Annotated in this window: 44 protein-coding genes (1 of these 44 running past the window's edge); 20 read left to right on the plus strand and 24 right to left on the minus strand. The window is 40.1% G+C overall.

Translation table 11 applies throughout. The features are described 5' to 3' along the window. Positions 1 to 552 precede the first annotated feature (552 nt). The gene (locus tag B2W36_RS04780) at positions 553 to 1575 is read left to right on the plus strand and encodes a LacI family DNA-binding transcriptional regulator (RefSeq protein WP_293886574.1); all 1023 of its coding nucleotides are present in this window, start codon (positions 553 to 555) and stop codon (positions 1573 to 1575) included. Between the two features lie 140 nt (positions 1576 to 1715). Here the strand turns inward: B2W36_RS04780 and uxuA are convergent, their stop codons facing one another. The 9 genes from uxuA to ettA all read right to left on the minus strand — a co-directional run bounded on the left by uxuA (position 1716) and on the right by ettA (position 12429). Beyond that, entirely contained in the window at positions 1716 to 2876 is a 1161-nt protein-coding gene (gene uxuA / locus B2W36_RS04785) for a mannonate dehydratase (protein ID WP_293886575.1), read from the minus strand. Positions 2877 to 2888: 12 nt separating this feature from the next. Continuing rightward, positions 2889 to 3707 (minus strand): SDR family oxidoreductase, encoded by an 819-nt coding sequence (locus B2W36_RS04790; RefSeq protein ID WP_293886576.1) that lies wholly within the window; start codon positions 3705 to 3707, stop codon positions 2889 to 2891. 105 nt (positions 3708 to 3812) lie between these two features. Beyond that, a complete protein-coding gene (gene ccoS, locus B2W36_RS04795; RefSeq protein WP_209579138.1) occupies positions 3813 to 3974 on the minus strand; it encodes a cbb3-type cytochrome oxidase assembly protein CcoS in 162 nt (53 codons plus the stop codon). Positions 3975 to 3979: 5 nt separating this feature from the next. Continuing rightward, the gene (locus B2W36_RS04800) at positions 3980 to 6373 is read right to left on the minus strand and encodes a heavy metal translocating P-type ATPase (RefSeq protein WP_293886577.1); all 2394 of its coding nucleotides are present in this window, start codon (positions 6371 to 6373) and stop codon (positions 3980 to 3982) included. A gap of 9 nt (positions 6374 to 6382) precedes the next feature. Next, positions 6383 to 7753, minus strand: coding sequence for an oxygen-independent coproporphyrinogen III oxidase (gene hemN / locus B2W36_RS04805; protein ID WP_293886578.1), 1371 nt, complete (start codon positions 7751 to 7753; stop codon positions 6383 to 6385). A 1-nt stretch (position 7754) separates the two neighbouring features. Beyond that, positions 7755 to 8171 carry a lactate dehydrogenase gene (locus tag B2W36_RS04810; RefSeq protein ID WP_293886579.1) on the minus strand — a complete coding sequence of 139 codons (417 nt, stop codon included), beginning with the start codon at positions 8169 to 8171 and terminating at the stop codon, positions 7755 to 7757. Between the two features lie 245 nt (positions 8172 to 8416). Further along, positions 8417 to 9484 (minus strand): response regulator, encoded by a 1068-nt coding sequence (locus B2W36_RS04815; RefSeq protein WP_293882368.1) that lies wholly within the window; start codon positions 9482 to 9484, stop codon positions 8417 to 8419. Positions 9485 to 9552: 68 nt separating this feature from the next. Next, complete coding sequence (locus tag B2W36_RS04820) at positions 9553 to 10737, minus strand: PAS domain-containing sensor histidine kinase (protein ID WP_293886580.1); 1185 nt, start codon at positions 10735 to 10737, stop codon at positions 9553 to 9555. A 9-nt stretch (positions 10738 to 10746) separates the two neighbouring features. Continuing rightward, the gene (gene ettA, locus B2W36_RS04825) at positions 10747 to 12429 is read right to left on the minus strand and encodes an energy-dependent translational throttle protein EttA (RefSeq protein ID WP_209579133.1); all 1683 of its coding nucleotides are present in this window, start codon (positions 12427 to 12429) and stop codon (positions 10747 to 10749) included. Positions 12430 to 12614: 185 nt separating this feature from the next. On the opposite strand from ettA, the gene B2W36_RS04830 reads away from it, so the two are divergent. Beyond that, positions 12615 to 15140, plus strand: a complete 2526-nt coding sequence (locus B2W36_RS04830; protein WP_293886581.1) for an ATP-dependent Clp protease ATP-binding subunit — start codon at positions 12615 to 12617, stop codon at positions 15138 to 15140. A 137-nt stretch (positions 15141 to 15277) separates the two neighbouring features. Then, on the plus strand, positions 15278 to 15727 hold the full coding sequence (locus B2W36_RS04835) for a hypothetical protein (RefSeq protein ID WP_293886582.1): 450 nt from the start codon (positions 15278 to 15280) through the stop codon (positions 15725 to 15727). An 82-nt stretch (positions 15728 to 15809) separates the two neighbouring features. Here the strand turns inward: B2W36_RS04835 and recN are convergent, their stop codons facing one another. Further along, on the minus strand, positions 15810 to 17471 hold the full coding sequence (recN, locus tag B2W36_RS04840) for a DNA repair protein RecN (RefSeq protein WP_293886583.1): 1662 nt from the start codon (positions 17469 to 17471) through the stop codon (positions 15810 to 15812). A 300-nt stretch (positions 17472 to 17771) separates the two neighbouring features. Here recN and B2W36_RS04845 point away from each other — a divergent pair, with 300 nt between their 5' ends. Beyond that, entirely contained in the window at positions 17772 to 18386 is a 615-nt protein-coding gene (locus B2W36_RS04845; RefSeq protein ID WP_293886584.1) for a sprT domain-containing protein, read from the plus strand. A gap of 67 nt (positions 18387 to 18453) precedes the next feature. Beyond that, positions 18454 to 18867 (plus strand): hypothetical protein, encoded by a 414-nt coding sequence (locus B2W36_RS04850; protein WP_209579128.1) that lies wholly within the window; start codon positions 18454 to 18456, stop codon positions 18865 to 18867. 173 nt (positions 18868 to 19040) lie between these two features. Here the strand turns inward: B2W36_RS04850 and B2W36_RS04855 are convergent, their stop codons facing one another. Beyond that, positions 19041 to 19301, minus strand: coding sequence for a hypothetical protein (locus B2W36_RS04855; protein ID WP_209579127.1), 261 nt, complete (start codon positions 19299 to 19301; stop codon positions 19041 to 19043). Between the two features lie 277 nt (positions 19302 to 19578). Here B2W36_RS04855 and B2W36_RS04860 point away from each other — a divergent pair, with 277 nt between their 5' ends. From B2W36_RS04860 to B2W36_RS04875, 4 genes are all read left to right on the plus strand, one after another. Beyond that, the gene (locus B2W36_RS04860; RefSeq protein ID WP_293886585.1) at positions 19579 to 19986 is read left to right on the plus strand and encodes a hypothetical protein; all 408 of its coding nucleotides are present in this window, start codon (positions 19579 to 19581) and stop codon (positions 19984 to 19986) included. A 120-nt stretch (positions 19987 to 20106) separates the two neighbouring features. Next, positions 20107 to 20982 carry a hypothetical protein gene (locus B2W36_RS04865; protein WP_293886586.1) on the plus strand — a complete coding sequence of 292 codons (876 nt, stop codon included), beginning with the start codon at positions 20107 to 20109 and terminating at the stop codon, positions 20980 to 20982. 38 nt (positions 20983 to 21020) lie between these two features. Beyond that, a complete protein-coding gene (locus B2W36_RS04870) occupies positions 21021 to 22289 on the plus strand; it encodes a MutS-related protein (RefSeq protein WP_293886587.1) in 1269 nt (422 codons plus the stop codon). Between the two features lie 95 nt (positions 22290 to 22384). Then, positions 22385 to 22945, plus strand: coding sequence for a plasmid pRiA4b ORF-3 family protein (locus B2W36_RS04875; RefSeq protein ID WP_293886588.1), 561 nt, complete (start codon positions 22385 to 22387; stop codon positions 22943 to 22945). Between the two features lie 37 nt (positions 22946 to 22982). Here the strand turns inward: B2W36_RS04875 and B2W36_RS04880 are convergent, their stop codons facing one another. From B2W36_RS04880 to B2W36_RS04905, 6 genes are all read right to left on the minus strand, one after another. Continuing rightward, the gene (locus B2W36_RS04880; protein ID WP_293886589.1) at positions 22983 to 24011 is read right to left on the minus strand and encodes a PDDEXK nuclease domain-containing protein; all 1029 of its coding nucleotides are present in this window, start codon (positions 24009 to 24011) and stop codon (positions 22983 to 22985) included. A 162-nt stretch (positions 24012 to 24173) separates the two neighbouring features. After that, a complete protein-coding gene (locus B2W36_RS04885; protein ID WP_293886590.1) occupies positions 24174 to 26354 on the minus strand; it encodes a S41 family peptidase in 2181 nt (726 codons plus the stop codon). Positions 26355 to 26524: 170 nt separating this feature from the next. After that, complete coding sequence (locus B2W36_RS04890; RefSeq protein ID WP_293886591.1) at positions 26525 to 27670, minus strand: SWIM zinc finger family protein; 1146 nt, start codon at positions 27668 to 27670, stop codon at positions 26525 to 26527. A 47-nt stretch (positions 27671 to 27717) separates the two neighbouring features. Beyond that, positions 27718 to 27858, minus strand: coding sequence for a hypothetical protein (locus B2W36_RS04895; protein ID WP_293886592.1), 141 nt, complete (start codon positions 27856 to 27858; stop codon positions 27718 to 27720). A 2-nt stretch (positions 27859 to 27860) separates the two neighbouring features. Beyond that, positions 27861 to 30971, minus strand: a complete 3111-nt coding sequence (locus tag B2W36_RS04900) for a DUF6493 family protein (protein ID WP_293886593.1) — start codon at positions 30969 to 30971, stop codon at positions 27861 to 27863. 146 nt (positions 30972 to 31117) lie between these two features. Continuing rightward, the gene (locus tag B2W36_RS04905) at positions 31118 to 33322 is read right to left on the minus strand and encodes a TlpA family protein disulfide reductase (RefSeq protein WP_293886594.1); all 2205 of its coding nucleotides are present in this window, start codon (positions 33320 to 33322) and stop codon (positions 31118 to 31120) included. 322 nt (positions 33323 to 33644) lie between these two features. On the opposite strand from B2W36_RS04905, the gene B2W36_RS04910 reads away from it, so the two are divergent. After that, complete coding sequence (locus B2W36_RS04910; protein ID WP_209579117.1) at positions 33645 to 34172, plus strand: hypothetical protein; 528 nt, start codon at positions 33645 to 33647, stop codon at positions 34170 to 34172. 63 nt (positions 34173 to 34235) lie between these two features. Here B2W36_RS04910 and B2W36_RS04915 read toward each other — a convergent pair whose 3' ends face one another. After that, positions 34236 to 36587, minus strand: coding sequence for a BamA/TamA family outer membrane protein (locus B2W36_RS04915; RefSeq protein WP_293886595.1), 2352 nt, complete (start codon positions 36585 to 36587; stop codon positions 34236 to 34238). An 8-nt stretch (positions 36588 to 36595) separates the two neighbouring features. On the opposite strand from B2W36_RS04915, the gene B2W36_RS04920 reads away from it, so the two are divergent. The 6 genes from B2W36_RS04920 (at position 36596) to B2W36_RS04945 (ending at position 43836) form a co-directional block, all read left to right on the plus strand. Continuing rightward, entirely contained in the window at positions 36596 to 37345 is a 750-nt protein-coding gene (locus tag B2W36_RS04920; RefSeq protein WP_293886596.1) for a TrmH family RNA methyltransferase, read from the plus strand. 59 nt (positions 37346 to 37404) lie between these two features. Beyond that, entirely contained in the window at positions 37405 to 38577 is a 1173-nt protein-coding gene (locus tag B2W36_RS04925) for an MFS transporter (RefSeq protein WP_293886597.1), read from the plus strand. A gap of 201 nt (positions 38578 to 38778) precedes the next feature. Beyond that, positions 38779 to 39693 (plus strand): hypothetical protein, encoded by a 915-nt coding sequence (locus B2W36_RS04930; protein WP_293886598.1) that lies wholly within the window; start codon positions 38779 to 38781, stop codon positions 39691 to 39693. Next, complete coding sequence (locus tag B2W36_RS04935) at positions 39690 to 40367, plus strand: ATP-binding cassette domain-containing protein (protein ID WP_293886599.1); 678 nt, start codon at positions 39690 to 39692, stop codon at positions 40365 to 40367. Before B2W36_RS04930 ends, B2W36_RS04935 begins: the two co-directional genes overlap by 4 nt. 35 nt (positions 40368 to 40402) lie before the next feature. Further along, positions 40403 to 40945, plus strand: a complete 543-nt coding sequence (locus B2W36_RS04940) for a GNAT family N-acetyltransferase (RefSeq protein WP_293886600.1) — start codon at positions 40403 to 40405, stop codon at positions 40943 to 40945. Between the two features lie 149 nt (positions 40946 to 41094). Further along, the gene (locus tag B2W36_RS04945; RefSeq protein WP_293886601.1) at positions 41095 to 43836 is read left to right on the plus strand and encodes a DNA gyrase/topoisomerase IV subunit A; all 2742 of its coding nucleotides are present in this window, start codon (positions 41095 to 41097) and stop codon (positions 43834 to 43836) included. Positions 43837 to 44000: 164 nt separating this feature from the next. Here the strand turns inward: B2W36_RS04945 and msrA are convergent, their stop codons facing one another. Together msrA and B2W36_RS04955 are read right to left on the minus strand one after the other, a co-directional pair. Beyond that, positions 44001 to 44516 (minus strand): peptide-methionine (S)-S-oxide reductase MsrA, encoded by a 516-nt coding sequence (gene msrA, locus B2W36_RS04950; protein ID WP_209579109.1) that lies wholly within the window; start codon positions 44514 to 44516, stop codon positions 44001 to 44003. 148 nt (positions 44517 to 44664) lie between these two features. After that, entirely contained in the window at positions 44665 to 45705 is a 1041-nt protein-coding gene (locus B2W36_RS04955; RefSeq protein ID WP_409050312.1) for a N(4)-(beta-N-acetylglucosaminyl)-L-asparaginase, read from the minus strand. 389 nt (positions 45706 to 46094) lie between these two features. Here B2W36_RS04955 and B2W36_RS04960 point away from each other — a divergent pair, with 389 nt between their 5' ends. From B2W36_RS04960 to B2W36_RS04975, 4 genes are all read left to right on the plus strand, one after another. Beyond that, positions 46095 to 47321: an NlpC/P60 family protein gene (locus B2W36_RS04960; RefSeq protein WP_293886602.1), complete on the plus strand. Its 1227-nt coding sequence runs from the start codon at positions 46095 to 46097 to the stop codon at positions 47319 to 47321. A gap of 7 nt (positions 47322 to 47328) precedes the next feature. Then, on the plus strand, positions 47329 to 48384 hold the full coding sequence (locus B2W36_RS04965; RefSeq protein ID WP_293886603.1) for a dipeptide epimerase: 1056 nt from the start codon (positions 47329 to 47331) through the stop codon (positions 48382 to 48384). Positions 48385 to 48503: 119 nt separating this feature from the next. Beyond that, positions 48504 to 51695: a SusC/RagA family TonB-linked outer membrane protein gene (locus B2W36_RS04970; RefSeq protein ID WP_293886604.1), complete on the plus strand. Its 3192-nt coding sequence runs from the start codon at positions 48504 to 48506 to the stop codon at positions 51693 to 51695. Positions 51696 to 51712: 17 nt separating this feature from the next. Then, positions 51713 to 53200 carry a RagB/SusD family nutrient uptake outer membrane protein gene (locus B2W36_RS04975; RefSeq protein ID WP_293886605.1) on the plus strand — a complete coding sequence of 496 codons (1488 nt, stop codon included), beginning with the start codon at positions 51713 to 51715 and terminating at the stop codon, positions 53198 to 53200. A gap of 59 nt (positions 53201 to 53259) precedes the next feature. Here the strand turns inward: B2W36_RS04975 and B2W36_RS04980 are convergent, their stop codons facing one another. From B2W36_RS04980 to B2W36_RS04995, 4 genes are all read right to left on the minus strand, one after another. Next, entirely contained in the window at positions 53260 to 54663 is a 1404-nt protein-coding gene (locus B2W36_RS04980; protein ID WP_293886606.1) for a M14 family zinc carboxypeptidase, read from the minus strand. Position 54664: 1 nt separating this feature from the next. After that, positions 54665 to 55723, minus strand: a complete 1059-nt coding sequence (locus tag B2W36_RS04985; protein ID WP_293886607.1) for a S66 peptidase family protein — start codon at positions 55721 to 55723, stop codon at positions 54665 to 54667. An 8-nt stretch (positions 55724 to 55731) separates the two neighbouring features. After that, positions 55732 to 57069, minus strand: coding sequence for a dihydroorotase (locus B2W36_RS04990; RefSeq protein ID WP_293886608.1), 1338 nt, complete (start codon positions 57067 to 57069; stop codon positions 55732 to 55734). Between the two features lie 141 nt (positions 57070 to 57210). Further along, positions 57211 to 57671, minus strand: the 3' portion of a protein-coding gene (locus B2W36_RS04995; RefSeq protein ID WP_209579101.1) for a response regulator transcription factor. It continues 235 nt past the right edge of the window; only the last 461 of its 696 coding nucleotides appear in the window; the start codon falls outside the window, past its right edge; its stop codon occupies positions 57211 to 57213.

Raw genomic sequence — 57671 nt, forward strand, 5'->3', positions numbered from 1 at the left:
TTATTTCATTTTGGACATAACTTGCTGTGAGGATGGGAGATTCTTTTTCGAATGGCCCCTCCCGGAGCGGAACTGCAGGTACAGTTGGCCGGTGAAAGGTTCTGCGGGCGGGGAGGCGGCCGGCCAGCAGCTGCGCTTTGACGGAATGGCCGGAGAGGTCGAAGTATGTGGAAAGGCACACCGCCGGGGCTCATGACCGGTATCTTTCACAGATTGCATGCAGCAGGCAGCGCCGAGCTGGACGTAAACGGCTGCAAACATGGTCGTGTCGGGCGGCCAATGGAGGTCATTTAAAGCTACATCATATCATGCGTTAGTTTAGGGTTTAGTTAGGGTTTAGTTAGGGTTAGTTTAGGTTTAGTATAGGTAAAAGCTATACTAAACCTAACTTAAAGCTAAACTATAGGTAAACAAAAACTACACTAAGGGATAAGAGGGTGGTAACGGTGTATTGCGTAACATGCCTGCTACAGAGTAACAATGCAAGCATATAAAAATGCTTATATATATTTTTTTATGTAGATTTATCTTCTTAAAATAACCAACAAAGCGATGAGCAGAACTACCCTGAAAGATATAGCATTGGCACTCAATATTTCTGTTTCTACGGTTTCCAAAGCATTATCGGACAGTTATGAAATAAGTGAAGCCACTAAAAAGATCGTTCAGGAATATGCCAAAAAGCATAATTTCCAACCAAATAAGTTGGCAAGAAGCTTAAAAATAGGAAAGTCCAACACCATAGGAGTTATCGTATCCAATATCAGCAATACATTCGTTTCACAAATTTTGGATGGGATCCAAATAGCCTCTCAGCAAACCGTGTATGATGTTATTTTCATGCAAAGCCGGGAAGACGAACGGATTGAGAAAAATTGTATTGACGTCTTGCGTATGCGTGGAATTGATGGCTTAATGATAGCTCCGGTATCTTCAGATTCAAATATTGATGAACTAAAAGCATTGATAAAATCTCAGATACCAGTTGTTATCTTTGATCGTATCAACCACCAGCTTGATACATTTAAGGTGGGTGTCAATAATTTTCAAGGCGCCTACAATGCCACAAAGCATCTCACCGAGCAGGGTAAAAAAAGTATATTGCATATTACGGGAAAGAACTTGGGTGTGGCAACCGAAAGGTTAAATGGCTTTATATCTGCTTTATCAGACGCGGGAATTCCTTTTGATAATAAACACTATATTGAATGTAGTTTGAATAACACCAAAGATATAGACCAAACAATTCGAGAAGTTTTGCTAAAAGAATGTATTGAAAACAAAAATATCGATGCAATTTTCGGTGCTACAGATGTTATTACAACCCGGACGCTGGGTATTTTGGCCGATCTTCAGATCCAGGTTCCTTCTGAGGTAGCTGTAATTGGCTTTTCAAATACACAAATTGCAGCTTCATTAAATCCGGCACTATCCACAGTTGTACAGCCAGCAATAGAAATTGGGGAACTAGCGACAAACAAACTAATCGCCACCATTAATCAAACAAGACCAATACATGAATTTGAAACGATTGAGCTCCCGACACAGCTTATTATTCGCAAATCTTCCCTATAATGTTTGCCATTATAGTGTTTGTCCACATAATTAAAATAAAAGTCGGAAAATAAGAAGTAAGCGCCCCTATTTTCCGACTATCATTGCGTCTGATCTAAATTACCGCATAAGATCCCTAATCTTTACGTGAATTATTGGCATCATTCACCAATAATACCATATTCTAAACCCCGCAATTCAGCTAGCCCTCTCAGTCTTCCAATCGCAGAGTATCCTGGATTTGTCACCTTATTTAGGTCATCCAACATCTGATGGCCATGATCGGGCCTGAATGGAATAGCTATCGATCTCAATTGATTTTCAGCAACCAATATCTTCATAATTTTATACATATTGACATCACCATCCAAGTGGTCTGCTTCGTAAAAACTCCCGATCGCATCCTTCTTCACATTACGTAAGTGAACAAAGTTTACACGCCCTTTGATTTTTTCTAGGATAGCTGGCAAATCGTTTGTCTGACTGGCACCCAATGATCCTGTGCAGAAACAAACACCATTGAATTGCTGTGGAACTGCATTTAGAAAGTAGTCAAAATCTTCGCCGTTACTGGCAATGCGGGGTAAACCTAAAATAGGATACGGTGGATCATCTGGATGAATGGTCATACATATACCGTTCTCCTCACAAGTCGATGCAATCCCCTGAAGGAAATAGATCAGATTATCGCGTAAACCGTCTTTTCCAATATGTTTATAGGTATTAAGGCTCGCTTTCAATGCGTCCAATTCCACACTTTTTTCTCCGGGGATTCCCATCAAAACAACATTTGCCAATTCCTGCTTTTGCTGTTCAGAAATTTCATCATAACGTAAAGTCGCCTGTTTGACAACAGCTTCTGGATATGCTGACCTAGCTTCATCACGTTTTAATATAAATATATCAAAGAGAGCCAGATCAATCCAATCAAAATATAAGGCTTTTGAGCCATCTACCATGGTTAAATCCAATTGGGTACGTGTCCAATCCAGCACTGGCATAAAATTATAGCAAATCGTCTTGATACCACATTTCGCCAGATTAATTAACGTCGTATTATATTTTTGAATATACTCATCCACCTTTGCCCCTTTTGTCTTAATCTCCTCATGTACCGTCACACTTTCCACCACAAACCAAGTAAGGCCAGCGTCTCCAATAATGCGTTTCCTTTCTTGAATATCCGCAAGTGGCCATACCTCACCGTGTGGAATGTGATGTAACGCTGTCACAATACCAGTTGCTCCAGCCTGTTTAATATCCTGTAAAGATACGGGGTCATTTGGACCATACCAACGCCATGTTTGTTCTAGTTTTCTCATCTTAAAACTTAATTATACGCCGCACCATGCATTAAAGCCGCCATCTACAAAAACAGTTTCGCCTGTCACAAAAGCCGATGCATCGCTCAATAAATAGATTAAAGTCCCTTTTAACTCACGCGGGTCACCCAAGCGGTTATAGGGCGTTGCATTAAGAATACGTTTAGTACGATCACTATGTGTACCGTCGGGATTGATCAATAAGTTTTTGTTTTGCTTGGTTAAGAATACTCCTGGCGCAATCGCATTGACACGAACCTGATCACCGTAACGCTGCGCAAGTTCTGTTGCCATCCACTTTGTATAACCATCGATTCCGTGTTTTGCTACGGTATAACCCAAAACACGCGTGAAGGGACGACTAGCAGTAAGGGAAGATATATTAACAATGACCCCCTTTCCGCTTTCTGCAATCACCCGGCCAATAATATGGGTAGGAATCATCGTACCATACAGGTTAAGCTCAATGGCTTTGATGGTATCCTGAATATTGCTGGCAAACAGATCTTGATCGGCACCAATTGTTGCACCTGGAATATTACCGCCAACCGCGTTAACTAAGGCGTCTATTCTCCCCCACTTTTGCAACACTTCATCCTTCGCCCTGGTGACATCCTGTTCGTTCATGATATCTACTTCCACAAATATAGCTTCGCCGCCTAGGGACTCCACTTGCTGAACACGCGCTACACCGATCTGTCCATTACGTCCCAGGATTGCGACCTTGGCCTCTGCCTCGGCTAATGCCTCCACAAATGCCTCACCTAAAATTCCTGTACCGCCCGTAATTACGACTACCTTATCTTTTAATGTAAATGGATTATTATGCATAAATTTTTGATTCAAATTGGTATTTACCCCCAATTTTATTGATAATAACCTTAAATACAAAGAAAAGTAATTGATTTAATTACGATAACGTTTTAGTTACACCACCTATTTTTCATCTCCTTCTGTCATTTCGTCATCAAACAGAATCCGAATAGCAGGTGTATAGGTATCGTTATGCTGACCAGTCTTATTTGCCCAAAAAAAAGCGCATAGAAAAACCAGGGCCAACAACACACTACAACCGATAAGAATATATATTATTTCCATAAGAACTAGAGTTTACGGCGTTTGGCATACCACCTTGTCATAAGACTTGTAAAGGAGATGATGGTTACCGTACTTATTGGCATTAGAATCGCTGCAAATAACGGCGACATAATACCCTGCACTGCAAAGCTCAACCCAATTACGTTATATAATAGTGAAATGCCAAAGCTCATATGTATTACTTTTACCGCATCCTTGCTAAAAGCGAAGAAATCCGGCATTTTTGAAAATGACTCCCCATCGAGTATCGCATCGCAGCCCGGTGAAAAGTTATTGATATCATCGCTTACAGCGATTCCAAGATCAGCCTTGCGCAATGCTCCTGCATCGTTAAGTCCGTCACCAATCATGCAGACATGCTTTCCAACCTCCTGAAAATTTTGAATTGTCTCAAGCTTTTCCATAGGTGATTGATTGAAAAGCAAACTTGCATTTGAAGGAAAAATGAGCTGCAACGCATCCAGGCGTCTATCGTTATCACCAGAGATTAAATGGAGGTGATAATTTACTTTAAAATCTTCAATCAACGCCGAAAGACCATCCCGCCAGGATTGCTCCATAGTAAAGTATCCTTTTAGCTCGCCGCCTATGCGAACAAAAACCACCGACCCATCTGTTTTAATATGTCCAATATCAAGAAAACCTCCGCTACCGATTCTAACTTCATTACCATTTACCTTGGCCTGCATCCCCTTTCCAGGAAATTCCTTAAATTCCTGCACTGCACTAATAGAAGAGACGTTGAGCCACTTGACAATTTCGCGGCTCAATGGATGGCTGGAATTTCTACAAACAGCATTCAGCACCTCTTTGTCGACTGCTGAGAGGCTACCTTCGAAATAAATTGAGGTTGCCTTGGGTGATGATATTGTACCAGTCTTATCGAACACCAAGGTATCAATCGTTGCCATCTGTTCAATGGCAGCAGTATTTTTTACATAGAACTTATTTCGATCAAAAATACTTAACGCCGCAGAAAGGGTAAATGGAGAGCTCAACGCCAACGCACATGGACATGCGATAATCAATACCGCCGTAAAAGCTCCCCAAGCCCTGCTTGCATTTCCATCAACAGCCCAAAATAGCGCTGCCAATAATGCAATAGCCAATAAAACAACAGTAAAATATTTACTTATAAAGTTGACAAAAGTCTGAAAATGTTTGTCATAATCTTTATAATTATCATTATTCCACAATTTTGTCAAATAAGATTGTGAAATAGGTTTGACTACTTCAAGTTCTATCGCTTCGCCGGTTTGACGTCCGCCTGCATAGATAATTTCGCCCAAGGTTTTGCTCATCGGGCTCGATTCTCCGGTCACGAAACTGAAATCGATCGCAGCATCCCCTTTTAAAAGCATCGCATCGGCAGGGATAATTTCGTTGTTGCGAACCAAGATACGATCACCTACACTGACGTCTGCCAGTTGTACGGGTCTGTCGCCAGATTCGGTCAATACGGTTACTGCGACGGGAAAATAACTGCGATAATCCCGTTCAAACGAGATATAATAATAGGTACGTTGTTGTACCCATTTTCCGATCAATATAAAAAACACCAAGCTGCACAGCGTATCCGTAAAACCTGCGCCCGTCTGTGTAACCACTTCAAAAGCAGAACGCAAAAACAATACAAGAATCCCGAGGGCCAACGGCACATCCAAATTCAAACGTCTTTGTTTCAAGCTCAGGTAAGCCGATTTAAAATAGTCCCATGCACAATACAATAAGACAGGAATACCAAAGGCAAGGTTTATATAACCAAAGAAATTGGCATATTCCTTTTCAAAACTCCCCATTCCAAAATAATCGGGAAAGCTGAAGAGCATTGAATTTCCAAAACAGAAACCGGCAACAGCAATTTTTGCGACCAAAGGATTTAGATTATTCTTATTTCCTTCTTTAACAACATCCTGTAAAGTGATTTTAGGATCATAACCTATATTCACCAAAAGATAGACTAAATCTTTCAGTGGTAGTTCATTGTGATTGAATGTAATGCTCGCCTGCTTTTTCATAAAGTCCACACGCGATTGCAACACATGAGGGTTGAGTTTATATAAGTTTTCCAGCAGCCAGATGCAGGAGCTACAGTGAATAGCTGGAATATAAAAAGTGATGATGGTCATCCTATCATCTTTATAATCCACTAATTTACTGGCAATTTCGGGTTCATCCAGATAAGAAAAATCTTCATGCGTAGATTTGTTGGATTTACCAGGATGCTGATTATAGCGATAGTATTGTTGCATGCCACTATCGTTCAGCACCTGATATACAGTCTGACATCCCAGGCAGCAAAAGTCATGATGATCTAACCGATAGCCAGTTTCTTCGATTTTATCACCACAATGGAAACATTTTTCTGCAAGTTGTACTTCTTCCCTAAGCTCTCCCATTCCTTTGTTCTAAATTGCTTGACTAAATAATTGATTTCGTGTCCTTGAGCGCAATAATCGCTGGTCAAAGGCCATGCAGATATTTCTTAAAAAAGATCGGCCGACAACAGTACAGGCTATAAGGTCGCCCGTTATCGTTACCAAACCGTCCGCTACGAGCTCGGATAATTCGTCTTTAATTTGTCCGTTTAACGGCCCACCTTCCTGCAACTGCACTTTACCTTTACACATCATATCTAAGATATAACGTCTTATAATGAGGTCCTCTTCATGGAGTAAATGCCCCTTTACAACGGGCAACTCGCCTGTTTCAATGAGCTTATAATACTCCTCTACCGTCTTTACGTTTTGAGCAAATGCACCCCAGGCGTCACTGATTGAAGAAACCCCTATACCGATGAGCAAGGGGCTAAATCGATCTGCATAGCCCATAAAATTACGGTGCAATCTTTCCTGTTGAAAGGCGACAAATAACTCATCTTCTTTTTTCGCAAAATGATCCATACCGACATCTTCATAGCCATGCGCCAAAATCATTTTTTTCCCAAGATTATAAAGGGCTAATTTGGCAGCACCACTGGGCAGGTCAGCTTCGGTATAATGCCGTTGACCAGGTTTTATCCAAGGCACGTGCGCATAGCTATAGAAGGAAATCCGATCAGGGCTTAGCTGCATCGCTTTTTGTATCGTATCTTCCACTGTAAACAGTGTTTGCTTAGGCAATCCATAGATCAAGTCGAAGTTAATGGAGTCAAATCCAATTTTTCGCGCATTCAACATAACCAACTCCACTTCTTCCAATGTTTGTTGTCTGTTAATCACAAACTGGACAAGAGGATCAAAATCCTGTATACCCAAACTGAGCCGACGGAATCCCAAACTAAATAAAGTTTCTAAATGAGTGACAGTTGTGTTGGCAGGATGAGCTTCAAAGGAGAATGAACTGTCTGGGGCCACATCTGCGAGTTTGAGAATTCCTTCGATAAGCATCTTCAGATTATCCGGGTGAAAAAAGGTTGGTGTCCCTCCTCCCAAATGTATCTCTGCCAACACTGGCCTTTCGCCATTAAATAGAGCGACATACATTTCCCATTCCTTCAAAAGAGATGCGATATAGGGTTCTTCAACACGATGATTTTTTGTGATACGGGTGTTACAGCCGCAATAGGTACATAGGCTTTCACAAAAAGGAAGATGGATATATAAACTAATCCCTTTTTCTTTCGACTGCTGAAATGTCTGGTACACTTGAGCTGTCCAAGCCACTCTAGAAAATGTTTCGTTATCCCAAAAAGGAACAGTAGGATAGCTTGTATAGCGCGGTGCCGCTACGTTATATTTCCGCACCAATTCTTCCATTTTAACCTGCGTTGTCATCATTTTATTTTAGTTTTTTGGCACAGTCGTCTAAACAACAACAGGCTTTTCCCACACATTTTTCTATCCCCCATAGGTTGAGATTCCGAACAGTTTGCTCAGCCAATCCTTTTGGACTTTGATCTTCAAATGGGGCATTGGCAATCTGTATATTCAGATCGCCAGCCTTAGCGAGATCAATATGAGTAGTATCCTTACTTCTGGTCATAATCTTACTGATTCCTAACCCTTTTAAATTAAGTAGCATGCTCTCGTCCAAAATATCGCTCACGGAAATCACTACCGCATCCTTTCCACGCGCATAGTTCTGTGTTTCCGCATTTAACCCATTTGAAATCAAAGTCAAATCATGTTGTTTGGCATTCGCTAGTGCCCAAAACTCTTTTTCAAATGATCTTACATTATATACTACTACTTTCATCCTGATTCTACAATCACCAATTAAGGTTTATCCTAAGAACAAAAGTAAATCATGCATAAGCGCAAAACCATGATACAGCACCACACCTTAAAATGATATTTATCACAATTTGCAAATGCCTCTGACTATAGGCGCTGGTTATAAAGCTTCATTCAGAGCAACGACCTGCCCTTTCAGAAAAAAGGCGTGTTCAGAAAAACTGAACACGCCTTTAAAATATTATTTTTAAATCTCCGTTTCTTTACCTACTGTTTCACATCTCGAAGGTTCCTGATCGAATTGATATATATTTTACCTTTCTCTTTCGATATCAATTTTTCTTCTTTAAAATCTGAAAGCATACGGGAAACTGTTTCATTTGCAGTGCCTGCGATTGACGCCAAACCATCCCTTGTCACATCTATCGAACACGTATTGACGGCATTGATATTGATACCACTTTTCTCGGCAACACTGAGTAGCGCATTGGCGACACGTTTACGAACAGAGTGATAGGCAAACCCGAGTAATTGCTCTTCCTTTTCACGTAAATCGACAGAAAGAAGCTTTATAAACTTACTGGCTATTGCTGGTTTTTTCCAAAGCAACTCCAAAAAACTATCTTTTGGGATCAGTACAATTTCGCTTGGTTCAACCGCTTCAGCATAGTCTTCGTAATTATCATTCAACAAGATAGAGGCATAACCAAAGTAATTTCCCTCAATAAAAATACCTGTAGACAGTTCTCTTCCATCTTTATATGACTTAAAGCTACGCACCTGACCAGATTTCACAAAATAGACATATGTTGGCGAATCATCTTTTTCATAAATAGATTGTTTTTTCTTCACTGTCTTTACACGTGAATTAACAATGAGCTCCTGCAGCAACAGGACTTGCTCTTCGGCGTTCAAACTAAAATCTCCCTCTTGAGGGATATCTGCCGCGAGCTGTTCATGTCTTTTAAGGCGTACATCTATAGCGTTCATCAATTCGACATCATCAAAAGGTTTCGTCAAATAATCGTCTGCTCCCATTTCCATCGCTTTACGCATATCTGCACGCTCCGCTTTTGCAGTTAAAAAAATGAATGGGATTTTAGCTGTACTTTCAATTTTACTTAGCATAAATAACACCCCATATCCATCCAGCTCGGGCATCATGATGTCGCAGAGAATCAAATCAGGAATATGCCTGGTCGCCAGGTCAACTCCAATACGTCCATTTTCGGCCGTAATGACATCATACCTACCTGTCAACTCCAATATTTCGGTAGTTCCCTCCCGGATGTCAATATTATCTTCAATAATTAGAATTGTCTTTTTATTTCTCATCTGCAATTAATTATTCTATCGTCTTTATGTTTGAAACGTTTATGCCTCGTTTTATTACCAACTCCACTTTACCTAAAACTCACCCGGAATGAGGTTCCCTTATGCACTTCAGACTCAAATTCCATCTGACCTTCCATGAGTTCTATATACCTTTTTACGATATTCAGTCCTAATCCGGTTCCCGGGATGTTACCTGTGTTATGTGCTCGAAAAAATGGCTCAAACAAATGAACCTGATCTTCTTCGGGTATTCCAATACCGTTGTCCTTTACTGATATTAAGCAACCTTCCTCGTCGATACACGTTGTAAACTCAATTAATGTATCCTCTCCTGAATATTTGATCGCATTGGAAATGAGGTTGACCAAAGCATTTTTCAACAAATTAGAGTCTAAGGTAAAGTGCCCGATTTCTCCGGTATGCTGATATACAATATGCTGATTTTTTTTACAGATCAACTGCATTTCTTCGGTGATTTCCTCAGCTAATTCGACCAAATTAATATACTGCTTATTTACCACAACAATACCAGTTTCGAGCTTTTCAAGGGAAAGAAAATCATTCAGAATACTGGTCAGCAATTGTACGGCCCCTTTGATCTTATTCGTATGTTTAATGATATTAACTTTATCATCCGGTCTTTCGGCATATTTTTCGATCAGAGAAGCCGACAGTTGAACGGAACTCAAAGGTGTTCGAAACTCATGCGAAGCCATTGACACAAAGCGAGATTTTAGCTGACTTAGTTCAATTTCTTTTTCCAGCGATTTAGAAACTTCTGCTTTGGCCTTTTCCAGTTCGGAAACTAAAGATATCAGATCACTCGTACGTTCGCTAACTTTATTCTCAAGTTCAACCGCATGCTGTCTAAGCATATCCTCGGCAGCTTTCTCACGCGTTAGGTCATGAATAAATCCAGTAAAGATATTTTTATCCTTCAACCAGACTTCACTGACAGCCAATCGGAATGGAAATGTTTCGCCATTCTTTTTAAGCCCCATCACTTCGCGCCCAATCCCAATAATTTTTTTGTGGCCGGTAGTCTGATAGTTATGAATATAGGTATCATGATTACCGCGATCTGGCTCGGGCATCAGCATGGAGACATTGTGGCCAATCACCTCGTCTGCCTGATATCCAAACAGTTCCAGGGCAGCAGGGTTAATGCTTTCTATATTTCCCCTGTTGTCTATGGTAATAATGCCATCAATTGCATGATCAATTATAGCAGCTAACAGCCTTCCGCTTTCCATGATTTTATATTACTTTACCAGTTTTTTGTATTTAATGCGGTGTGGTGTCACGTCACCGATACGTTTTTTCCGGTTTTCTTCATACTCGGTGTAGTTACCCTCAAAGAAATATACCTGTGAATCACCTTCAAAAGCGAGAATATGAGTACAAATACGATCCAGAAACCATCTATCGTGTGAAATCACTACCGCACAGCCGCCAAAGTTCTCTAATCCTTCCTCTAAGGCACGCAGTGTATTCACATCGATATCGTTCGTAGGCTCATCGAGCAAGAGTACATTGGATCCTTCTTTTAATGTGATCGCCAAATGTACACGATTCCTTTCCCCACCAGAGAGCACACCTACTTTCTTCTGCTGATCAGCACCATTAAAATTAAATTTCGAAACATAAGCTCTCGAATTCACGGGGCGGTTACCCAACATCATATTGTCGCTGCCTCCTGTAATATTTTCCCAAACTGATTTTTCAGGGTCGAGGTCGTGGTGCATTTGGTCCACATAGCCCAATTTCACTGTTTCTCCCACCTTGAAAGAACCCGTATCTGGCGTTTCCTGTCCTGTAATGAGGCGGAACAAGGTCGTTTTACCCGCTCCATTTGGTCCAATAATCCCAACAATACCCGCGGGCGGCAACATAAAACTTAAATTTTCAAATAAAATACGATCACCATAAGCTTTAGAGATATTCGTTGCCTCAATGACCGAGTTACCCAGACGTGGTCCTGGAGGAATAAACAATTCCAATTTTTCTTCACGTTCTTTGGTCTCTTCGGAGGCTAATTTTTCATAGTTATGCAATCTAGCTTTTGATTTGGCATGACGAGCTTTTGGTGCCATACGAACCCATTCAAGCTCACGTTCGAGCGTTTTTTGCCGTTTTGTTTCTTGTTTTTCCTCCTGCGCCAGACGTTTTGCTTTTTGATCTAGCCAAGAAGAATAATTTCCTTTCCAAGGAATTCCTTCGCCACGATCCAATTCAAGGATCCATCCGGCAACATTATCCAAGAAATAGCGGTCGTGGGTAACGGCAATAACAGTTCCTTTATATTGTTTTAAGTGTTGTTCTAACCAATCGATTGATTCCGCATCCAAGTGGTTGGTCGGCTCGTCCAGTAACAGCACATCCGGTTCCTGCAACAATAAACGACATAACGCTACACGTCTACGTTCACCACCTGACAAATTGACAATCTTCGCATCGGGTTCAGGACAACGTAAGGCATCCATAGCTCTTTCCAATTTTGAATCAATTTCCCAAGCGTTGGTGGCATCAATTTTATCTTGAAGTTCTCCTTGTCTCGTCAATAACCTGTCCATCTCATCGGCATTTTCATACACCTCTGGTAGGCCAAATTTCTCATTGATATCTTCGTATTCTTGTAATATTGCTGTAATTTCGGCAACACCTTCCTGTACCACTTCAAGCACAGTTTTTTCTAGATCCAATTGCGGCTCTTGTGCCAAATAACCCACAGAATACCCCGGGGAGAATACCACCTCGCCCTGATAAGATTTATCCAATCCAGCGATTATTTTCAATAGGGAAGATTTACCTGATCCGTTCAAACCAATCACGCCAATCTTGGCACCATAGAAAAAAGATAAATAGATATTTTTTAACACTTGTTTTTGAGGCGGATAGATTTTGTTGACACCCGCCATCGAAAAAATGATTTTCTCGTCTGACATAAAATTTAAAAAAATTCGAAAACTCTTGTTATATTAACATACAAATGTAATCTTTTATACTGACATTTTGGACGTATAACGGTCATGGCTTAATTGTTGATGACATTATTTAAAATAAATTTAAGGTTTAAAATGCAGAATTTACTACATTTATATATCCTTAATATAAAACAGAAAGGTATTCAATGGAAGCAAAATTTTCACCGCGCGTAAAGGATGTCATATCGTACAGTAGAGAGGAAGCTTTGAGATTGCGTCACGATTATATAGGAACAGAGCATTTATTGCTCGGTTTAATTCGTGAAGGCGATGGAATGGCGATAAAAATCCTTAAAAACATAGGCATTGACACGACAGCACTACGTCAATCTGTGGAAGACGCAGTGAAGGGAGCATCAGTTTCACGCGCTCCTATTGGCAACATGCCATTAACAAAACAGGCTGAAAAAGTTTTGAAGATTACTTATTTGGAGGCTAAAATATTCAAATCGGATATCATCGGAACGGAGCACCTATTATTGGCTATCTTACGAGATGAAGATAATATCGCTTCTCAGATTTTACAACAATACAATGTGACTTACGACATCTTCAAATCTGAAGTGGAGCAAAATAGAACCACCATTAAGGATGAGGCTCCGGGCTCTCCTACAGGCGATGATGATTTTGCTGAGGATGATCAGTATGTCCAACCTAAAAAGGTTTCGGATATCAAATCTAAAACTCCAGTATTGGACAACTTTGGCCGCGACTTGACCAAAGCTGCCGAAGAGGGTAAATTAGATCCTATTGTAGGTCGCGAAAAAGAAATTGAGCGTGTTTCTCAAATTTTATCCCGACGCAAAAAGAACAATCCCCTATTGATCGGTGAACCCGGAGTAGGTAAATCGGCGATTGCGGAAGGTCTTGCTCTTCGGATCGTTCAACGAAAGGTATCACGTGTATTATTCAACAAGCGGGTCGTCACATTGGATCTCGCATCCTTGGTTGCTGGCACAAAATATCGTGGTCAGTTTGAAGAGCGTATGAAAGCGGTCATGAACGAACTGGAAAAATCACCGGATGTCATTTTATTTATCGATGAGATTCACACGATAGTAGGTGCAGGTGGAGCTTCAGGATCGTTAGATGCTTCCAACATGTTTAAACCGGCTTTGGCAAGAGGCGAAATTCAATGTATCGGTGCAACAACATTAGACGAATACCGTCAATACATTGAAAAAGATGGTGCTTTGGACCGTCGTTTCCAACGCGTAACCATTGAGCCGGCTACACATGACGAAACGGTTGAGATATTGAACCGTATCAAAGAGAAATATGAAGATCACCACAATGTGACTTACACGCCCGAAGCTATTGAAGCCTGTGTATCGTTAACAACCCGTTATATTACGGATAGGTTTTTACCAGACAAGGCAATCGATGCTTTAGACGAAGCTGGCTCTCGTGTGCATTTGAATAACATACATGTACCACAATCTATTATCGACATTGAAAATAAAATTGAAGAGGTCAAATTAGAGAAAAACAAGGTTGTTCGGAGTCAAAAATACGAAGAGGCAGCGAAGTTGCGTGATACAGAAAAGAAATTGATCGAAGAGCTTGAGAAAGAGAAAATAGCTTGGGAAGAAGAAACAAAATCTAAACGTTATACTGTTTCAGAGGAAAATGTTGCTGAAGTAGTGGCGATGATGACCGGTATTCCTGTGCAACGTGTTAGTCAGTCTGACGGTCAGAAACTGTTGAATATGGCGGAGCTGATGAAGGGAAGAATTATTGGTCAGGATGATGCTGTAGGAAAATTGGTGAAAGCAATCCAACGTACACGTGCAGGCTTGAAAGATCCTAAAAAACCAATTGGCTCCTTTATCTTCTTAGGTCCTACTGGTGTTGGTAAAACAGAATTGGCTAAAGAATTAGCCCGCTTTATGTTCGATACGGAGGATGCGCTTATTCAAATCGACATGAGTGAATACATGGAGAAATTTGCAGTCTCCCGCTTAGTTGGAGCGCCTCCAGGATATGTTGGATATGAAGAAGGTGGACAATTAACGGAAAAGGTACGTCGTAAACCTTATGCAGTCGTCTTACTGGATGAGATTGAGAAAGCGCACCCCGATGTTTTTAACCTTTTGTTACAGGTATTGGACGAAGGCCAATTAACCGACAGCTTAGGCCGCAAAGTGGACTTTCGAAATACCATTATTATTATGACGTCTAATATTGGTGCACGCCAATTGAAGGAATTTGGTCAAGGTGTGGGTTTCACTACTGCTGCAAAGTCACAACAGTCGGATGCACATTCTCGTGGAGTAATTGAAACAGCTCTGAAAAGAGCCTTTGCTCCAGAATTCTTGAACCGTATTGATGATGTGATTGTATTTAACTCATTGACGAAGGAAAATATCTTCAAAATCATCGATATTGAATTGAAGTCATTATTCAAGCGTATCGCAGATTTGGGTTATACCATCAATTTGACGGATGAAGCAAAAGATTTCATTGCGGATAAAGGTTATGACAGTAATTTTGGAGCACGTCCATTAAAAAGGGCAATCCAAAAGTATTTGGAAGACCCAATTGCGGAAGAAATCCTAAAAGGAACTGTACAAACTGGTTCGGTGTTGACGGTGAGCATTAATCCTGAAACGAAAGATATTGAGGTATCTAGTTCAGATTCTAAGTCTTCAAAAGATACTGCTGAGAAGTAAGCTATAGTCGTATCTAAAAATAATTTTATAAAAATGCACCTTTATGGTGCATTTTTTGTTATAAACAAAGTTGACGTTAAACTATCGAACCATTTTATCGTCATATAATAAAAAATCTCACAAATAACACAAACAATATGAAAAGACTTTTATTCGCAGCATTACTTGGAACCGCAGCTTTGGTTTCATTTTCTTCTTGTAAGAAGGAGTACGTTACCAACTATCTGCCTGGAGTTAGTTATGTAACAGCAGTTCCTTCAAACGGCTGGGTTAGAGACAGCAATAATCCATATAACTTTCGCCATGAGCTTAAATTTGATGAATTGGACGCTAAATATTTTGACTATGGCCATGTAGGAGTCGCTATAACCTTCAATTATGATCCAAGTAAAGGTCATGCAACGTCTTATACAAACATTCCCGCTGAATACATAGGAAATTACAGTTATACGATAGATTATGAAGTAGGCTTTGTAATCATATATGCTTCTTATGTTGGTACTCCTCCTGTCACTGGCGCACCACTTCCCCCTCCAAATATGTATGCTAAAATTACATTGACAGATGCTGATAATGGTGGAAACTAAACAAAGAAGGTCTTATAAAATTAAGACCTTTTTTAGCATCTAACTATTTAGAACTGATTAATGTCAGATGATCAGTTCTATTTTACCCCTTCAACAACAACTCGGCATGTTCCAGCGCAGCATCCGTTGGATTGGCCCCGCTGAGCATCTGCGCTATTTCAGCAACCCTACCCGCAGTATTCAATCGAACAATGTTGGATATTGTCCGATTGGCTTTATCTTCTTTGTACACTTTATAATGCGCAGCACCTTTAGCGGCAATCTGGGGTAAATGTGAAATAGCAATGACCTGCATATTCTCCGCTAGACTTTCCATTACTTCACCCACACGCAACGCTACCTCACCAGAGATTCCGGTATCGATTTCATCAAAAATAATAGTCGGCAAGGCTGAAGTTTTGGCAACTAATGATTTTATGGCTAACATTACCCGTGAAAGCTCACCTCCAGAGGCCACCTTATGGATGAATTGCATTTCCTGCCCTTTATTGGCAGAGAACAAAAATTGGATAGCATCCATTCCGGATTCCCGCATCTCTTCTTCCTTTAAGGGCTCTAAATTAATTTGAAGACGTGCATTGGGCATTCCCACATTTGCTAAGGTAGCTTGCACTTCTTTTGCGATTAACGCCAACACTTTGCTCCTGCTTACTGATAGCTCCCTAGCATTTTTCTGAGCAATGTTCAATTTAACGACTACCTCTTTTTCCAGCCGCTCCAATTGCTCATCGGAAGAATTTATGGCCATCAACTTGGACTCAAGCTCATCCCTGAGCCGAATAAGCTCCTCAACGGAGTCCACATGATGCTTCTTCTGCAATGAATAGAGTAAGCTCAGTCGCTCGTTAATTTCCAACAAAGTGCCCTCGTCGATTTGTGTCTCTTCTTCAAGCGCACTTAACTCTGCGGCAACGTCCTTGAGCTCAATCCATGTGCTCTTTAACCGCGCAGCCAAATCTGCTGTTTCAGGAAGAAATGAAGTGATACCTTCCACTTGGTTCATAGCGTCCTTCAAACGGCTTAAAACAGCCGTATCATCATTTTCCAATAGCTGCGATGCACCGGTTAGCGCGCGCTTAATATCTTCTGCATTTTCCAATTGGCGCTGTTGTATTTCAAGCTGCCCCTGTTCATCTGACACCAATTGCGCTGCATCAAGTTCATCAAATTGGAACTGAAAATAATCTTGTTCTAATGCAGCCTTTTTTACCAGCTCCTTAAATTCTTCGAGTTCCTTTTTGGCTTTCTTATAAGCAAAGAAACTATCTCGATAATCTTGCTTTAATGCAAATGTGCCCGCGACACTGTCGACCACTAAAAATTGGAACTGTTCTGTATTGATCTGCAATGTTGCATGCTGAGAATGTACATCGATCAATTGTTCACCCAACTGCTTGAGAATAGTTAGGGTAACGGGAGAATCATTAATAAATGCTCGGGATTTACCATCTGGAGTGATTTCTCTTCGAATAATGGTATGATCTGCATAGTCTAGGTCATTTTCTTCGAAAAAATTGAGTAATTTGTAGGAACCTATTTTAAATTCTCCCTCAATCACACACTTCTTCGTTGGATCGAAAAAGTACTTTCCCTCTACTCTATTTCCTAAAATTAACGATAGGGCTCCCATAATAATGGATTTACCAGCCCCAGTCTCCCCGGTAATCATATTCAAACCTTTGTCGAACTGGATTTCCAACTCGTTTATAAGCGCATAATTTTTAATATGTAAGGTATCCAGCATATTTTTAAAGGTCTTATTACAGTTTGGAGGAAATACCTTTCCTCATCATTTTGCATGTTAACATGACTTTTTCTACAGGTAATTTACCTAAAAATCAGACGATTTCAATACATTTTATTAAAAACATAGCTCCTCTGATCTATTGACATATCCGCACGTAACATTTACAAATACTAAATACTAAAAATAATATCATTTTTCCAAATTTAAAACTACTTTTTTTAGTAAAACAATTCTATTTTTGACAAAAGAATGTCGACATGCGCTTTATTAACATGAATAAATTCCTATTTTTATGTCATGCAAGATTATAGTGCTACACTAAGAAAATACATGCCCGAAGAAGCTGCTCCAATCATATCCAAGTGGATTAATCATACGCAGTGTTTATTTAAGATCTCTCGTTCCAGGAGTACCAAGCTAGGAGATTACCGCGCTCCGTACAGAGGAAGCCCGCACCGTATCTCGGTTAACCATGACTTAAACTCTTATTCATTTTTGATTACGACGATTCACGAATTTGCACATTTACAAACGTGGAATAAACATCAGCATCGTGTCAAGCCACACGGTACGGAGTGGAAAAATAATTTTAAGGAACTAATGAGACCATTTCTAGAACTGAATATTTTCCCAACCGACATTAGCCAGGCGATTCACCGCTATATGGAAAACCCCGCAGCATCGAGCTGCACGGACCTCCACCTGTTTCGTACCTTAAAGTTATATGACAGCGTCAAAAGCAGCGCCCTTACGGTAGAATCCTTAGAGGATGGGCACTTCTTTAAATTAAAAAATGGGCGTTCATTTCAGCGTATTGAAAAAATAAGGAAACGTTATAAATGCATGGAATTGACCAGCAAGCGTATGTACCTATTCCATCCAATTGCGGAGGTATTTCTGTTGGAACAATGATTTTTAACAAATACATTCAATATATTTTTATCTTTGCTAACTTAGGAAATAATTAAAGAGAGCTTTTATGTTACATTTACACTCGACTATAGCAATTGTCTTATTGCTAGCCCTGGTGATATCGATCGTGATCACCCTATCAAACTATCTAGGCAACAAACCGTACAACCGTAAAATTGCTTTATTGGGTTTCATCGCATCGCATATTCAATTAGTGGTGGGATTGATTTTATTCTTTTATTTAAAGTACCCTTCGATGATCTCTGGTGCTGTAATGAAAGATCCTTCGTTACGATTTAAAATCATCGAACACCCATTGACCATGATTATTGCTATTGTATTGATCACCATTGGTTATTCTAAAGCTAAAAAGATTGAAAATGCAAAAAAAGCAAATCAAACCGTTTTGATTTTCTTCATCATCGGTTTAATCTTGATGCTTGCTCGTATTCCTTGGTCTACCTGGTCTCTTTTCGCTTAATAGCACGCGACACACGATATAAAAAAAGCCTTCCAAATTGGAAGGCTTTTTTTATATATGATATTTGTATTTGACAATCCACCTGTATTGTTAACGTCCTAGATCATTTGCTTTATACGTCACAAAAAAAGCCTCAGTAAACTGAGGCTTTAGATATCTTCGCTGAGTAGTAATTAGTCACGGTTTTTTCCAAATCCCAAAATTCCGAACACGGTTTTGAAAGCGATAAGTGCGCCTACGATCATGGAGATGTTAGCTATCGCGGAAAACAAAAATGTTTGTTGACCCATAGACGTACAAACATCCGGTACAAAACGGATAAATGTACCTATTAAACCTAAAGCGATCGCTACTACCAATGTTTTGTAGTAATGTGTTTGATTCGCATTATTATCAGTTGTCTTTGGACCTCTTGGTTGTACAGTTTCTGCCATTTCAATTTCGATTTTATTCGATACAAATGTACAAAATAATCTATGTTAGAAAAATAAAAATTAAAAAAGCAGCGATCATCAATTATTCAGTATATTTCTGTTCATATTTTTCTATTTTTCGCCTGTAATCATGCGGATGCTCTTTCGTAATATGATATCCACCACAGTGTATGCAACCGTACGTATAGCGTTGCTTTGGCTTTCCTGCCCCACTGCCATATCGGTGCTTCCTTCGATTTTTTCCCCGTAGCCACTTCTTATAGCACCATTTTAACCAATGAATAAAAAAGCTTGCTTCGCTCCTACTATTAAAACGCACCTTTCCGGTTGCGCGACATTTACGTCGCTCAATCAAGCTATTGATTTCAAATTTTCCCATATCATTTATTCTGAAAAAGGAGAAGGCACACGCATCATATGGAAGAAGAAAAATGCGCGGAAAGGCAGCACCCGAAAAACTGACAGACCTCTGCTCGAACTTCTTAAAACTTGGATAGAACAAAGCTATTTTGACAGACAAGTTAATGCCTTGGAAATTTTCAAAAGGCTTAAAGCAGAATTAAGCATTAAATTTAGAGTTAGCGACATTGAAAAGTGCATGAAGATTCTATGTGGTAGCCGTCAAGCTCTACTGCAGAAAGATTCTATTGATGGAGTGCTGAGGTATTGGAAGGAAGAACTCTAAAAGAAGTGATGTGACAGTTCAATTTACAATACCATTTTATCGGCTAGAATTAAGCGAATTAAAATCATTTACTTTATTTTCTTATCAAAAAATTGTATTTTAATCATAAATTATATCCCCATGAAACGCCTATATATCTTATTTAATTTGTTATTTTTATTTTCTATAACAGTGACAGTAAAAGCTAGGATCTCCTACCATAGAAACTATCCTAACCATTTAACTGACACACTTTCTGATGATATCCGAAAGTATATTACACAATTAGCTGTTTCGGAAGGCTTAGATAAAAGCTCCATTAAAATAAAAACTGATAGCTGGGGAGAGGTAACCGTTTCAGACAACTGGGGTAAAAGTATCAAATACAGCAAAGACCACTGGAACGGATATACAAAAACGGATAACAACGGACTTAAAACATCAGTAAAACAGGATCTTTCCGGCAATATAGTCGTAAAATATAACGAAGGAAAGGAAAAAACGGTCAGGAAAAATATAAGTGGAGATTTTGATATTCCAGATTGGAGTCCGTCCACTAACTTCATGAATACCCTTGAAAATTTGAAGATCCGTGACAGCCACGGCAACCTCACTACTATTTCAAAAAACATCTTCGGCGGTTTAGATATCAGTGATGCGAGTGGCAACCACGCCACTGTATCTAAAAATGTTATAGGTGGCTTAGACTTTCATGACAGCCAAGGAAATAGTAGTCGTATATCAAAGGATGTTCTAGGAAACCTGACAATTGAAAATAACACGGGTAAAAGCACAACCATTATAACAGACATATTGGGCGGCAAAACAGTTGAAGACAACAAAGGGAGCGGTGTTTCTGTAAGAAAGTATATATTTGGAAATTATGAAGCCAGCGATAACAATGGAAACCATGCGTCCATAAAAAAGGATATCTTTGGAATAGTAATTATGGATGATCCAAAAGGTATTTTGGAAACTGTAAAACTTCAGCTAATCGAAGATTTAATGCAGGAGTAAAGTCAGCATAAACAATTTCAATAAACCTAAAAGCAATTATGAATGATACACAAGATTTATATTTATCAAAAGACATTTTACCCATATTTGATTATACATTAAACTCAGATAGTCATTCGGCGCTCTACAAACTTCTACAAAATCCATTATCATCTATCTCCCAAATCAACGATAGACAAACAATCCTAAAACAAATTATTTTGTCCATATCACGCGGGAATGACTACTATTACACTAAAATTGAGTATGCAGATTCACATAAGTTCTTATGTCATTTCCCACTAGAGTACCTAAAAAAAGTTGATTTTCTGACTTACAAAGTCAAAAAACGTAAGAGCAACATCTTACTTGGCGAGTATGCGCAACTAATTAACTTCTTATCCAAGCTTGAAAATGATCTCACAGGAAATATTGACCTGAATGAATTTCCCCATAAATATCAAGAGGATCTTAGGTTTGTCATAAACTATCTCCACTCCTTCAAACTTCGACACTTTACATCCAAAATCCGTAAAGGTACACTAGGCTATATTTCCATCCAGGAGCTAAACGCTATTGTTTCTGAAAACCGTAAAAATGGTGATACGCTTTTATTTTTTGAGAAACTAGCTCTTTTAGAAGCTTATTTTTCAATCGGGAAAGCAATTTATAAAAACAATTTTCAGTTCGCTACAATGAATGAATATTGTTTTCAACTCACAGAACTATATCACCCATTGCTATCTAATCCTGTAAAAAATGATATCGTTATAAACAACAATATCGTACTTATTACAGGTGCAAACATGTCCGGAAAATCAACACTGCTTAAATCCATCGGCTTATGCGTTTACTTGACTCATTTGGGATCAGCTATGCCTGCCAGCGCTGGAACCATTCCTTTTTATGATAATGTATCGATTCAAATTAATCACAGCGATGATCTAAAAAATGGTTATAGTCATTTTATGAAAGAAATTATCAAATTGAAAAACGTTGTTCATCAAGCGCATGAGGGTAAACGATGTTTCGCCATTTTCGACGAGCTATTTAAGGGGACCAACTATGAAGATGCATTGGTTATAAGTGTAAAAACGATCAAGGGTCTTCAAAAGTTTGTTACTTCTACATTCTTTATCTCTACTCATATAATTGAATTACGGCAAAAAATTGCAGAAGCCTACGTCCAAGTGAGCCCATACTATATAGACTGCAAGATTGTCGAAGAGACGCCATCTTTTTCCTATGTATTGAAAACAGGATGGTCTAATCTGCAAATAGGTCAATTATTATTCAACAAAGAAGGACTAAATAGTCTTTTAGATTGACAAGAACATCCATTGATTGACAGAGAGTGAGGGATTACAAAAATTACAGCTATTATGAGTTATTTTAATAGTGAAGAGGAATAAAATAAATACAGATGCTATTACAATTAAAAATACAGATTAAAGGGATAACAAAACCACCAGTGTGGCGAAAGTTATTAGTTCCCGATTATTTCACGTTTGACCGTTTACATCAAGTGATACAAGAAGCATTTGGCTGGCAAAACTATCACCTTTATCAGTTTTCGCCGAAAGGTTTTGGATCATATCCTGAGATTGCCATAATTGACGAAGAGTGGGACGAAGGAAATACCGAAGATGCCGAATTGTTAATATTGAAAGACATTTTAAATCAGACAGGGCAAAAGTTCACCTACATCTATGATTTTGGTGATAGCTGGACACATCAAATTGTGGTCGAGGACATTCTAGACAAGCATGTATTAAAAGCGGAGTTACTGGAGGGAAAAGGTGCTTGCCCACCGGAAGATTGCGGAAGTACTTGGGGATATCAAAATGTAAAGGATGTCATGAAAGATATACACCATGAAGAACATGATGAGATGCGAACCTGGCTCGACTTAGAAAAAGGTGAAAAATGGGATCCGAACTACTTTGATCTCCAAGCTGCAAAGAAGAGAGTAGCAGCGGTATAGTGTTGCATTTTAAAAATATATAATGCTCGTTGTAAATTTACTCATCGCCAACCTTACTCACAAAACTTTCCAGTTCTTTGTTCACCTCATCCAGCAACTGTTGCTCTGTAGGCAAGTAAAGCTCATATTGACTGGCAACGATTTGTTTTTGGTCTTCGGGAAGGGTAAATTTCACAAGGGTAAATTTCACAACCGCATCGTTTTTACTCGCACAGAGTAAAATGCCGATCGTGGGATGTTCATATGGAAGCCTTTCAATGCGATCATAGTAATTGACATACATCTGCAATTGACCAATGTCCTGATGGGTTAATTTGTGAGTCTTGATCTCAATGATCACAAAACTTTGCAATAGACGGTTGTAAAAGACCAGATCAACAAAAAACTCATCACCTTCTATATGGATGCGTTTTTGTCTGGCCACGAAGGAGAAGCCATTCCCTAATTCGAGAAGGAATTCTTGAAGATGAACAATAATGGCGCCTTCAAGATCTTTTTCATAATAAGCGCTTTCCCGTTTCAACCCTAAAAACTCCAGTACCATTGGATCTTTGATAATTTCCTTGGCATCAGAAGGCATCTTTTCCTTTTTGGCTACAGCCAATACACTTTCCTTATCGTTACTAAGCAGCAGGCGTTCATATAGACTGGTATTGATCTGCCGCTCAAGCTGGCGGACTGTCCAATTATTCTTTATGGTTTCGGCAATATAAAACTCCCGTTGTTCCTCGCTATTAAGACTTAAAAGCAGCTTATACTGGCTCCAACTCAATTGCGTCCACAGTGTAGACACAATTGGAAATGTGCGATAAAATTGGCGGCACCAATTTAGCTGTCTATACGAAAAACCACTACCAAACTCAGGCTGCAACTCCGCTGAAAGATATTTTATGATGTATTTCCCATAGTCCGCTCTATCCTTACCTTCCTGCTCCTGTTCAAAAATACGTTGGCCGATATGCCAGTACATCAACGTACGCTGATGGTCGACAGCACGAATGGCATTGTCTTTGGACTGGGAAATAATCGCTTTTATATCGGATACTAAAGTTTGATCTGTTAACATAATTGCCTGTTTAATTGGTACGACTTCTGTAAGTAACAATACAAAGGTAGCTAAACCTTATTAAAATACTAAATATTTTAGTATTTATTTTAAAACAAATCACCTTATGTTATCCGACTTTAAGTCCTCACCTCTCCGCAACGATCAATCGTAAGACCAAACTCATTTATTTAAATACTCCAATGCTTTTTCCATCACCTCATCCTTACCTTCGCGAATCCCCTTTATACTCGGCTTGACAATTTCATCAATTTTAATACCGACACGCTGAGTTTCACGCTGATCAGGGTAATATACACCCAGTCCCGAAAGCATTGTCCTTTGATTACCTGGTAAATCAATGGAACTGACATTGCCATCAGCACCCGCTGTCTGTGATCCGAAAACCTTGACATTAGCAGCTGCCTGATAAGCCATCACATGATATTCCGCAGAACTCTGCGTATCCTCATTGACCAGAATAGCCACCTTACCTTGATAACAATCATTGGCATTCTCCCCAACTTGTAATGGGCTGCTCATTACAAAAGTTCCAGGATATTGAAGACTCGTACTGGTAAAACGAACGAAATCAGTAGGCTTGGTCAACAACAAGGGTGTAAGCTTGAACACTAAAAAATCACCGGGATAATTGCGATCATCAATCACAATACCTTTTACCTTACTCCAGTTTAACCTATTATCTGTAATCATTTTACCACGCAATAAACTATGATTAATATATAGAATATTATTATCCAGCATCTTAAAAGCTACAGTATCTTTTGGCGCAGGTTTAATTTGGCTAGCAGACATCGCAACAATATTTACTGTAATAGGTTCGCCATCACGCACTATTTCACAGGCTACAAGCTCGCTACTGCTTGTCACAAGCTTTCTAGCAAGATCGCGGTTGGCCACAGCTTCATTCGGTGTGCTCATATAAGCCCATAGTGAATCTCTGATTTCTTCAATCTTTTTATGTTCCTTACTGATGAGCACATCTCCTATGCTAAGTTTATCTCCAGATTGCTCACTCTCAAAGACTTTAGTCACCACGGCTTTTCCCTCTATTATTCGGATCTCTATTGGCATACGGTACTTGCCATAATAATTTATCAGCCCTTTCGGCGTGCTCCAAAGTCCGGTATGTGCATCTTTTACTTGAGATATCATCTTGAGAAGTGAAAGTCCATAAGAACGATCATCCCGACTAAGGATCATTTCGGGCACAGCGGCTTTTAAAACCGCTTCCCATTTCGGGTCCGTCAGGTGTTTATAAGGAGAAAAATACTCGATCATATTCCAGAAGCGAAAAAGCGTTAACAACCGAAATCCCACGTCCGCTGATAATACATTTTCATATTTTTTCTCGTTCTTGAAAAGCACATTACCTGCGCCACCAGTAAAACCAAAGTAGTGATGCTGATCGAAACTGCTGTAACGAATACGCTTCAGTTTATCTTTAAGATCATCATTAAATGGAAGCTCATCGATCCAGCTATAATCTATTTCGTGAACGACGTTTTCAAGCAGTGGCTTAGCGTAGTTAGCCGTCGTACCGACACTGTCTAACAGCGCAGCATAATGTGCCTCAACAGATTTATTATCTTTTGCCATAATAACAGCATTTATAGACTTAAATAACTGTTGATCCCAATCATACTTCCCTTGCGCTATCGCTGGATGCCTATATTTCAGAAAACCCCATATTCGTCCCAGATCCACTAAGCGTTGATCAATCTTGGGCGTACTATTAAAGTCAGATATCCCCGAACTTGCAGGTTCACTGATTTCTTTCGCAAATGGCACAAACATTCCCGCTTCCTTGGTAATATCCTTACCATCTACAGTAATGAGCACATCATCAACCCACATATTACCTTCTCCAGAAAGAAAAAATGCAATGGAGATCCCTTCCGTCTGGTTTGGCACCAATTTAGTTTTCAGCTTAATATTTTCCCAGTTTTTTGTCCCATTCATTTGGCGGTTAGCCATATTATCGAAAAAGATTTCGGGATCTATCCGTAACATCATCGACGCATAAGATCCCGCGATGACGTTCTCGCGCTTAATCATCGCAGACACTTCAATGGAATCGCCCTTTAAATTTGATGGTAACCACATCATAATTCCTCCGAAAGCGCTGTTCTTTTTTAGACTTTCAATCCGAAGCGCTCCTTTTGCACTATAATATGTATTTTGGTCTATACTACTTTTAAAAACCGTCGTATCGCCTATCTTGAACCATGGAGCAGTAATCGGTTGATCAAATGAAAAGTTAAAATTTTGTTGACTAAAGACAGGAGTGGCTACTGCTATTAGAAAAACAATAAGGAAAATAAATAGGCTGTTAGATTTCATAATTGAAAATTTTCCTTAAATTAATCAATTAATGAATTATTAACAAAACCTTTCTCACTTTTGCACGACACTATTTTTCTATTTTCCTTGCGACATTTTTAGATGTTCAGTTCGTAATGTATTTTGCATCATGTTTTACCATAAAGGGGAAAAACATGATGCGCTCTTCGCTACCCATTCAGCATCTTTACCGCGAGTATATGTTTACATAGCCCCCTCTTTCCCTGATGATTAGTAAACCAGTTACAGGTACATTGAAACTTATCGCCCTGTATAATGACAGTATGTTGCACACCGGATCCATCCACTCTCGCCTCGATATAATCCGTTGTATTCTTGACAAACTGTACACCTGCTGTCGCAACAAGTTTTTTCGCATTTTTTAACCGCGGATTCAAGGCTAAAATACGTTCCATCTTAAAAGGCAATCGTCTATAATAATGCTGATGACTATGTAAATCATAACCTAACAACCCGATGGAAGATAATGATGCCGAGAGCGTATCCATCGTATCGAAGTCGACATCATGCTCAATGGAAAGCATTGTTGGGTCAAATAGTTCGTTGGATTTAAGCAATCCATTCACGGCGTGGACCCATTCATCAGGAACGGCCTTAATCATATTTTCCAACACATTACCTTCACCCGAGAATCCGCGATAGCTATCCGGTGACAAAGCCAGAGTCAGTCTCATCTTACCAAAGTCGGCAACAAAAGCCGCGCTCTCACCTCCTTTTTCCTGATAAACAAGTAACCTGTCGGCATAGGTCACCAACCCCTCCAATAGGCGCAATCGCTGAATACCACCAATACGTACCGCATCGCCTGTACTTATGGGTGAAAAGACAAATCGGTTAGCCCTTTTCGTCAAATAGAACTCCCCTTTCACATTCCCTTTGGGAATGCCCTGAAATAATTGGATAAGCTGAATTTTATTTAATTCAAACTGAAGCTCCATACCCGCCAGATATAATTGAACGGAAGTCAGCCCTTTGATCCAGCGTGGTGGCAAACTTACTTTCTTCTCAGTCACTTTGGCTTTATCAGTACGAATAGAAACCTCATTGCTTCCTACTCCCAACACCATTTTTTCGGTCTTCTTGACAGCGTTTAATGCATTGAGCATCGGTTCATTGAAATCTACATTGGTTGTACCACTGGTAATGAACTCACCATCAATAGCATCTTCCAATAAATCTAAACGTGCGTAAACACCGTTACAGGAAGAAAATCCCTCGAAACGAATCTGGTTTGTACCAGCTGAAACGATAGGATCCCGTAAACTCGGAGGTACGGGTCCAAAACTCGATCGCACAACTTTCGACAAGGTCAACAAACATTTGGAAGTAAGCAGAGGATCCGTCAAACTCCCCGAAAGAAACAAGGCACATTGGCGACTTCTGCCAATTCGGACTGATGAGCTAATACTAATTGCTGAATACCCGATTGATGGGTCAGTTGTGAATTTCTTGCATAGCTAATCGCTATATCTTGCTCTGCCATATTTATTGTCTTATTTTTTTCAAAATGGGTTGTAAACTCTTGTATATCTCTAGCTTCCCAAAAACCTCTTGCAGTTCAGCTGAAAAACTGTGTTGTTCCTTATTCATCAAATCGTAATAGTATTCGATGAGCTTTTTAAAATTCGTGGGCATCTTTTCGGCAATGTTAAAATGAATAAAAGCCATCTCCAGCAACTGCAATAACGCATTGTTATACTTCGAAGATATATCGCGACATTGCTCCAGAACTTCCACGCATCGCCCAATTGGCCCATAGCCGTTACCGAGCAGCAGTCCCAGTTGCACACCTAATTCCGCGGTGTCCAATCTATTTTCGTTAATTGCAGCTAAAATGACTTCAACCGCCATCGCACGCACTTCCTTATCTTTATTGAAAAACGAAGTTGCCAGGTACAGATTGGACTGTTGATCAAAGCGGAAAAAATCGTACAACATCTCCTGCAGATAAGCTGCTGAAGATTTTCCGCCAATATCACTTTTACCATTCAATCCCACCGTTAAAAACATGGAAAGACTTTCTGTATTCTGCGGCATTAAGCTATGCATAAAAGGCACATCGGCCCTATACAAATAATAAGCCAACAGCGTATCATTGCCACGATTAAAAAGATCTTTATGATACAAAAAAGTCTCAGCTCCCTGTTTGAAAGACGGAAAATAATACGTCAGCTTATCACCATTGTATACCTTTTCCGATTTTTTAGTCGTGTAATTGTAACCGTTATAATACGTTGGTTCTATCTGCAATACCGGACGAAATGGCTCCGCAGCAAAGGGGATGTCTGCCAAAGGCTCTTTGGCAAATTCTTCAAAATAAGTATCGCGATGATGCGTACGGGCCACGGTTGCCCATACGCCAATCCAGCTTGCCTGATCGGAATCTTTGAAAGACAATAAATTCTTCAGCCAGGATTGTTGATGAAGTTTCATCGAATCCAGGCCTAGGGCATAACTGATCACATGTTGGAGTTGCTGTTCCTTAATTTGCTTTATTAGTACTTCGATACCCTCTAAATCTTCACGAACTGTACGGCTTAGCGCAATGGATAAGTCCAATAAATTAATTTTCACTTCTGCTTCCTGATAAGCCAAAATGCGCTGCACGAGTATGGAGGGTGCAATCCAAAACGGCTTATGCGTCGGCAGACTCAACAGCGGTAAGCGGATGCCATCAATCCGATAACGTTGCAGTAACTCCAATTGGCTGCCCATCAAACTCACCCATTTGGAGTAATTGTGGTATCGATCTTTATCTTTATATACTACAGTCGGCTTATAATACATATTTATAAAGGCGCCTGAAAAATGGTTGTACCAAGATGATTCACGATAAGATCCTGTTAGCTGCTTAATGTAAGGCTCCAATTGTATCTGATAGTCGGGGGGAAAAACGGCCGTCTGTTGCACCCAGGCATTCATTAGTATTTCCACCTGAATAGGATCCGAGCCTCCGATGACCTCTCCCACCTTGAAAAACAATTCGTTCCAGGTCTGCGGGTATTCATAAGCTTCGTTCAGGCAACGAAATTCTGTCGGCTGATAGACATATCGTTCGGCGGAACGGCCGCTCAGCTCAGCCAAGATTTCAGCTTCTGAATAACCCTCTTTTTGAAAAAGATGCTTTAGGTCAACCGCTATTGTTCCCATCATTTGCGTTTGGTATAATTGAAGCTTGTCAGATAACGCTTCCAAAGGCTCATGCTGATTTTTTAAGATAAACTTACTTGCCCTTTCCTGCAACTGTAGGTCCGAAATCATAAATAGATCTGCAGCCATTAAAACAAATCGTTCGCGCCACGCTGGCTTTTGCTTCAATAGCTTATCAAATTGAATCAAAAGGGTCTTCAGGCTTGACTTAACATCGCTCCGCATAAAGATACATTCTGCCCAATCCAAAAACTCCTGTAAATCAAAATCCTTATGCGAGAGGAATGGCTTCAGATAATCAACTACAAAATTGATCACGGCACTAGATTCAGCATGCAATAAGGAAAAGAATTTTTGCTGGTATTCGATCACTTTATCTTCAGAAAGCTTCATCCGTTCAATAAGCTTTCTGAAATAGCTTTTGAGATTAATATTCCAGTTTTTGGTTTGAGCTTCAAGCGCTCCGGTGATGATAAGTTCTGGATCAATTTTCCCATTGGCCAATAATGTGTCGAACACCTTATCCCATAAGAGTTCATTGACGGCATGCTGATAATCATAATTCCAATAGGCATTTTGAATCCCTGTTTCGTAAGCAAACACCAATGGAATATCTCTTTGGATTGTCAATTCATCGGTGGTGAGTTGTTCAAAAAACCTTTTTGATTCATAATGATTAAAACCAGAAATGGAGCTTGCATAGAGCTCTGGTTCAAAATCGATATGTCCCATTTGCTCCAGTAAGCGAAGATTATCATATGTAATGCGTTGCCAATCATTTTTACGAACTAACTGCAATAAATAACCGCCCAACCAATTGGGTTTGGCATAGTTTAGGATTTGCATCACATCATGGCTCTTCGCTTGATTCAAAAGCTCATGAAAAATATCCCAGCTACCCGCATCTGAGCCGGAAAATGTGGCCAGAGCCAGCAACTTCACCGCTCGCTGCTGTGCCTTGGTACCCCGTATACCCCAGTTGTATTGGGCTTTACTTTTAAATTCAGGATCTTTGGAGAGATCACTATAATCAACCCAGTAGCGCTTGGCAGCACGAATTTCTTTTTTTAAAACTTCGAGATTGCCATTAGCGTATTCTTCCAAAAATGGAATGATATTTTCAATCCTTGCCTCTTTGATAAGCAATTTCAGCGCCTCTAACGCTTCTTCTTTCCGTCGGCTAGCAACCGAAAGCGGTCCAACAGCTGAATCTTTTTCACTACGATCGACGCCTAAAGTACCGTCTTCAGAATAGCCTTTTTTTATCTTCTCAGCAATTAGCTTTTCGGCATCCTTTAGACAGGCTGCTTCCGAGTCGAATGTTTTACTTTTACTTTGTCCGGCCGTTCCATTTCGACCGTAGGTTACGGTATGTGTTACTCCAGTTGTTTGAATTTCCCAAAATTTATCTGATGTGCCGTCTATATACTTTAAATGCTTTAACATTATTTCTAGCTATAATATCAATTAATTCCCTTTCTGTTTAAATATAACGAAAGTAGCACAAAAAAAAGTATATATGAAAAAGTCAATAACTAGCTATTCATTTCATAGGGATTAGATAAAAACATTATAAAATAGCGAGAATTATATTAAAAAACCGCTATTTCTTCTAACAACTGCTGCCAGTCAAAACCAAATGGCATCGCTATCAACTTCCCCTCCGGTGTTAGAATATACTTGCTCGGATAACCCTGCACATTAAAATCTCGTTCCACCCGATTGTCCGACATGAGTACGGGTATCGTATAATTGTTTTTGGCAATAAAATTTTTCACTTTATCTTCTGTATCACTACACGCAATACTGACAAAACCAATTCTTTGCGACCTTTCTTTATCTATCTTGAGCCGGTCATAAAAATCATTGAGTTTCGGCATTTCTGCAACACATGGTCCACACCAGGTACCCCAAAAATCCACCAATGTCCATTTACCTTTCAAATCATCATTTGTTGTTTGACCATTTTGTAAGTTCTTTAAAATAAAATTAGGGGCTTCCGGTAACTGCGAAACAACTTTTTGCATAAAAAATTCGCTAAACTTCTGATCTGAATAGTAATGTTGATAAAAATCACGTAGGCCCCTGTAGCTTGTTCCCTGCACAGTCAAAAACTCTTTAATGTATTTTGATAAGGCAACATCCTTCTGGCCCGTCGAAGCCAGTTCGGTCAGATAATCTTCCGAATAGTTGTTTTTAGCCTTTAAAAAGTTCGTATCGTAATAGGAATCATAGGCAATTTCAGCATCTTTTTTTGGAGAATATAGCGCAGCTTTCTCCAAATAAGCCAAGGCCTCTCTTCTATCATTTTTATGAATTAATTGGTAAGCAAAATAGTAGGCGGTGGCAAGATGCGCACGTGTTACATCTTTCCGTTCCGTCTGATCCGTATTGTAAAGTGTTGTCAATTTTGCTATGATGTCGTTTAACATTTGCCGACCATATTGCGCGTCAATAGTGCTCAAGCGTTTAAAGGCCATTAAAGCATACCGCCCCGCATTTCCATTGGTCCAATAATCAGCGTTCAACCCCATCAGCTCATTAAATAGGTTCCGAGATTGTGGTAGATCGTTGTCTAGGTCCTCGATTCGTTGCCACAATACCATAGGATAGATGTATTGTTTTTCCACTTCGGAAAAGCCATTCAATAATAGTTCGATCTGTTCACCAGCAGATAGGTATTCCTTCGAAGGTGCATACCCTTGGTACAAACTATTCTGTATCCAGTTATATTTCTTTTCCTTGTCCAGCAAAGGAATTAAAGCCATAAATTTGTCCTTCGATAGCTCGCCTCTGTAAAGCAGATTAGAGAGATGGTGTGTTCCTGCCAACAAATTTACTGGTGTATTTTTCAAAGTTAAGTCGTATTGTTTATCGTCTTTAATCTGCTGAAGTAGATTTAACTTTTTCTGCACAAAAAACTTATCATTGGGAAAAATAGCATCGTATTTCTTGATGTAATCCACTACTTTCACACTATCGACTGCGCCATCGGTTAATAATTTCTTGCTCACAAAACTGCTTGATAATAGCATTTCGGCATATGTTTCGTCGTAAATAGGATGCATAATGGTCTCCAATTGCTGTATGTTTGTTGTACTTAAGACAGGGCGATTATCAAACGTATAGGTATGTCGTTGATTTAGACTGATAAGTTTACAGCCTTTCTTAGCAATCACAAGCTCCCCTTCCAACTGTTGGGAAGTATCTTTGAAGGTTAAATATACTTTCTGCTTATCGCTTTTTGTCATGCTATACCTTTTACTGTCGACCAATTGTGACTCCACTTGGAGTCTCTTCAACAAATCTTTGTTTATATAGGCATGATTTAGCTCTTGGCTTAACGCAGCCCCCACACCAGCCATATTGTTAGCTACCATTGCAACGACATCGTCTGTTAGCTCCCAATGCTGGGCTTTTACCTGAATCTCCTTCTTGAGCGAAGTTGTATCGACAATCGTCTGCTCGCCTTGAAAATTAAAATAAATAGGTTGATGCAATTGCATTAAAACATCAGCCAACACGCTCGAATACAAAACATTAAGACTACTATCTGGGTATAAACTCGAAAAGATGAATTGTCTTTCCGGATCTGTATACGTGATGGCTTTCGTATTTATTCCCAACGGAAAAGCTTTCTTCGATAATGTCCTATTGGAAGACACGGTCACATAAGTCGATTTGGAGTTTGCTAGCTTATTTCCTAGGAATAGCTCTTGTTTTATAAGATAACTTTCATTTTTTTGGCCGAAACACACAGCGTTCACCAAAACAAAAAATAATAATATACTCCTCATTGACAACAGTTTATATGGTTAGCGTCAAAATTAGTAAAATTTAATTGAACACAAGATTACTTAAGTAAAAAATGCAAATGGTCTGAGCCGCTCTGGCTCCTCCATTATCTTGCCGCCGTAAAAGGAGACTGAGTACGACTAAAAGTGTCGGTATATCGGAAACTTTAAACATTTCCAAAAGAAAATTAAAATACCTAAAATTGCAGTCTTAATTCAAAGAAATTGGATAAAGCTTGTTGATCCCTGCCGACGTTCCAGGCGATCTTGACACGAGGAGAATAAATTCAGCGTGGGTCACTGTAGACTTGTATAAAATAAAAAAATGAAAAAGATTATATTTTTTCTATTAATGATACCTTTTTGGGCTGCTGCTCAAGAGCAAAATATCCAAAACTTTATCGTCAAAGAAAATCTTTCAAAAAACGGAAAGTTAGCAGTTATTGCATTGGATTCCTTGGGAAATACCAACGAGACCATCAATGGCAATTACTTATTTACGATCAATGGCTTCTCTCAGCCTTTACAGTTTCACGATGGTGTTGCTGTCCCAAATCAGAAAATTGAGTCATCAACATTCGTTTTCTTTAGCCATAAAAACCAGCAAACATCTAAAGGGCGCCTATTTTACATCTACAAGAGTGATAGCGGCCTTTCTCCATTTGCCATTAGTGGATTGATGTTTTTAGTTATTCCTGCTATCGTACTAGGAATCGCTTATATGTTTAAAAAAGTGATTATGACAGCCATTGCGCTGGCCATTGTTTTCTTTTTATTCAATCATTCCCAGGGGTTAGATTTAGGCAAAATTTTCGAATCCATTTTTTCAAGTCTCAAAAATCTTATTGGTTAGCGCCAAGGTCTACCTAGATTTCGTATCAATGAAAGCAAGTCAAAATAAATGAAGCGTGGTGCTTTAAAACGGCATACCGATACCAAAATTATATTGAATAAAATTGTATCGGTCTGGTTTGTGGGTTTCATAGTACTGTGCCTTAAATTCTTTAGAATCAAAAAAGTGCTTAATAACCCATTGATCGACCCCTGAAAACTGAGGGTCTTTAAGTTTAAGTCCGGCATCTAAACGGATCACAAAATAGTCTGAATCGAAACGAAGTCCAAAACCGGTACCAATCGCGACTTGCCCAAGAAATTTATTGATTTTAAACTCTCCTCCAGGGTTCAATTCTTCATCTTTCTTGAGACGCCAAACATTCCCCATATCTACGAATGTCGCTCCGTTCATTTTGGCTCCCAAAAAATTATTGAGCAACCGGAAACGATACTCTGCATTCGCTTCCAATTTAATTTCGCCGAGTTGATCCAGATTACGCAGATTTAAACGCAGGTCTTCACTTAAACTCTGGCGGTTGTAAGCACCCGGTCCCAACGTACGTGCCTGCCAAGCACGGATACCGTTCATTCCGCCACTATAGAAACTCTTCTCAAAAATCAACAATTTGGAGTTGTTACCGTATGGAATCGCTATCCCTGGATTAAAACGGAAGACAAATTGTCTATTTCCTCCAAGATTTCGATATAAACGATAATCGAGTTCAGTTTTGGCATACTGGAGAAAAGGCACACCAAAGATTTTTTTCTCTCCGTCGGCATTCTTAGGCAATTTTGCCAAAGAACTAATAAGATCCAAAAAGTTTCCACTAACATCCAATGTCCCTCTGAAATATTGAAAATCTTCCTTGCTATTCAATTTTTTTCCATTCAACACAAAAGTGTACTGGGTTCCCAGACCGAAATACTGGCGGTCGTTACTCCGCACATACAGCTGATAGCCTTCTTGCACGAGCTTGTTCCGGAAATTGGAATCTAGGCGCCCATCCCTGTACTCCAATACGATGGGTGTGAAGCTGTGGTACTTGTTCTCCGTTTCATACCAGGAATAATTTAAGGACGTAATAAAATAACGGTTTGAATAGGTTTTATCCTGATCAAATAATTGCAATGTCATGGAATAGGTCGTTTTAGGCAGGCCAAATTTCCCTCCCGGATTTATATGAAAAGGAACCATCAAGCGCGGAATAACCAAGTTGACCCCTGCCTGAAAATCATTGTTAAAGATCTTACTGGAAAGCCCTCCTGCCAATCGCGGGTCAAACAAAACTCCGTAGCGCAATTTAACCTCCAATTGCTCTGACCCTCCAAAAATATTACGTTGCGAAAAAGTATTTCCGATATTGAACCCACTCATACCCGAACTAAAGGTATACTCACCTTCTATCTGGTTTCCCATTCGAGGTCTTGGAACAAAATCATAATGCACATTAAGCTTATTGGAATCCTTCTTGACAAACTGTATTTTGACAGAACGAAATCCATTCATCTCATACAATCGGTCATAGGATTTATTTTCCTCTTGTAACGAATAGTAATTCCCTGACCGCAAATACATATAACGCTCTAACGGTTTCCAACGAAAGCTATTCGTTTCATCAACAAATAAGAGTCGTTTAGCTGAATCTTGAATGCGATGCGGTGACTTCTTCGACATTGTACCATAATTCCTTATGGTCATATAAACACTGTCAATCTGATACTTTTTATGTATCGTAGAATCCGATGGATTTTCGACATTGATTTTGAGGTCGATCAAATTACCCGCTATAGCCGAATCAATACCTGCACGCATATACTGCCGCAAATAATCGTAATATCCGTTGTTCCGCATCGAAACATAAAGTTTCTCTCTTTCATCGAGTAATTTTGCTGCATCATATTGCGTATTTGGCTTGACGGCAGTCTTTGGCAGCACCTCACGCTCAAAGATGTGCTTTATATCTGCTTCTTCAAAGTTACGATCTACACCTCTAATTTGATAAGGAGCACCAGGATCAACCTTAAAGTCTATATGCGCGCGCTTCTTCGAAACAGCTATTTCGGGTGTTACTTTGGCTTTAAAATATCCTTTTGAAAACAAAAATCGCCGGATTTGATTAGCGGACAAATCGACCATTGCCGAATCTAACAAATGAGGTGGTTCACCGACATTCCGAATTTTCTTGGTTTTATAGCGGCCGTTTGTGGTATTGAACGTATTGTAAATAAAGAGATTTACCCTTGAATTAGGTCGTATTTGATTGGAAATATATGTTTCGGATGATTCTTTCAATGCAGGGGTAACACCAGAAATCTGTACTTTTGTAACCAAAGCTTGGTCATCGTCAAGGTATTTTGAAGACCGGCAGGATGCAAAAAGTGACACTAAAAAGGTTATACTTGCAAATCCGATAAAACGAGGGTAATTAATCATCAATAAAAATGTTGTCAAAAGCGCAAATCAGTCTAATAACGTCTCTGCAAAATAAAAAGTTTAGAAAACAGCACGGCCTTTTTATCGTGGAGGGTATAAAGTCCGTCATGGAATTTATCTCTTCTCGCTATCAGGTTGAGTCCATTTTCTATACGGGCGACGCCAGCACAAAAGTGGGTAAAATCTCGCATAATATAAAATGCCAGGAACTGACGGAGACTGAATTTCAAAAGATTAGTGCGTTGAAATCGCCGCAGGGAATTCTCGCCTTGGTCAAACTACCCTCACAACAAAAGATTGTATCAGACAACTTAAAAAATAAATTTAGTCTTGTGCTTGATGATATACAGGATCCGGGCAATTTAGGCACTATTATCCGCACCGCGGAGTGGTTTGGCATCAAACATATTATATGCTCTATAGGTACCGTGGACGCCTACAATCCTAAAGTAGTACAAGCAACTATGGGCTCACTGGCAAGACTTCAGATCTATTATACCGATTTAGGGGAATTTATACAGTCAAGTGGTCTGAAGGTGTATGGTGCACTACTGCATGGTCAATCCATCTATCAAACCCAATGGACCGATGAAGGCTTAATTGTTATGGGCAATGAGGGAAACGGTATTAGTAAAGAAATAACAGCATTGATCGATCAAGCCATTACCATCCCACGCTTAGGGCAGGCGGAGTCCTTAAATGTTGCTGTAGCAACAACGATCTTCTGTAGTGAGATTTCTAGACAAAAATTGGTTTAAGAATCCATTCATCGCTCCGAAAACTGTACATTTGCCACATTCCACGATAAAATTCCGCCATGCCAGCTGAACAGAAATCCATCTATACGTTACAATTTATTTTACTTTGCTTAAGCTCGCTCTTATTCTCTTCGAGTTTCAATATGATTATCCCCGAGCTCCCTAATTACCTGAGCAGTTTGGGCGGAGCAGAATACAAAGGTTTAATCATCGCTTTGTTTACATTGACCGCAGGAATTTCGCGGCCTTTCAGTGGAAAATTGACCGACCGATGGGGGCGGGTACCGGTCATGGCCATTGGATCCATCGTCTGTTTCATCTGTGGATTTCTCTATCCTATCTTGACGTCTGTCGCCGGTTTTTTATTCCTACGATTGATACATGGCTTTTCTACGGGTTTTAAACCGACTTCAACGTCTGCTTACGTAGCTGATTTAGTGCCCCAAAAAAGATGGGGTGAAGCATTGGGTATGCATGGACTCGCTTTTAGCATCGGGACAGCTGTTGGTCCAGCGATTGGTAGCGCCATCTTTGAGGCCTTTGGCATCAATATCATGTTCTACTGTTCATCTCTCATGGCACTTCTCTCCATTATTATCGTCATTAACATGAAGGAGACACTGGCAAAAAAACAGAAATTTAATCTTTCGATGCTCAAAATAAACCGCAAGGATATCATCGAATGGCGCGCGCTACCCGCTGGAATCGTCACCTTTTTATCCTACACAGCTTATGGAGTTATTCTAACCTTAATTCCTGACTGGAGTGAATATTTAGGAATTAAAAACAAAGGACTATTTTTCCTGGCCTTTACGATTGCATCGGTACTGATACGTTTTGTATCCGGCAAAGTCTCGGACCGTTACGGAAGACCGAAAGTCATTGTTGTTGGAATAATCATTATTGCCATTGCACTTGTTGCTATCGGAATGGGCAATAGCTTTGTTGGAATGATGATCGGTGCAAGCATCTATGGGGCAGGCACCGGCATACTCTCGCCTGCTGTCAATGCTTGGACAATTGACCTCAGCTTACCCGAGCATCGTGGCAAGGCCGTAGCAACCATGTATATCTCGCTCGAAGCGGGAATAGGCCTTGGCGCACTGCTTGCTGGCCTGTACTATAGTGATGTTATCCTTCGAATTCCCGTCATTATGTATGGCAATGCAGTGGTCTTGCTGCTTGCACTGGCCTATATGCTGAGCTGGCAACGAAAGCACAAGGCCAACTAGCCTTTATAAAGGTCTCGAAAACGCATGCGAGGCAAACAGGGATTTCCGCTATCATCAGTTTTTCAATGGACAGCGTGAAAGATCAATAAACTGCGTAGCGAACAGGAGTGCCGAAAAGAACAGATCGGACCGAATACTTGCCGTTATATGCTATGCAATTATATTGCAAATAAAAGGTAATTTATCTAAGTTTGAATTATCATGGTAAGCAATTATTTAAAGCTCCAATACAAATTACTCGTTCGTCATATCAAAGCTACAGGACTACCTGTTCCGATCGCCTATCTCCTATTGTTTGGGTTATGCTACTTAGTCTATTATGCTTTGTTTCAATACCCTATTTTTGGCTATTATGCCCTGATACTGGGTAATTTTCAACTGCTTTTTCTACTCACGGAAAAAAACAGGAATGATTTTCTCAAAAACATATTCAGCAGAAGAGATTTTCACAAAATCAGACTATGGGAAAATGCCTTGGTCGTTATCCCTTCGTTTGTCATTCTTCTCCTTCATAATCATTGGCCATATGCACTGTTTTTGATTGTATTAGCTGTACTTTTTTCATTTTTGACATTTAAGGCTTTTGGCAAGTCCATTCCGACGCCATTCGCAAAAAAACCTTTTGAATTTATTATCGGATTCCGTCGGAGTTACCTTCTTTTAATCGTTTTATATCTATTGGCTGCAATAGGTTTTTATGCTGCCAATCCCAATCTTGTCTTGTTTTGTGTTGCATGCATTGGGCTCACCTGCGTTTTATATTATCAGTTACCGGAGCCGATTTTTTACCTTTGGAATGATAATCATACACCAAGAGGCTTTCTCATGCGAAAATTTCGACGGGGAATTTTGCAATGCCTTCTAGTTGCATTTCCTCTCCTCCTTGTTTACGTCCTTCTCTTTCCCTCAGCGTTATTCAATGCCTGCATTGTGCTGGGAGGTATCTTTTTTCTGCTTCCTTTTGCAATTACATTAAAATACGTCGCTTACCCAAGAGAAATCAATTTCCCGGAAGGCTTTGCTTTAGTGCTTTGTTTTAGCTTTTATCCATTGATACTTGCGCTATTGCCCTTTTATTACATTAAAGCCATCAACAACCTTAAAAATCATTTATGATCGAGCTTACGAATCTCAGTAAATCCTTTGGACAACATCAGGTACTCCGCGAGATCTCTTATACATTTAGCGGAGGAAAGGTATATGGCATTGTTGGCGAAAATGGTGCAGGAAAAACAACCCTATTTCGTTGTCTTGCAGGACTTGAAACGCCCACAGGCACTATAACATCTGCTCTGCAACCGTTAAAGAATAATTTAGGCTACTTAACCTCCGATCCTTATTTCATGTCGAAGATGACAGGTGAAGAGTATATTTATCTGCTAACAGATGCGCGTGGAAAGAAGATCAAAAATCTTAGTGAAAGAAATATTTTCGAATTGCCGCTGAAGGAATATGCAAGCTCTTATTCCACAGGGATGAAAAAAAAGCTTGCGCTGACGGCAACGTTATTGCAGAACAATAAGTACTATATTCTGGACGAACCATTTAATGGTATTGATCTGCAGAGCAGTATCATTCTTACAGAAATTATTCTCCGTCTAAAAGCAATGGGAAAGATCATATTGATTTCCTCCCATATCTTTTCCACTTTAAAAGATACCTGCGATGAAATCTTGGTACTCGAAGCTGGCAGAATCAGTAAATCCGTCAAAAGTGATCAATTTGGAGACTTTGAGGAAGAAATGAAAGAAAAAATACTGAAGAAAGATATCGATAAGCTTTGGCTATAACTACGGATCAAGTCATTCGACATGAATAAAAAACTATGGAAAAATACCTACCAATACTGGAAACCGAACGTTTAATTATCCGCCCGATACAGCTGGATGATGCTGCTTATTTTTTCGCAATGGATTCACAGCCGGAGGTTCATACTTTTCTGAATAAAGAACCTGTACAATCCATTGAAGAAATAAAAAAAGTAATCACCCATATTCAGCAACAGTATGAGCGATACGGTATAGGTCGCCTAGGGGTCGTTGAGAAATCAAGCAACGACTGGATAGGCTGGACGGGATTCAAATATATTGACGAATTGGAAAATGGGCGGATTGGATTTCTAGATCTCGGCTATCGTTTCAGAACGGAGTCCTGGGGCAAAGGCTATGCGACAGAAGCGGCGCTAGCCTGTATGCAGTACTATCGAGAACACCTGACCCATTTTGATGTACATGCCATCACACATATCCAAAACAAGGGGTCGCGAAATGTGTTGGAGAAAACAGGTTTTCAGGTGACAGAGCAATTTCATCTCGATCCATGGAATATCCCCTGTTATTGGTATGATTTGGTTCCCGACACCCTATAAAACTAATTATTTTAGTTTCAAAAGCTAATTTTTTTAACTTTTCATAGTTTCACTGTGATAAAACAAAATGGTTTTGTATTTTTACACGTTCGAATAAAATAATATTTCGAACATTTCTGTATTGTACAATTTAATCTATTGCTGAGTAAATGAGTGACGAAACAAACTTCCCAAAGGAAGATAATCAAGACGACCTGGGATCAGGAAAAACAGAAAGCGGAAGTCAGACGATACCTTTATCGGGTCTCTACGAAAACTGGTTTTTGGACTATGCCTCCTATGTTATCTTGGACAGAGCCGTACCACATATTAATGACGGTTTAAAACCCGTACAACGTCGTATCCTCCATTCCCTAAAGGAAATGGATGATGGTAGATATAATAAAGCTGCTAACGTCATCGGAAATACGATGAAATACCATCCACATGGTGATGCTTCTATTGGCGATGCCATGGTACAATTGGGACAGAAAGACCTTTTGATCGATTGTCAGGGGAATTGGGGCTTCCCCATTACGGGCGATTCTGCGGCTGCTCCTCGTTACATCGAGGGAAGACTGTCCAAATTTGCCAATGACGTGGTTTTTAACCCCGAAACAACAGAGTGGCAATTGAGTTACGATGGCCGTAATCGCGAACCTGTTACCTTACCGGTAAAATTTCCGCTATTATTGGCTCAAGGAGCCGAAGGGATCGCAGTAGGGCTGGCGACGAAGATCATGCCGCACAATTTCATTGAGCTTATTGACGGGTCAATTCAGGTATTAAACGGTGAACGTCCAAATATATTCCCAGACTTTCCTACTGGTGGTATGGCCGACGTCTCAAATTATAATGAAGGTCAACGTGGCGGTAAAATCCGTGTACGGGCAAAGATTGAGGAACGTGACAAAAAGACGCTCGCCATTACAGAAATTCCTTTCGGAACCACAACCGGCGGTCTTATTGAAAGTGTCGTTACAGCCAACGATAAAGGGAAGATTAAGATTAAAAAAATAGAGGACAATACCGCGGGAAATGTCGAGATCATTGTGCATTTAGCACCCGGAATATCTCCGGATGTAACAATCGATGCCCTGTACGCCTTTACAGCCTGTGAGGTCTCCATATCGCCCAATACCTGTGTGATCAAGGATGAGAAACCTCATTTTATGAGTGTCAATGATATTCTCATCGAGAATACCATAAACACTAAAAACCTATTGAAAAGAGAATTGGAGATTCGTTTGAACGATCTTCAAGAGAAAATATTCTTCAGTAGCCTATTAAAAATATTTATCCAGAATGGGATGTACAAACATCCGGATTACGAAAATGCAGGTGACTTCGATACCGTTGTGCAAGTTCTAAATCGCTTGTTTGAACCATTCTTTGATCAATTTTATCGGGACATACGCCCCGAAGATTACAAGAAATTGATCGATAAACCCATGAGCAGCATTACACGTTTCGATGTTAAAAAATCGGACGAAATGATGAAGACGCTCGAAAATGAGATCAAAGAAGTCAAACGTCATTTACGCCAACTGACAGAATATGCCATTGCATGGTTTGAAAAGTTACGTGAAAAATATAGTAAAGACCGTGAACGCAAAACCGAACTGCGCATATTCGACAAAGTAGAAGCTACCCAAGTTGCCTTGGCAAACACCAAACTCTATGTCAATCGTGAAGAAGGATTTATTGGATCGGGCATGAAGAAAGATGAGTTTGTATGCGATTGTTCTGATATAGACGATATTATTGTATTCCGTGAGGACGGTAAATACGTTGTCAGTAAAATCCAGGATAAAGTGTTTGTCGGAAAGGGAATTATCCACGTTGCTGTGTTCAAAAAAGGCGATGAGCGGACAATCTATAACGCCATCTATAAAGAAGGTGAAACGGGCACCAGTTTTATCAAACGTTTCGCTGTGGTGGGTGTCACTCGGGATAAGGAATATGATGTATCCAAAGGTTCCAAAGGATCTAAAATTCTGTATTTCACAGCCAATCCGAACGGTGAAGCTGAGGTAGTCAACATACAGCTTAAACCGCATACAAAATTGCGCAAGTTAAATTTTGATATGGACTTTGCTGAAATAGCGATCAAAGGGCGTGCTTCGCAAGGAAATATTGTATCCAAATATCCTGTTAAAAAAATCAGCTTTAAAAGCTCCGGTGTATCCACATTGGCCGGACGAAAAATATGGTACGACACCATTATGAAACGGCTAAATGCTGATGAACGCGGTCAGTATTTGGGTGAGTTCGATGGCGATGACAAGATATTAATAGTACTCTCGGACGGTAGCTACGAATTATCTAACTTTGATTTGAGCAACCACTTTGATGAGAAGATGATCCGCATCGAAAAATATTATCCAGACCACGTCTATACTGTAATCCATCAGGATGGAAAAAGCGGAACATTTTTTGTCAAACGTTTTAAATTTGACGATCAACCTATTGGAAAGCGCATTTCCTTTATCAATGAAGACGCAGGTTCAAAACTGATCTTAATGAGTAATGCGACTGAACCCATCGTCAAATTGGATATTTTAAAAGGCAAATCCCAAACGGAAGAAACTCTTGATCAACCTTTGACTGAAATCATCGATGTAAAAGGAATAAAAGCGCAAGGAAATCGTCTGTCGTTTCATACCGTAAAATCAGTTGTCCTCTTGACTGCTGACGAAGATTTAAGTCAAAAAGAAAAAGCAACGGCGACTTCTGCACATACTACAACTACAGCGCAACCAACTGAAGCTGCTGTAGAAACAACAGCTACCGCAACAGCAACTCCTCAAAAAGGGGATGAGCCAACAGACAAAAATGATGATATCACCTTGGAAATAACCAATCCAAATGATATCCAAATCGACGATAAAGGACAGATGGAAATGTTCTAAATCATATACTGTACGTTAAAAAGGCTCGAAGATCAGTTCGAGCCTTTTTTATGCTTATCAATTTTTTATCCTATACTTCGTTTGTACATTTGCGGCATATCTAAAACCTATTTTACACCTTTATTTTCATTTGAAACTCTTCCAGTTACTTTGATGTTGTCTTTTTATGCTTTAAATTCTTTAAAGAATTTTTGAAGTTTCGGCGCAATAACAACCGAACAGAAGGGATTTTCAGGATGGGTATTGAAATAATTGTGGTGATAATCCTCGGCAAGCCAAAATGTTGAAGCCGGCTCAACTGCAGTAACGATAGGATCTTCATACACGTCTTCATTGTCCAACTCATCAATGAAATTCTTTGCTAAGATCTCCTGTTCTTCGTTATGATAAAATACAACTGATCGATACTGTGTACCCACATCGTTGCCCTGACGGTTTAATGTCGTTGGATTATGTGTCTTAAAGAATATTTTCAACAGATCCTCGTAATTAACCAATTCCTCATCATACTCTAATTCAACAACCTCAACATGATCTGTAGTACCGGTACAAACCTGCTCATAAGTAGGGTTATCTATGTGTCCGCCCATATATCCCGGCAAAACTGATGTCACTCCTTCGGTGTTTTGGAAAATAACTTCTGTACACCAAAAACATCCTCCTCCAAATGTTGCTTTCATACTTTTTATATTATTGTGTATTTTAATCTAATTATTCAAACACCTAAATGCTGATGATGCAATGACATCTCCTACTATCACTGCAATAAAAATGTCTACGTTATATGATCTCTGAACACTAAGATCTCATATTTAGACACGCCTCATCTTAATAATAATGCTTTCCCTTGATGAGTAAATCTTGCTGTTCACCGTCGCAAACTGCATAGGAAAAACCTTGTTGTAAAGCATATGCACCATACTCACCTTTTTTATTGATGGCTAAGAATCCAACTTGGATTTCTTTGGCAATCGCAGGTTTTTTCTTCACGATACGCATAACAGCTTCCTTGCAGGCATCTTCAGGCGTATATCCCTGGCGCATCAATTCGACAACCAAAAAACTACCTACATTGCGTATCACTTCTTCACCCACTCCAGTAGATGTGGCCCCTCCAACTTCATTATCGACATAAAGCCCAGCACCAATAATCGGACTATCTCCCACACGCCCATGCATTTTGAAAGCCATCCCACTTGTGGTACAGGCGCCAGATATATTCCCGCTGGCATCCAATGCCAACATCCCGATCGTATCGTGGTTATACTGGTTGCCAGGCAAGCGCTCCGCTGCAAAAGACTGGTTTTCGATATTGGCTACCGGCTTGTATTTCTTCTCCTTTAACCACTCCTTCCAAGCTTTTTCACCTTCTGGAGTCAATAGATTTTCTTCTTTAAAACCATTTTCCAAAGCAAATTGCAACGCACCCTCGCCGACAAGCATCACATGAGGCGTTTTTTCCATAACCAAGCGTGCGACAGATATTGGATGTCCAATTTTTTCCATTCCGGCAACAGCGCCGCAATTTCCGTCCGAATCCATGATGCAGGCATCAAGTGTGACATGCCCATCGCGATCGGGATAGCCCCCCTTACCAACGGTCATATTTTTCAGATCGGCTTCGGGCACACGGACGCCTTGTTCTACGGCATCTAATGCCTTCCCTCCCTTTGACAATATTTCCCAAGCGGCTTTATTTGCTGCAATGCCGAAATCCCACGTGGATATAACAATAGGATATTTTTTCAAATTGCCATTTGCTGCACCCGTCAATCCTTTTGCATCAAATGCTGTCAAGGCCCCCATTGTCGTAGCAGCCATCAAACCTTGCTTAATAAAATTACGTCTTGAACTCATTTTCTTATTCATCTTTTATATAAAATCTTGGTTTAACCTTGCGGCAAACAATTGCTGAAAGCTGGTTTTAGCCTCCCAAATACAACAAATCTCCCATTGACATCAGGAGCACGTATGATTTCGCTGCATTCTACAACATCCAAATCCGCCTCAATGTACTTAAGCGACCTGCGCCAAAGCACAGGATTTCGCATTTTAAAGGCGTCAAACCACGCTAGAACCTATGATTTCACAATCAATAAGCAATATTACAAAATGGTTTTAGCAATTAGATGATTTTATTAAAATTAAACCCAACCATTCGTTTTTTAGCAACATAATATCAAAATCACTCAAAAATCGACAATAAAAATTGCCTTATATTATGAATTAATCCTATCTTTAGAAACAAACTAATTCGCATGAAAAACACTCTAAAATTCGCTATTTTAGCCTATACATGCCTTATTGGCACCGGCAGCAGCTATGCACAACAGCTAGATTCCACCATGTATTTTAAGGTTAAAGAGTTGCAAGAAAACGTAAAAAGTCAATTTGCTCCTGATAAAAGAACCAAAATCGTGGCCATCCAAAAAGCGGATGTCGTACAAAATCAATATGTGATTGAAACAACCGAGAAAGATGCTCAATTCGTTTTGGAACAAAAAGCAAAAGAAATAGCGGCTAATATTCAGGTACAGCTCATGCCTGACGCCAGTGTAGGCGAAAAAACTACTGGAGTGATCCGGCTATCCGTTGCGAATATGCGGACATTTCCGGATAATGCGGCCGAGTTAACGAGCCAGGTTTTATTGGGCACGCAGGTGGATCTTCTGCAGAAAAAAAGTGGAGACTATCGTGTCCGCACACCCGACGGTTATATTGCGTGGGTACCGGCCTCGTCCATTGAAGTGATGGACAACATTGCGTTGGAACATTGGCGGCAAGCAGAAAAAGTTATCTATACTGCAGAATTCGGGAAATCATATTCCGAACCAAATGAAAAGAGTCAACGCGTTTCTGACCTGGTGTATGGTGACATTCTACAATTAAAAGGGCAGAAAGGTAATTTTTATCAGATCGCCTATCCCGATGGACGTTTGGGCTATATTAAAAAGTCAGAAAGCCTGACACTGAAAAATTGGTTTGAATCGCGCAATCCGACAGCAGAAAATATTATCGCCAGTGCGAAAACCATGTTGGGTCTTCCCTATTTATGGGGTGGAACTTCGGTAAAAGGTGTCGACTGCAGTGGTTTTACCAAAACAAGTTTCTTTATGAACGGCTTTGTAATACCAAGAGATGCATCGCAACAAGTTCTCGCCGGAGAAAAAATTGATATTTTAGACGAAGAAGGACATTTTGACCCTGAGAAAGCACTTAAAAACTTAAAACCGGCCGACTTACTGTTTTTTGCTGCAGGAAAAAATAACAATCCAAATGCTCGAGTGACGCATGTGGCGCTTTATATGGGTAATGGCACTTTTATTCACGCGGCAGGTTTGGTTCGGATCAATAGCATGCTCAAGGACGCCACCAACTACGATGATTTCCAAACCCGTACTGTAGTTGCTGCACGCCGTTACCTCGGCACGAAGGATAGCGCTATACAAAAAGTCGCTGAAAGCAATTATTACACCAACAAATAAGATAACGATGAGCAACCAATCTCAATGGATCAATAAAGATTTTGGAGCCTTTAAATTAAGATTCCGCCCGTATACACTAACACTGAACCATGTCTTTACGGTCGCTTCTTTCAGCAGAAGCACAACACCCGTTGTATTGACCGAATTAGAGTATGATGGGATTATAGGTTATGGTGAGGCAAGTATGCCCCCTTATCTTGGCGAATCGCAAGAAAGTGTCCTATCGTTCCTCAATCAAATCGATCTGACAGGGTTCAACTCTCCTTTTCAAACCGAAGATATTTTACATTACATCGATCAGATTGCGTTGAAAAATACAGCTGCAAAAGCCGCAATTGATATCGCCCTGCATGATGTCCTTGGAAAAATTATGAACAAACCTTATTATAAGATATGGGGACTAAATCCTGATCTTATTCCGCCGACATCGTATACAATAGGCATCGATTCCGAAGAAATGATACGGAAAAAAGTAGCCGAAGCTGATCAGTTTAAAATTTTAAAAGTAAAGCTTGGGCTGGATACTGATAAAATGATTATTGATACCATCCGGCAGGTGACAGACCGCCCGCTGTGCGCGGACGTCAATCAAGGTTGGAAAACGCGCGAGGAGGCTTTGGAGATGGCCCACTGGCTTGCAGAAAGAAACGTTTCCTTCTTAGAGCAGCCCATGCCCAAGGAACAGATAGATGACAATGCCTGGTTGACCGAAAACAGCCCGATACCAACAATTGCCGATGAAGGATGTCAACGACTTGTAGATGTTCCTGCACTAAAGGGCGTGTATTCAGGAATTAATATCAAATTGATGAAATGTACTGGCATGCGGGAGGCCAAACGTATGGCCGAGCTTGCTCGCTCTCTGGAAATGAAAGTGATGATCGGCTGTATGACCGAGACCTCCTGTGCCATCAGTGCCGCGGCACAACTTGCCCCCCTATCAGACTGGGCAGACTTAGACGGCGCATTATTGATTGGAAATGATGTTTACGACGGCATGACCGTTGTACATGGCAACTGCATTCTTCCTGACCGTCCTGGGATTGGAATTGTAAAAAAATAAGATTATATTCAGTGCAATGTTTTTTCTTAAAGAAAATATTGCACTGATTGCTATCGCAGTTTGACCAAAGCGCGACAGCACCAAAATATTAAAAACTAAACTAATCAATTCAAACTTTTATGAAACAACATGTGCTCACAACGTTGTGTCTCATAGCCTGTAGTTCGATGCAGTCTTTATATGCGCAACAGATCCAAATTGCCGGTAAGATAACGGACAGCAACGGAAAACCAATTAGCGGAGTTACAATAACTATAAAAAGCGCTAACCAAGGGACCTCAACAAACGAAAATGGCCTGTTTACCTTAAACACAAACGCCACTGCGATATTAAGTATATCTGCTGTTGGCTATAGCCCACAAGAAATTCAGGTCAATGGACGCAAAACGATCAACATCACCTTAGCCAGTAATGAGCAAGCCCTGGATGAAGTTATGGTTGTGGCTTATGGTACTGCAAAAAAAAGTACCTATACGGGTTCCGCTGCTACTGTGAAAGCGAAAGACATCGATAATGTACCAGTCACTTCATTCGAAGGGGCTCTCAGTGGACGTGTTGCCGGACTTACGGTATCGACTCCCTCTGGCCAGGCAGGATCTACACCAAGTATTCGTATTCGGGGTATTGGCTCAATGAATGCCTCAAATGAACCGCTATATGTCATTGACGGAGTACCGGCCAATTCCGGATCCGGGGGACAGATGGGCGATTACATCTACACCTCCAACAATGTCATGGGCAATTTAAATCCCGATGATATTGAAACCATCACGGTATTAAAAGATGCGGCTGCATCCTCTTTGTATGGTTCAAGGGCAGCAAACGGGGTGATCTTAATTACGACAAAAAAAGGAAAAGCTGGCAAACCGACGGTGAATTTCAAGACATCCCTTGGCTTTACGCCGACTTGGGCGACAGACAACTACGAACCTGCCTCACCACAGGACCAAGTGAATATGTTGTACCAGATCTTTTACGACTACCGCACCTCAAACGGAAAAACGGAAGCGGAGGCCAATACTTACGCTTTAACGCAGCTGAATAATAAATTCAACAAGCACGGTTATCGCTTCGAAACAAACGGTAATGGTCGATACGATAATGTAAACATCCTCGGAATGACCGATGGTATCGAAAATAGAGAAGGTAAATATTACGATTGGGACAAAGCACTATTCCGTACCGGAATTTTTCAAGACAATAACCTTTCGCTTTCTGGCGGAACTGATGCAACAAAGTACTTCTCCTCCATAGGTTATACCACCGATAAAAGCAGAATTAGAGTCAATGATTTCGAACGCATATCTGGCCGTCTTAACCTCACGCAAAAGATCGTAGACAACCTCGAATTTGGCACCAATATCAACATTGGACACAACAAGAAAAAAGGTTTTAATGACACCAGAAATACCGGCTCCAATTATTTCCTCCAATCCAGAAATCTTCTGTGGCCTTTGTATTGGCCGACAAACTATAAAACTGGAGAAGATTGGACAGATAGGTACGGTAGTTATGCGTATAACGCCGATTATTATGATAAACAATGGGACAACAGTTCCAAAACAAACAAATTGGGTGTCATCAGCAATTTGACTTGGAGTATCCTCCCGAGCTTAATCGCCAAAACGGTGTTCTCTTATGACTACACAGACATGAAAGACTACCTCTATTATAGTGCTAAACATTTCAATGGGGTTAGTGATGGTGGAGTTGTCAATCAGTTTAATACCAATATGCTGAAATTGGTGAGTTCCAACACGATCAATTATAGCAAGTCCTTCGATAAACACAGCCTGAACTTACTAGCGGGATTTGAGGCCGAAAAAAATAAAACAGATTTTATGCGCACAACAGGAAGAGGTCTGGGCTCTGCGGAACTTCCCTACATCTCCTCTGCGGGTAAGTTTGAGGCCAATGCGTATAGTTGGGGTTATAATTTGATGTCGTTTCTCGGAAGAGCAGAATACAACTACGACAATGCGTATTTTCTTGCCGCTTCCTACCGTCGCGATGGCTCTTCCAAATTGGGACCTAAAAACCGATGGGGAGATTTCTGGTCGATATCAGGTGCCTATAGTTTAAAAAATCTTCCATCGCTTAAAGAAAGCGAAGCAATTAGCACACTTCGTCTTAAAGCATCCTACGGTGTGAATGGAACATTACCAACCGATAATTTTGGATGGAGAAGACTCATCTCCTTCAACAACTTCAATTACAAAGGTCAGCCTGGTGGAAATTTGGTATCGAATCCGGACCCCGATATCACCTGGGAAACATCGTATACCACAAATGCGGGGCTAGAATTTGGCTTTCTCCAAAATAGGATCACAGGATCGGTAGAATACTTTAATAGAACCTCTAAAAACCTATTGCAGGACGTACCCACATCACAAACAACCGGATTTAGTACAGTATTGAGAAATGTAGGCCAAATCAACAATAGAGGCTTAGAAATTGAACTGACTGGCGATATCCTTAAAAAGGAAAATTTCAGATGGAGTGCCAATGTAAATGCTGCATTTGTTACTTCTAAAGTTCAAAAGCTGAACGATAATCAAGATATCATTTGGTATGATCCTACAGGATCAGTCGGAAATGACACAAAAGGAAGTGGAGACGTGAGAGCGCAATTTATCTATCAACAAGGACAATCCACTTTAGCATTTTATGGCTACGAATGGGCGGGTGTAGATCAAAAAAATGGTAGAAACGTTTATTATACCAACAACAATAAAACAGGAGAGGATATCTTTGATTACAATGGGCGCAAGGCGACCTATGATTTTGATCAGGCAAGCTATACGATTATTGGCAACGGTGTGCCAAAAGTGAGCGGTGGTCTAAATACAGATTTTGAGTATAAAAATTTCAATTTAGGCTTCAATTTCATTTATAAAATTGGTGGAAAACTTTATGATGGCGCATTCAAGGATGTCGCTGACGATGGTTATTACTGGGAAAGAATTCGTTCGGAATATGCATTTGAGCACATGTGGACAGACAATAATACCGGAGGAACACTGCCAAAATTGGACGGTAATGACTTGACAGATCCACAAAAATATAGTTCAAGACAATTGCATGATGCGTCTTTCCTTAGATTAAAGAATATCAATTTTGGTTATAGACTACCTAAGAGCATATTGAACAAAATCGGATTTAGCAACGCTCGAGTTTATTTTAATGGCACGAATCTATTAACCGCATCCAAATACAAGATTGCAGATCCCGAAGTCGGTCAGTATGCGACGCGCGGATGGGAAACCCCTATTGGGAAGACCTATACATTTGGAATTGAACTCGGTTTTTAATACTTAATTTTTACATCATGAAAATAGTTAAAATATCCATTATAGCAGCTGCTTTATTGACGTCATTCAGTAGTTGCAAAGATTTCTTAGATGTCGAACCTGGGAATTCAATCGATGCCAACATAAGCTTAAAAAGTGCAAGTGATGCCAGAAACCGAATCAATGGTCTAAGCCGACTGATCGCCTCATCGAGCTATTACGGCCGAAACTTTGAACTGTATGGTGAGGTTAAAGGAGGAGATCTAACGGTTTACTCGCAAGGAAGAGGGTTAGACCAGTTATACTCCTTTAATCAAGATGCTGAAACCAACAACTTCTCCGGCTTCTGGTCTCAAATCTATTATTGTATCGCCCAGACAAATGATGTCTTAGAGAAAATCGAAAAAGTCGATGCGGCATCCAAAGCGCAATATGCCAATGCACAAGGACAATTACTGACGTTACGCGCCTTATTTTATTTTGACCTCGTCAGGTTATACGGTAAATCTTATACGCAGGAGAAGACAGCCCGAGGGGTGCCGATTGTCATCAATTCAGCTTCCTATAATAATAAACCCGGTCGTGCCACGGTAGATGAGGTTTATTCACAAATTCTAAAAGATCTGAAGGCAGGCCAAGAGCTGCTCAGCACAAACAAAAAGCCCGATAACGGCTATATCAACTACTATGCAAACCTAGCCATCCAAAGTCGTGTTTACCTGACCATGGCGGACTACGAAAATGCTTACCAGAAAGCGAATGAGATTATTGCAGACAACGTGTATAAATTGTATGAGAATGAAAAATGGGCGAGCTCTTGGACAAGTATGTATGGCAGCGAATCGATCTATGAACTCGGCATCAACGAAGGTGAAGCAGACCTTGGCACAGCTAGCTTAGGCTATTATCTCATGCGGAGAACCGGGGGGCAGGGCGGTATGTTTTACGCTAGCGATTATTATCTTAATCGGTTGAAAGAGGATACCGGTGACATCCGCTGGGCAATTTTAGGCCGCGATGAAAGCTCAGCTACGCGTATGGGAGCAGTTTATAAAAATTTAGGCAGTGTCAATACCAACACGTCACTCCCATTAAATTCCCTGGGTGATAAAGGGAATACCAATAACACAGCAGTCAATATCAAGGTCATCAGGCTTTCGGAGGTTTATCTTATTGCAGCTGAAGCAGCATTAAAAAAACCAGCATCAGATCCGACGAAAGCGGCGACTTTATTAAATGCCATTAGCAAACGTTCTCCTAATCGCCCTGCGTTCACTGCTGTATCTATCAGTGAGGAGGCCATTCTAAACGAAAAGAGTAAAGAACTGTTTGGCGAAGGACATCGTTATTGGGATATGATCCGTCTAAATAAAAAGATCAATTTCAATGATGATTTTCAGGGCTTAACGATCAAAACTCGACCAAAGGAAATTGATCGAACGTTTGAAAAAACGCTATTACCCATTCCTCAATCTGAAATAAATGCTAACCCAGCTTTAAAAGATGAACAAAATCCAGGATACTAATTTTTAAACAAAAAAGGTCATTAAAAATGACCTTTTTTGTTTATCCCACCACCAAGCAATTAGTACACGCTATTTTTATGCTGTAGTTCATGATGACTAACAGCAAGGTCCAAAAGATAGCCGTTAATAACGGCATAACGCATTTTTTCATCTGTCCCGATAAAAAAATGCGCTGAAGAATCGAGTTTAAGCAAACTTTCTAGCAGGAAAAGCTCGCTAGATACAATGTTCATTGGAAACTGATGCATTTTACCCGCAGCGCCACAGTCTACCACTTGGACGGCGGCAATACCCGCTCTCAATAGATTGTGAATAAGGCCGCTATTCAATTGGTCCATACGAAGTGACTTATCATATTTCTTGGCCGGAATGAATTTAAGTCCAGAAACATCAATATCCACATAACCATAAAAATCTTTCAAATCGCCAATGTCTACTATTGTTCCTTCCACATAATAGTCAGTCCCTATTGTCTTTTCCTGCTGTCGAATGGCAACATCTACAACGACTTGGTTTCCCTGCCGCTCAATCGTCAGATTTCGCAACACTACATCGTGAAGTTTTTCATCATTGAAGGGTATGCATTCGTAATCGGCAATCACATATTGTGCAAAAGATTGGTCGGCAATTTCTTCAAATGCTTTGAGCAATGCTATAAAATTACATTTTCTGACCACCATTTTTTCAGTATCGCCCGCATAAGCTCCTGACTCAATCAAGATCGTCCTTGCCCCCCATTTTTGAAAATTATCGCCAAATCCCCGCGGAGTATGCTCATCGTCATACTTTGCTACCGCATTGGGTATAAATTCCTGAAGGATCTTATTTATACCGACAATCACCCGCATGGCGTCTCCCCGGGTTTCATTGATATTACGCGCATAATCATAGGCTGGCGCTAACAGGGAAATGGTCACCGGTGTGCTTGTTCCGGGAATGTTATAATAATTGTTTTGGTTGTGAAGATTGAAGGCAAAATCAGGCTTTAACAACATGGCTTGCTTTTTTAACAAGGCGGCTTCCACGGTTGCTGTTGCTCTTGCATCTCTATTCATATCCACATCCATTGCAGTTCTCCGTTGAAACCGTTCAGCGCCATCAGGATTTAGCATAGGAATAAAATACAAAGTCATTTTGGATTCTATATCATGCCTATAAGCATCAAAACCATCATCTTTACCCTTAAAAAAATTAAACAGATCAAACATTGCCATTGTCGCAGTAGGTTCATCGCCGTGCATTTGCGACCAAAGAAGTATCTTTATTGGTCCTTTTCCGTACTGCAATCTAAAAATCGAACGACCTTCGGTAGAAGCCCCAATTTCCGCAAGAGCAAAACGTTCAGATCTCCCGATATTTTCTATTAGCGGTAAAATATCGGCATGCTTAAATCTTCTATGCATCAAAGCCTTTTCTCTATAAAAAGAAAAGGCTTTGATGAAATCTTCTTTTACTAATTTCATCTTAATCTTTTAGCGCTGGCTCCATTAAAGCAATCGTTCCTTGCGATGCATCTATACGGACTTTTGCTCCTACTGGCAAAATAAATTGCTCGGCAATATGTCCAATGACAGCTCCAGTATAAGCCGGTATTTTTAACGGTTTGATATAATCGTTGAATAATTGGTCAAGTGTTACGGATCCATATCCCCCAGATGGTTTACAATCGGTACACTTGCCAAAAATAAACCCCTTGATTAGCCCCAGTATACCAGCATTTTTCAACTGGCAAAACATGCGATCAACACGTTCCATATCTTCGTCCACCTCTTCGATAAAAAGAATGGCGTCTTTAAAGCTTGGCAGATAGGATGAACCACATAAGCCGGTCAGTACGGTCATATTTCCACCCAGCAATGTTCCTTCTACTATACCAGGATGAATGGTGGCAATTCGGTCTTTGGTCTGTACAAGGTTATCACCTTTCGATTTGGGATTCTCAAATATCGACGGCCTGTTGGCTACAAATTGGGCATTGAAAGCTTCTGCCAACTTCTTTGTCCAGGTGCTGATACCCACCGCACCATGAAATGTCACAAGTCCCGTTTTGGCATACAATGCCAAAATTAAGGCTGTAATGTCCGAATATCCCAATAAGATTTTTGGGTTACTTGCTATCAGCTTATAATCTAATCTATCCAAAAGACGGGATGTCCCCGAACCGCCTCTGATGCAGACAATCGCATTGACGCTCTTATCTGCAAACATATCGTGTATATCTGCAATACGCTCTTGATCTGTACCCGCCAAATTGCCGTATCGACTGCGTATATGCTTCCCCTCTTTAATGTTAAAACCTAGCGTTGTAAATACTTCACCTGCAATGCGAATTGACTCCTCATCATCCAACACACCAGCTGGCGTTATTAATCCTATGGTATCACCCAGTTTTAGTTTCGTCGCAAGTAAAGCAGCTTGACCGAACAATTCAGTTTGATCTTTCCCTGACTGTGTCATCCCTAACATAGGAATTGACAATCCGCCTAAAGCGATCGACTTTATAAAGGCCCTTTTCTTCATCATGTTAATTACTATCGGTTGAACAACAGACGTTCTCCAGCACCTTTTTCAATCAGCTGTCCATTCGAGAAAGCAATTTCACCCGATACGAAAGTATGCTCGATTGTTGAACTAAATGTATGTCCTTCAAAAGGCGACCAGCCGCATTTTGACAGGATATTAGCTTTCGATACGGTATACGGCTTGTTGAGGTCGACCAATACAAGGTCTGCCCAATATCCCTCACGAATGTAACCTCTATCTTCAATTTCGAACAATGTAGCCGTATTATGTGCAGACTTTTGCACCAATTGTTCCAGGGTCATTTTTCCGGCTTTGACCATATCGAGCAAAGCTTGCAATGCGTGCTGCACAAGAGGTCCTCCACTTGGCGCGGAAGCGTAGGCCTGAGATTTTTCCTCCATGGTATGCGGAGCGTGATCTGTCGCTATCACATCGATATGACCATCCAGTACAGCTTTTAGAATCTGGTCGCGATCATTCGCTGTTTTAACCGCTGGATTCCATTTGATAAAGTTACCTTTTGAGGCGTAATCCTGGTCAGAAAACCACAGGTGATGAATACAAGCTTCAGCGGTTATTTTTTTATCTTTTAATGGAATATCATTCGTAAATAGTGCAATTTCTTTGGCAGTTGATATATGAAGGATATGCAAGCGCGTATGGTATTTTTTTGCGAGTTCGACAGCTTTTGAGGATGATAAGTAACAAGCCTCTTCAGAACGAATTAGGGGGTGCATCTCAATTTTCAGTCCATCTTCGCCATATTTCTCTTTAAATAAAGCCAGATTGGCCTTTATCGTCGCCTCATCTTCACAATGCGTAGCTACTAAGGTTGGAGCATTCGCAAAAATCCCTTCCAATGCTTTTTCATTATCCACCAACATATTTCCAGTAGAAGAACCCATAAAAACTTTTATCCCACATACATTCTTCGGATTCGTTTTGAGGACCTCCTCAAGATTATCGTTCGCCGCTCCCATAAAGAATGAATAATTAGCCAGCGAATTTCTAGCTGCAATATCATACTTATCTTGAAGTAACTGCTGCGTTAATGTGTTTGGAACCGTATTAGGCATTTCCATAAAGGAGGTGGTGCCTCCAGCCACTGCTGCGCGGCTTTCATGCCATATATCCGCTTTATATGTTAATCCTGGTTCCCTGAAATGAACTTGATCATCAATAAGCCCAGGGAATAAATGTAGTCCCTCCGCATTGATTTCTTGATCAGCAGGATGGTTAATTTCCTGAGCAATCATTTCGATGCGACCATTGCTGATATATACGTCAGCAACCTCAACTTTACCTTCATTAACAAGTTGTGCAGATTTTATAAGAATAGATGACATGTTGATTTTTTACTTTGCTTTAGGTCAAAAGTAAAGATTTGTAACCGTGATATCAAATGATCTGGCGAAAGAGTTCGATGCCTGAATAGGATGTCTTTCCCAAGGATTTGAAAAACAAAGAAGAGGCCTCAGCCTCTTCCTTTATTCTTTATCGAATTTGTATCCCACACCTTTTACAGTGGTTACATAATCGTCACCTATCTTTTCGCGCAGCTTGCGGATATGGACGTCAATCGTGCGATTGGTTACTACAACAGAATCTTCCCAAATACTCTTTAAGATCTGCTCGCGTGTAAACACCTTATTTGGTTTTGATGCCAATAAATATAATAACTCAAACTCTTTCTTCGCTAGAACAATCTTTTGTTCTCCTTTGTAGACCAAGAATGAATCCCTATCAATAACCAAGTCGGAAATTTCAATTTTATCCTGAACAGAGGCATCCGATTCTTCAGTGGCATTTCTCCTCAAGATAGCATTGATGCGACTCATTAAAGCACGGGGCTTAATTGGCTTTGCAATATAATCATCTGCACCAACGTGAAATCCAGCAATCTCCGAATACTCTTCGCTTCTAGCAGTTAAAAATACCATGAATGTGC

The organism is Sphingobacterium sp. UBA3549, assembly GCF_002376635.1.
In the GTDB taxonomy this organism is placed as follows: Bacteria; Bacteroidota; Bacteroidia; order Sphingobacteriales; family Sphingobacteriaceae; genus Sphingobacterium.

Excerpts from the sequence above, each read along its gene's own strand:
- B2W36_RS04780 (WP_293886574.1), top strand. The coding sequence starts at position 553 with ATGAGCAGAACTACCCTGAAAGATATAGCATTGGCACTCAATATTTCT.
- uxuA (WP_293886575.1), bottom strand. The coding sequence starts at position 2,876 with ATGAGAAAACTAGAACAAACATGGCGTTGGTATGGTCCAAATGACCCC.
- B2W36_RS04790 (WP_293886576.1), bottom strand. The coding sequence starts at position 3,707 with ATGCATAATAATCCATTTACATTAAAAGATAAGGTAGTCGTAATTACG.
- ccoS (WP_209579138.1), bottom strand. The coding sequence starts at position 3,974 with ATGGAAATAATATATATTCTTATCGGTTGTAGTGTGTTGTTGGCCCTG.
- B2W36_RS04800 (WP_293886577.1), bottom strand. The coding sequence starts at position 6,373 with ATGGGAGAGCTTAGGGAAGAAGTACAACTTGCAGAAAAATGTTTCCAT.
- hemN (WP_293886578.1), bottom strand. The coding sequence starts at position 7,753 with ATGATGACAACGCAGGTTAAAATGGAAGAATTGGTGCGGAAATATAAC.
- B2W36_RS04810 (WP_293886579.1), bottom strand. The coding sequence starts at position 8,171 with ATGAAAGTAGTAGTATATAATGTAAGATCATTTGAAAAAGAGTTTTGG.
- B2W36_RS04815 (WP_293882368.1), bottom strand. The coding sequence starts at position 9,484 with ATGAGAAATAAAAAGACAATTCTAATTATTGAAGATAATATTGACATC.
- B2W36_RS04820 (WP_293886580.1), bottom strand. The coding sequence starts at position 10,737 with ATGGAAAGCGGAAGGCTGTTAGCTGCTATAATTGATCATGCAATTGAT.
- ettA (WP_209579133.1), bottom strand. The coding sequence starts at position 12,429 with ATGTCAGACGAGAAAATCATTTTTTCGATGGCGGGTGTCAACAAAATC.
- B2W36_RS04830 (WP_293886581.1), top strand. The coding sequence starts at position 12,615 with ATGGAAGCAAAATTTTCACCGCGCGTAAAGGATGTCATATCGTACAGT.
- B2W36_RS04835 (WP_293886582.1), top strand. The coding sequence starts at position 15,278 with ATGAAAAGACTTTTATTCGCAGCATTACTTGGAACCGCAGCTTTGGTT.
- recN (WP_293886583.1), bottom strand. The coding sequence starts at position 17,471 with ATGCTGGATACCTTACATATTAAAAATTATGCGCTTATAAACGAGTTG.
- B2W36_RS04845 (WP_293886584.1), top strand. The coding sequence starts at position 17,772 with ATGCAAGATTATAGTGCTACACTAAGAAAATACATGCCCGAAGAAGCT.
- B2W36_RS04850 (WP_209579128.1), top strand. The coding sequence starts at position 18,454 with ATGTTACATTTACACTCGACTATAGCAATTGTCTTATTGCTAGCCCTG.
- B2W36_RS04855 (WP_209579127.1), bottom strand. The coding sequence starts at position 19,301 with ATGGCAGAAACTGTACAACCAAGAGGTCCAAAGACAACTGATAATAAT.
- B2W36_RS04860 (WP_293886585.1), top strand. The coding sequence starts at position 19,579 with ATGAATAAAAAAGCTTGCTTCGCTCCTACTATTAAAACGCACCTTTCC.
- B2W36_RS04865 (WP_293886586.1), top strand. The coding sequence starts at position 20,107 with ATGAAACGCCTATATATCTTATTTAATTTGTTATTTTTATTTTCTATA.
- B2W36_RS04870 (WP_293886587.1), top strand. The coding sequence starts at position 21,021 with ATGAATGATACACAAGATTTATATTTATCAAAAGACATTTTACCCATA.
- B2W36_RS04875 (WP_293886588.1), top strand. The coding sequence starts at position 22,385 with ATGCTATTACAATTAAAAATACAGATTAAAGGGATAACAAAACCACCA.
- B2W36_RS04880 (WP_293886589.1), bottom strand. The coding sequence starts at position 24,011 with ATGTTAACAGATCAAACTTTAGTATCCGATATAAAAGCGATTATTTCC.
- B2W36_RS04885 (WP_293886590.1), bottom strand. The coding sequence starts at position 26,354 with ATGAAATCTAACAGCCTATTTATTTTCCTTATTGTTTTTCTAATAGCA.
- B2W36_RS04895 (WP_293886592.1), bottom strand. The coding sequence starts at position 27,858 with ATGGCAGAGCAAGATATAGCGATTAGCTATGCAAGAAATTCACAACTG.
- B2W36_RS04900 (WP_293886593.1), bottom strand. The coding sequence starts at position 30,971 with ATGTTAAAGCATTTAAAGTATATAGACGGCACATCAGATAAATTTTGG.
- B2W36_RS04905 (WP_293886594.1), bottom strand. The coding sequence starts at position 33,322 with ATGAGGAGTATATTATTATTTTTTGTTTTGGTGAACGCTGTGTGTTTC.
- B2W36_RS04910 (WP_209579117.1), top strand. The coding sequence starts at position 33,645 with ATGAAAAAGATTATATTTTTTCTATTAATGATACCTTTTTGGGCTGCT.
- B2W36_RS04915 (WP_293886595.1), bottom strand. The coding sequence starts at position 36,587 with ATGATTAATTACCCTCGTTTTATCGGATTTGCAAGTATAACCTTTTTA.
- B2W36_RS04920 (WP_293886596.1), top strand. The coding sequence starts at position 36,596 with ATGTTGTCAAAAGCGCAAATCAGTCTAATAACGTCTCTGCAAAATAAA.
- B2W36_RS04925 (WP_293886597.1), top strand. The coding sequence starts at position 37,405 with ATGCCAGCTGAACAGAAATCCATCTATACGTTACAATTTATTTTACTT.
- B2W36_RS04930 (WP_293886598.1), top strand. The coding sequence starts at position 38,779 with ATGGTAAGCAATTATTTAAAGCTCCAATACAAATTACTCGTTCGTCAT.
- B2W36_RS04935 (WP_293886599.1), top strand. The coding sequence starts at position 39,690 with ATGATCGAGCTTACGAATCTCAGTAAATCCTTTGGACAACATCAGGTA.
- B2W36_RS04940 (WP_293886600.1), top strand. The coding sequence starts at position 40,403 with ATGGAAAAATACCTACCAATACTGGAAACCGAACGTTTAATTATCCGC.
- B2W36_RS04945 (WP_293886601.1), top strand. The coding sequence starts at position 41,095 with ATGAGTGACGAAACAAACTTCCCAAAGGAAGATAATCAAGACGACCTG.
- msrA (WP_209579109.1), bottom strand. The coding sequence starts at position 44,516 with ATGAAAGCAACATTTGGAGGAGGATGTTTTTGGTGTACAGAAGTTATT.
- B2W36_RS04955 (WP_409050312.1), bottom strand. The coding sequence starts at position 45,705 with ATGAATAAGAAAATGAGTTCAAGACGTAATTTTATTAAGCAAGGTTTG.
- B2W36_RS04960 (WP_293886602.1), top strand. The coding sequence starts at position 46,095 with ATGAAAAACACTCTAAAATTCGCTATTTTAGCCTATACATGCCTTATT.
- B2W36_RS04965 (WP_293886603.1), top strand. The coding sequence starts at position 47,329 with ATGAGCAACCAATCTCAATGGATCAATAAAGATTTTGGAGCCTTTAAA.
- B2W36_RS04970 (WP_293886604.1), top strand. The coding sequence starts at position 48,504 with ATGAAACAACATGTGCTCACAACGTTGTGTCTCATAGCCTGTAGTTCG.
- B2W36_RS04975 (WP_293886605.1), top strand. The coding sequence starts at position 51,713 with ATGAAAATAGTTAAAATATCCATTATAGCAGCTGCTTTATTGACGTCA.
- B2W36_RS04980 (WP_293886606.1), bottom strand. The coding sequence starts at position 54,663 with ATGAAATTAGTAAAAGAAGATTTCATCAAAGCCTTTTCTTTTTATAGA.
- B2W36_RS04985 (WP_293886607.1), bottom strand. The coding sequence starts at position 55,723 with ATGATGAAGAAAAGGGCCTTTATAAAGTCGATCGCTTTAGGCGGATTG.
- B2W36_RS04990 (WP_293886608.1), bottom strand. The coding sequence starts at position 57,069 with ATGTCATCTATTCTTATAAAATCTGCACAACTTGTTAATGAAGGTAAA.